Raw genomic sequence first — 57,671 nt, forward strand, 5'->3', positions numbered from 1 at the left:
TCACCACCGTGCCATGGCCGCTCGCCCCTCAGAGCAAGCGCCGTTCTCTCTCCAAAACTTTTTGCAGAACCTTCAGCACACTATCACGCTTCGCTTCCACCAGCCGACAGGGCTAGACTGGCATAGAACGACAATCGCAGGATTTTGGCTTCAAGTGAGCCCGTGCCGGACGAGGTGGCGAACGACCGGGGAAAACATCTGCTGGCCGATATAAGACCCGATGTTCGCATTTTCGAAGATCGCTTGGGCGGTAACGGCATCCTCGACTATGGGGATACCTGCCTCGCGCGCCTGAGCCATCATATCTTCGGCCGCACGGCCCTGACCCTTGCCGACAATTGTCGGCACAGGCGTTTCGCCCTTGACGTAGCGCAACGCCACGGCGCGCTCGCCTGACACCAAGACGATGACCGCGTTTTTCACACCTAGCTTCGCAGGCTGCATCACTGCTTCGCGCCGCTGTCGCTGCTGTTCACGGCGGATCAATGGATCGCCTTCGAGATCCTTATGTTCGCGCTTGTATTCGGTCGTCGTCATCCGCATGTCCCGTAGGAACAGCCAGCGCTGAATAGGAACATCGATCAAGCCGATGACGATAAAGGCCAGGGCGGCGGCAGTCCCGAGAGGTGTCATCACCGCCTTAATGATCGGCTCCAGGCATGTCTGACCACAGCCTGGCGCCTCGAAGAGAGGCTGTAGCCAGGCGATCAGGATGAATACGAAAAGGCTTGCCAGGAACACCACCTTGACGAGGCCCTTGGCGAACTCGATGACATTGCGGAGCGACAGGATCTTCTGAAGGCCCTTCGCCGGGTTTATGTGATCGAACTGCGGCTTGAGCGGCTCGAACGAGAAGACCGGCCCGAACGTGGCCAGCATGCCGAAGGCTACGGTGAGAACCACAACGATCCCGACTAGCGGCAATGTGGCAAGCATCAGCAATGAGAACGAGTGGTGGATGGCCCGCAGGCTGACCTCCTCGAAAGAGCCGCCGGGCACCGTCACAGTCTGCACGAGTTCCGAAAGATATTTGAAGAGCAGCGGCCAACAAAAATAGAGATAGCCAAGCGCTGCGAAAAGAGTGAAGCCGGATACCAGGTCGCGGCTTTGCGAAACCTGGCCCTTGCGGCGGGCGTCACGGAGCTTCTTGTCGGACGCCGGTAATTTCTTTTCCTCAGCTTCTTCGGCCATGTTGCAATCTTACCGCACTATCGTGGTTCCAGTCGGCGGATGCCCTGTGTAAGGTGGGACGGGCTTGAATACGGAGAGGTGGATTTGCGGTTGCGTGTCGTATTCATGCCAGTCGTCGTCGCGCTGGCGCTGAGCGGTTGCCAGACGACCCAAACCGGCTCCGTGCAGGCCAAGGCGCAGGGCCCATCGTCTCAATCCGAGCGCCTGATCAAGCTTGCCGACGATATTGATGCGCGCGGAGAAAGTGATACCGCCATCGCGCTCTACCAGCGCGCCGCAGCAATGCCGGGCGCCAAGGCGAGCGCGTTCGTCAAGACAGGCGACGCTTACATGCGGGCAGGCTATCCTGCCGATGCCGCCAAAGCTTATCGGGCCGCGCTCGCCAAAGCTCCCAATGACGGGGGAGCAATGCTTGGGCTTGGCTCGGCGATGATGGAGGCAGGCGATATCGATGCAGGCATGCGCGCGCTTGCGCAGGCAGCGCCGCTGGTCAACACCAGCGGCGCCTACAACCGATTGGGCGTTGCGCAGACTTTCGCCGGGCAGACAGGGCAGGCGCAGGAGACTTTCGCCCAGGCGTTGAGACTTGCGCCGGGCGATCTTGACGTCGAGACCAACATGGCATTGGCGGCAGCCCTCGAAGATAATTCCGCTGCGGCGCTGCCGCTGGTGCAGAAAATTGCCGCCGCTCCCAATGCGCAATTGCACCACAAGCGCAACATTGTGGTGGTGTACGGGCTTCTTGGCCAGGCCGACCAGGTCAAGGCCTCGCCGCCAATCGGGCTGACGACCAAGGAGGTGGCCACCCTGCTTGCCCGCGCAAGAACCATTCGGCTGAAGGGCAGCACTCAAGCCAAAGCGAAGGCGCTCGGCTCCATCCTCGGCTAGCGAATCGGGCCGGAGGGCCTGAAGCGATCTTCCGCCAAGCGCGACGCGTAGGGTGACACTACGCGGGCGAATACCGCGCCGGCTCACTCGACTGGGAGCGTTGTTTGCGGCACCGACGGCGCGCTGTTGGCGCCGCCTATCGGAGCCTCCTCGCCATCGAGGTAGCGACGGGCCGCGCGCGCGGTCGGTGCCGCCGCCGCCGGGCCCATGCGGCGGCCTTGTACGAGGTCACGCTGGCTTTCGGACATCCGCTGAAGATTGAAGGCATTGGCGCAACCGGGCGGCAGATGGGAGCCGACGCCGGAGACGATCGTCAGATTCGTCTTGCCAGCAGAGTTGTCGTCGTCGGCTGGCTCGGCCAGACAGGCATCGGGAGCAAGAACTGAGCCGCCGATACCTTTCTCGGAGCCGCCTGCATCCGTCGAAACATAGTTGTAGCCAGGCGAATAATCCTGCCGCTGTTGCGGGCTGCTCGCGCAGCCGGCCAGAACCAGCGCTGGAACAACGCAGAAAAATGCGATCGGGGATGTCATATCCGGTCCTCGTTACTTGATGATCAGACCCGTCGCCGACGCGTCATTGGCGTGCTTGCGGCTGCGGTGCTTGGCTGCCGGACGATCAAGCGGCATGGCGAGGCTGTCGCGCACCGGTTCCACCAGATAGGGCGTAATCAAAATGACCAGTTCGGTCTCTTCGTGCTGGAAACGCTGTGATTGAAAAAGCGGGCCAAGCACCGGTACATCGCCCAGCACCGGAAACTTTTCCAGATTGCGCGAAGTCCGCTGCTGGAAAAGGCCGGCGATCGCAAATGTCTGACCGCTCGCCACTTCGACCGTGGTGTCGGCCTTGCGCACGACGAAACTCGGCATGGCGAAACCGTTGGCGCTTACGGATCCGGTCTCAGATAGAGAACTGACTTCCGGCTGGACATGGAGCGCGATGCGATTGCGGCCGATCAGCGTCGGGGTGAAGCCGAGGGACACGCCGAAGGGCTTGTATTGGACGGTGACGACGTCGGTTCCTTGCGGGATCGGAACCGGAATTTCGCCACCGGCGAGAAAGCTTGCCGTCTGACCGGTCATGGCCGTCAGGTTCGGTTCGGCCAGTATCTTGACGATGCCGTTGCGTTGCAGGGCTTCGATCAGAATGTCGAAGTTCAGGCCATGCGCCTGGTCCATGTTCAAACCGAAATTCCCGTTGCCCGAGGGCACACCGTTGTCCTGGAACATGTTGAATTCGAAGCCGCCGCTCCTGTAGCCGACGGACCAGTCGACGCCGTAGGACTGCAGTTCCGTGCGCGAGACCTCGGCGAAGCGAACCCGAATGTTGACTTGCTGTGAGCCCTGCACGGTCATGTTGTTTAGCGGCGGCTGTTCCGGTGGCGAGAAGGTCCGGGCGACATTGTCCAGATCCGTTGCCTCATCGACGCCTCGTGCCTCGCCTGTTGCAACGATACGGGTCCCGAAAATGTGGAGATTTGTCGCCGAGCTCGGCTGCATTGCTTGCTTGGCCTCGGTAGCAGGCGTGACATCGGGGGTGACGCGGAACTGGGCCGTTGCCTCGATCCGTTCATCGGCCGTGATCGCAATGAGGTTGGTCAGGCCGGGTTTGAGGCCGAACACATAGACCATGCTCGGCGACACGACCTGAAGGTCCGCGATCGTGGTGTCGGCAATCAGCACGGATTCGACCGGTTCATTGAACCGCAATAAGCGTCCTTGCCCGACCGGCAAGCCGACCGTTGGTTTGCTCGGCAACGCTGATATGTTCTGTGCCGTCGCATCGGCCAGTGTGAGCAACAACGCCAGCAGGACGCCAATCGTCGCGATAGCGAGCCGGCCTAAATCTGCCCGCCGGGCGAAAGCGGCTGATCCTACGCCTGCCGCGGTGTTGTGGATGGTCATGCCATTTCTCTCCTGAATCCCCAATGTCGTCCGTCCGGCTGGCGTCAGGAGGGCGCCTCCTGCGCGGCATTCGCCTGAGCCGACGGGAGCGAATGGGAGACGACGCGCGCGCCGGCTTTGCCGGACCGGCCGGCGATCGTGGCCAGCGGCTGGACGTTGAATTCGTGTGCGAGTTCCTGGAAGGATAGGACCGGAAGCTCGATGCCATTGTGTGCGAGCAGGCTGCGCATGTGACGGCGCACATCCATCGCGGCGAGGACGACCGGTGAAACATCGGTGGCGTTCTGCGACCGGGCTCGCTCGATTTCGGTGACCAAAGCCTGCGCATCATCGTCCGACAGATTCAGGAAGGTGCCGGTCGATGTGCTTTGCACCGCGTTTCGCAGGATGTCCTCGGCCGACCGCTGCAGCACATAGGCCGCGATGATGTTGTTGCGGCCGGCAAAGCGGAAGCTGATCTGGCGCTTCAAGGATGTGCGGACATGTTCCGTCAGCAAGAGGACGTCCTGTTCGCGTTGGCCCCATTCGATGAGTGCCTCGAGGATAAGGCGCAGATTGCGGATCGGGACGTTTTCCCCGACGAGCCGGCGGAGCACTTCCGCGATCTTCTGGAGCGGCACGGTCTCCTGCGCCTCCCTGACCAGATCCGCATAATCCGGTTCCATGTCCGAGAGCAGCCTGCGTGTCTCCTGAATCCCGACGAAATGGCCGGCATAAAGACGAAGTGCATGGCCGGTCCATTTGGTCGCTATTTGCACCGGCGTTGAGAAGACGAACCCGGCTCCCTTCAGTGCTGGCAGGTAGCTGTCATCGGCCCATACGAATTTACGCAGACCGGCAATCGGAGAACCTTTTTCGTAAGGTATTTCGAGCAGATCGAGATGCGTCGTGTCCGCTTCGACAAGAACACGGTTGGCAGGAATTTCAGTATCCAGGATGGGCGCACCTTCCAGATCGACGCGGACGCTTCGTTGCGAAAGCATCTCGTCGACCTGCATGCCGATGGCCGGAACGTCGACACCGAGATCACCGAAGAGTTCACGGCGCACGCCGTCGGCGAGCGCGGCAAATTCGGGCTCCGGGACTAAGTGTGCGAGCTCGGTTCCGAAGCGCACGAGGACGCGGTAGGATGGAGACAGTGTTGCGGTGGAGATTGCCGAAAGCGACGCGGAATTCCCCCGCTGTGCAGGCGAGGCGGTTTGGCCGATGTCTTGAGGCTCGGACTCCCGGGCGGAGCGGCGATTGATTGCATAGGCGCCGGCGCCGCAGCAGCCACCAAGGACCAGGAACATGATGGAGGGGAAGCCTGGCACCATGGCAAGGCCGACCATGATCACGGCTGCGAGTGCGAGCGCGCGGGAGTCGCGGAGCAGTTGGCTGGTTATTTGCTGGCCAAGATCGCTCGTTCCGTCCGCGCTGCCGACGCGCGTCACCATTGTGCCGGCGGCCACAGCGACGAGCAATGCGGGTATCTGCGCCACCAGGCCATCACCCACGGTGAGCAACGTGTAGGTCGCAGCCGCGTCGCCGAGCGACATGTCGTGCTGCAGCGTGCCGACTGCGAAACCACCTATCAAGTTGACCAAAATGATCACAATGCCTGCAATCACGTCTCCCTTGACGAATTTCATGGCGCCGTCCATTGCGCCAAACAGCTGGCTCTCGCGCTCCAGCTGCTGGCGCAGATGGCGTGCCTCCGCCTGGTCGATGTCGCCGTTGCGCAGCTCGGCATCGATGCTCATCTGCTTGCCCGGCAGCGCATCGAGCGTGAAGCGCGCGGCCACCTCGGCGACGCGTTCGGCACCCCGCGCAACAACGATGAACTGCGCAACGGTGATGATCAGGAAGATGACGAGGCCCACGGCAATGCTGCCGCCAACGACGAAGGTGCCGAAGGCGGTAATGATCTCGCCTGCGTCGGCCTGGAGCAGGATCAGTCGCGTGGTCGTGATCGTGATCGCCAGCCGGAACAAAGTGGCGATGAGGATGACCGACGGCAGTGACGAAAACTGCAGCGGATGAGAGACGTAGAATGAGGCCAGCAGAATAAGCACGCTGATGGCGATGTTTGCAGTGATGAGACTGTCGACGAGAAACGTCGGCAATGGAATGAGCATCATTACCACCGCGACGAGCATCAGAATGGCAATGACCAGATCACTGCGGCGTGACATCCTGGCAAGGAATTGCATCAGGCGTTCCGAGACGGTCATCGGATGCCTCGTTGCGACAGGAAGCTAAGCAAGGCACTGCGCGCCTCGGTCTTTCGCCCGGCCACGAGCAAGGCGCGGCTCTTCAGTAATGTAAGCACCGGATGATCCATTCCTTCCAAGGTCTCCAGCCTGGCAATCGTGGCAAGCGCCTTTTCCGCCTCGCCATCGAGTATGAGAAGGTGGGCCAACGTTCTGAGGACGCCGGCATTTCCCGGCGAGAGCTGTGCAGCAATAAGCAGGTAGGTCGCGCCCCGCTTTGCCTGCCCGTGGCACCCGTAGAGATAGCCCAGGACATGCAAAAGATGCACGGTGTCACGCGAGTCAGTCAGAGTTCGATCCTTCCTGCATGCGACCAAGCAGATCGCGATGACGTTCGATTTCATCCTCCATCAGCGTTTTGGCGAGCGTCTTGAGTTGCTCCCCACCCTCAAGGGTTGGGACCAGGTGTCTTACGAGGTGCTGGAGAATGGGCACGGAGCGCCGCAGGATAGCCGGTTCGGGAATATTGGGCATGACGAAATGGGCGAGTATCTCGTCGAGCGACTCGCCGGCCGCACCTTGAGAAGCCTGGAATTCCGCCGTTTCCGGCCCTTCTGCACCAGCGGCTGATCTCGCCCCCTGAGCACCGTTGGCTGCTTTTTTGCCGACCCCGTTTGTCCGTCGCCGGCTGATGGCCTGGCCACGCACGCTTTCCGCCTGCCGCGCCTCGCGGCCCGCCGTGTCAATCCGTGCCGTGTCGAATCGTGCCGCTTCAAGCCGGCGGTTCACGGATATTTCAGCGCGACCGTGGCGCCGCCCTTGGTCAGGAGAAGTTCGGTTTCGCCGATGTGTTTGACGGCCCAGCCGTCGTCGGTGAATGCACCTTCGTGATAGCGTGCGCCGTCGGTTGCGATGACGTAGGGCCGCTCGCCGTACCAGATCGCCTGCAGCCTTAGCCGCGGCGCCTGCGGCGCATTGCCAACCATGACGTTGGACATGAGGGGAACGTGAGCGCCGAACGACTGATCGAACCAGGATTGCGTTTGTGCCCAGACATCACTCTTGTCATTCGGGATCATACCCGAGACCACGAGGCGTCCATTTGATTCCAGAACCGTTAATGTGCTTATGCCGGATTGCTCGAGGCGCAGCTTGAGCTGCCTTTCCACTTCTGCGGCAGTCTGGATTTGTGCTGGCGATGAAGCATCCAGGACTTTTTCCCCTGCCTGACCGGCCAAAGCCACTCTGACTGGTTGCCCGTCTTGCGAGGACGCCTTTGCGCCAATCTCTTGCTTGGCGAAAGAGAACCCGTTCGCGGCGACAGAAATTGCGAGAACCGCACAGAGAACGCTGCTCGCGACCAGCAGCGGGCGATTGGCAAAGGACCATCGATTGGGTACGCGTTGCAGGCTGACCAGCTTGATGCGCGCCTCGCCTACACTTATGGTGAGCGGCAGCCTGCAGCGGCTGCCATGTCCCTCATGGATGGTCTCGCCCGTGGCCAACATGACATCGCCGCCGACGGCTTCGATTTCAACTTGGCTGCCCTTGCGCCGCAGCCTTGCGTGAATCGGTGCGATGCCGGCATCGCGTAGGACAATGTCCGACTCAGTGCTGGAGCCGATCGTATATTGTGGCTCGACCAGACTGACTTCGGCGCCGGCGTGAAATCCGTGAGTCACGCTCAGCGCAATGGAATGACCGGTATCCGGGGAGGGGGCGATGATCGATCGAAGTCGGCGCGCCGGCACTGCTGCTTCCGGATATTTGCTGATAGGACGAGCGGTCATGCCACTTCATCTCCCGCCGAATGTCCATTTCCAACGCAGCCTGATGACGGCGCTGAAAATTGCGCCGTGCAGGTACGCCGCCGGGTGCTTGCGGCGGCGCATGGTTCGAGAATCCGACGCCTTAGGCCTTTTCAGCCGACTGGCCGAGTGTCCTGGCGGTGCTCATCAGCATGTCATGCTGGGATTTGGCGATTTCTTTCGTGATCTCCAGGCCAAACATGCGCTCCTGGTGCTTGATCATCTTGTCCAGGTTCTGTTCCGGCGACCCTGCAGAGCCGGACGTAATGGGAGGGGTAGCAGCCATCATTGTCTCCTTGAGGGACTATCCAAGTTGCAAACTCCGGACTCACATCGCTGCAGTCCGGAGGGTTGCGAAGGCAGCTTAAGGCAGCATGGCCGAAAATGAAAGTCCAGTTGGAATATTTGAGACACTTAGGTTCCAACTGTTGCGCCACCGGCGTTCAAGGAGTACATTAGTGGGTGGGTGAATGGGGTATTTCAGAATGGAAAAAGGTCCTTTGGCCGAGCTTTTGGTCGAACGGTTCGAGACTATGCCACCGCAGTTGCGGGTCGCCGCACGTTTCGTGCTGGATCATCCCAAGGATGTCGCACTGATGTCGATGCGCGAGCAGGCGCACCAGGCCGGCGTTTCGCACAGCACGATGATGCGGCTGGCGCGATGGATTGGTCTTGAAGGCTACGAAGTTATGCGCAGCCTTTATGCGCGCGCGCTGCGCGAGACCATCGCGGGCGAGCCGGCGCGACAGGGTATCGGACAGCATGGCGATCCGGGATATTCGACTGCCGGCGTCGTTGCCGACACGCTCGCCGCCCAGATCTCAAGCCTTGGCGAATACGGCAACGCCATGCAGTTCATCGCGGCAGCCGGTCTGCTCGCCCGGTCACGCGATCTGTTCGCTGTCGGCTCGCGCGCCGCGTATCCGGTCGCGAGCCACTTCGTTCACATCATGTCCTTGCTGGCTGGCACCGACTGCAAGGTGACGCTTGTCGGCGAGATGGCCGGACCGGGCCTGGATGCCCTCCAGCACGCGGGACGCGGCGCGGTACTTCTTGCGGTGGGCCTATCGCCCTACGAGCGCACGACGATCGACGTTGCGCGCCAGTCGGCTCGGCAGGGCATCGGCGTGGTGGCGATCACTGACAGCAGCGTATCGCCGCTGACACAGATCGCGCGGGAAACAATTATCGTTACGTCAAATTCACAGTCGTTCTTCCGCAGCATGGCGCCGGCGTTCGCCGGCGTCGAGATTCTGGCGGCATTGGCGGCAGCGCAGTCTGAAACGAACGTCGCAGAACGGGTAAAACAGTCGGAAGAGCAGCTCGCTGCTTTCGGCATCTATTGGAAGCCCCCTCGATAACATCCGAAAGGTTGCGATCGGGCGGGCGTGCCGGCAGCCAGGCTGCCGGCAACCTTGATTTCCGGAGATCGTCCTCATGATTCGCCCGATAACGCCCACCAAGCCGCCGGTCCAGCCGCAAAAGGTCAATGCCAAGGCAAACGCCGCGCAGATAGCGCGGCTGGAGGCCCAGGCTGCCAAGCTGCGGGAGCAGATCAGGCTTGCCAACAGGATGGGCGAGCGTGATTGGGCGGCACAGGCCCGCCAGGAACTGGCCCATGTGAGCACGCAACTGGATTCGCTTCAGTCGCCGCCGGTTGCGGCTTCGGCAGCGCCGAGTGTCAACGTCGTCAACGCCAGCAACGGCACATCTGTCAATGGCAGGACGGTGACGCCGGCTCTCTACACGCAGACCGATCTCGCGCTGGCCGCGACACCGGTGAAACTGGATGGCAGCACGCCCGAAGACAACGGCGCGGAAGCGACGGCTGCGCGCAACATTGTCAGCGACGTTACCGGCGGCAAAAGCATCGACCAGATTGCATCTGCCCGGGGCGTGACGCGCGAACAGGTTATCGCCGCGCTCAGGTCCGGCGGGATGACCGTTTCGACCGCTGACCCGAGCGGCAATGGCGACGTGCTGACGACGAAGATCACGGATGCCAGCGGCCGCACCATCACGCAATATTACGACTACCAGCACGACAGCTACTACACGAGCGTGGAGCAACCCAACGGCACGGCAACCACCACGCCGATCCGGGATGGGCTCGGGCGCAAGGAAACCAGCAGCTATAATCCCGACACCGGTGCCATCACGACGCGTTACGAAGACGATCTGCGCACCGGAACCGTCACCGAGCGGACCACCTTGCCGAACGGCGCTTCGGTGGAAACCGTTACACCCGGGAACGGGCCGGCCTTGCCGGTCACGACCGTCAACGGTCCAGATGGTCACAAGACCGTCCTGGCTGCATCTCAGGATCCGGGCGGGGCAACCACCCAGGGCATCAAGGATGATCTCGCGGACGGCAAGAGCATCGAGCAAATCGCGCAGGAAAGCGGTCTGACCAACGAGCAGGTGATCGCCGAGCTGAACGCCGCGGGCTATCAGGTCACGACGCGCGAACCGACGAGCGACAATGGTGACGTGCAGTCGGTTGAAGTCGTCGATCCGCACACCGGCGACAAGACCGTCTACTATCACGACTACCAGCATGATGAGCGCACCGCCGTGACGACGTCTGACGGCAAGGAAACGACGGTGTCGGAGGACGGGAACGGCAGGACGCGCAACAGTGTTCGCAACACCGAAACGGGCGAGACCACAACCACAATGGTCGATCCGAAGGCCGGAACTGAAACCACGATCGTCACCGACAAGGACGGTCGGGTGACGACAACGACTACCGAGGAGATCAATGGCGGCGAGCCCGTCGAGTACGAGGTCAAGCCAGGCGACAACCTGACCCTGATAGCGCAGCAATATGGCGTGTCGCTGGACGATCTGAGGAGAACGAACCCCGAGCTCTTCAATTCCCCTCGTGACCCCGACATCATTCACCCGGGCGAAAAGGTTACCATTCAAAACGGTACCCGCATGACCGTGGAAGTCACCTTCAACGGTTATGCGCTGACCACGAGCCCTGATGGCAGGATGACGCTGCACAACAACACCACCGGGACCGACCTGAAGATCGAAGCAGGAAGTACGCAGGAGGCGTTGGCCAGGACGCTGTTGGCGGTGAACCCCAACAGCAGTGATGCCACGGAGGCAAAAGAGGGCGAGGTCGTAAAGACCTTCGTCGAAGGGCTGCTGGCGGGTGAAGCCTTGCCCAGTCTCATCGACGCGGCAGAAGAAGCCGGACAAAACAAACAGGACCTGATCGAGAGATATGGTCTAGGTACCGTCGCCACGCCCGAGCTGGACGGTGAGAACAGGGTTGTCAATCCATTCGGCGATCCGCCGCAGGGTAATGCACCCTCCGGCGGAAAGTGGACGCCGATGAAGATCGATGGCGTCTGGACCTGGGTCGATCCCGAGGTGGCCCAGGCCATCATTGCTGAGAACATCGCGCTGTCCCAAATTACAGAGACGCGAGCTCTGGCCGGTCAGCGGCAGGAACAGTTCAACGTCTATATGCTCGACTCCGCCTACAAGGATGCTGTTGATGGGGCGCAGACAGTTATAAACGAGGCGTTGGCACCCCATGGTCTGCAATGGACCCCGCAGAAACCGGAAGGCACGCTTGCCGATGCGCAGGAGCGGCTTACCAAGGCCAACACCTTGCTGCAGAACGCGCAGGATGCCCGTGACGAATATGAGACTGCTGGGCGCATTCTCGCCGACGCCATCACCCAGCAGAGCGAACTTGCGCCGCTGATTGATCCCAATGCAGACGTTGCATCCGCGCAAGGGCAGCCAGGTCCCAATCGGCAAACGCAGTACGCGCAAGGCCTCGCGGATCATGCGGCTGTCGATCAGCTGTTCTCCGAAGTCGGCCTGCATCTGAGCAAGGGCGACAAGCTCACCATCGACTTCCTGGTGGGGCAAGCCGAGCTTGACGGCATTCCGACCGACTCGAAGGAATATCAGGACCTCAAGGCGCTGCAGACGACAGCAGGCAATCAGCTCGAATTGGCGGAAGCCTATCAAAGCTACTTCAACGCCCATGCCGATGCCACGCAAGTAGGTGCGCAGCAGACGGACCTCGAGCAGAGACTGCTCGCCGAATACAATAGCGAGCACCAGTTTCTGTTCGAACAGGGAAAGAAACATCAAAGGGTCAATGGCGATTATCTGGGTCTCTTCCAATCGCAAAAGCTTGAGGTCCGCGACGGCCAGCTGTGGGTGGTCAACCAGTTCGAAGAGGGCACGACCGAGCAGCAGCTCACCTACAATCTGAGCGAAACGAACGTCAGGGATGAGTACCGCGATCGGCAACTCAACAAGGACTGGCAGCAGCTTTTGGGCGGCAGCAGTTCCACCGGGCCGGTGTGCACGGCAAATGGCCTGGAAGCGGTGAGGGCCAGCGAGGCGCAGGCGGCGCAGAATCTCAACGATGTCCTGGATCGGCAGCTCGGCGACAGCATTGAAGACCTGAACTCCGAGCTGTCAACGCTGCAGACCAACTTCAACAATGCGTTGACGGAGCACGGGCCAGGAACAGTCGATGCTCCTGAAGGCACGCTGCCCAATGGCGTGCAGCCTGTCGAGATCAACGTCGGCGGACAGACAATCAAGGTGGCGCCGGAGGTTGCCCAGACATACACCGAGATAGGGATCGATGCGTTGACCCAGAGCGGGAAGGCAGTCTGGATCGACCTGGATACAAAAGATGACGATGCCAGTGGACGCTGGGTTGATCCCGAACTAGCGGTCGCCAAACTCAAGCTGGACGCGACAAGGCTTCAGATAACGCAGGCCGAGGAGCTGCGCGGGCTGGTGCAAGGCTTCAGCGACTATCATGAGCTTCGGTCCAGCGATCCCTCGTTGCTGGTTGACCGCAACAGCACGGTGGATAAGACCTATCTAGACGAGCATGAGCAGCAGACGCTTGACGGCATCTATCAGCCGAAGTTCCAGCAACTGCTCGACAGCGGCTACGACAACGAGTTCCGTGAACAGCGCGGCACGGCCCTTGAGGAGACGGTCGCCAGAACGCTCGGCATAGATCGTTCGACCGAGGAAGGTCGCGAGGCGATCGAGAATGTGACGGAAGAGATCCGCGATATCGGCGGCGACAATCCTTATGTGCGCAGCGTGCCGATTTTCTATGTTGACGATGAGGTCGGGACACAGCAGGTCGCGCTGTTTGCTGTGCGTGACGGAGACGGCAACACTCGCTATGTCGATGTGACCGGCAAAAAGTTCGACGACCTCGGAGATTTCCAGGACAACAACAACCAGTTCGGCGAAGATGGCAAGCTCGTCGTCCCCAAGGGTCTGGAGATGAAGGCCGGCGATGACGGCAGGATCGAACTGGAAGTCGTCAAGTCGCGCAATGTTTCTGCTTGGGACAAGGTCGTCGATCCGCTGGTTGGCATCGGGACGGGTATAGCCACCATTCTGTCGTTCACGCCGGCCGCGCCGATTGCAGCACCCTTGGCCTATACGGGCGCGGCCTATCTCGGCACCCGAGCGGTCATAAACCAGGTCAACCATCTGGAACATGGCGGCGAGTGGGACGATACCGAGTCGCTGATGAATGTCGCCAGCGTGGCAACCACGGTTCTGCCCATGGCTTCCAGCGGTCTGCGCACCATTGGATTAGCAGGAAGGGAAATGACGGCCGCCGGATTGGCGGGAAAGGAAATGACGGCCCTGCAGGCCTTCCGTGGCAGCATAGGCGCAACACGGTCCAGCTCGCCCCTGGCGCTCGAAACCCGAACCTACATGCAGTCGACCGCCGGCCTGAACAAGCTGGCGTGGGGAGCGGATGTCGGCTCCGTGATTGTCGGTGCACCTTTGCTGGCGACATCGGCCTACGATCTCGCCGTCAACGGAGACCAGATGAACGGTCTTCAGCTTGCCAACGCGCTTACGGGCCTTGGCACCGGCATTGCCGGCACGGGCCTCGGCATTCACGGTCTGCGGACACTGCGACCTGGAACGGGCACGCAGGCAAGCGCCAATGGTCCCGGCGCCAACCAGCCACCGGGCAGCGGCGGACCGCACCAGCCGCCGCCATGGTCCGACGGCAGAGGACCACGGCAGTCACCTCCGGCGCTGGAACCCGGCCCCTCCGGACGTCCGATGAATGTCTATGAAATTGGCGCCGACGGCGTTTACAGGCCGACGGGGGAGCGGGTCTTCCAGGATCCCAACCATCCTGTGATACCCGGAGAAGTGATCAAGACCAGCGATGCCAGCGGTGACGGTCCGACGATGCTGCCGGGCCGCGATCCGCATGGATCGACCGGGCGCAATTCAGGGCATCGCGCTGATAGCGATCCCATCATTGTGCCGAACAAGCCGGCAGGAAAAGACGACACGATGCGCCTCGTCTGGGATCCGGAGACGCGCAGCTTCACCGGCATGCCGGAACCCGACACAAGCGGGCACATCTACACCAGTGGCAAGGATGCCAAGACTCCCTCAGCCTATCTTGACGGGCTGAGCGTCGAGCAGCTTGTAGCGCGATACGAGGCAGAAAAGAGCTATTATTCGAACCGCGAGTTGGCCGAGCGCTACGGCCCGGATGGCGTTCAGATACCGCGCACGCCGCTCCGCGACATACTGCCCGACTTCCGCATCGGCGTCACATTCCGGACGCGCTTGAATACGGGCCAGGCCTTCGACATCGGCTCGCCGACGGTCGCGGCCGTGGGCTTCGGTATTGGGACAAAGACCGATGTCGGCATGATCGGGTGGTCGGTCGTCGACAGCATCAGCCAGCGCAGCCTGACACCATTCACGGATGCGCTCGGCACTCAAGGCGTCGTATCCTACCGGGCACGGGAATACAGGAACATCACCGGCCTTCAGGCCGGTGTCTGGCCGGTGTCCAATCAGACGGCTTTCCCGGTTCGCAGCAGCGATCTTTCGGCGGCGGCAACCAAGGCGATATTCAGCGATGCGACTGGCTACAGCGCCAAGCCGCTGGATGCTGCCATCGTCGGCATGACGCCAGACGGCGAAGGCACCGTGATCGAGATGACCTATACGCCTTCGCTCAAGGGCGAGGAGGTCACGCTCGCCCCCGGCCAGCACGATTTCCTTGGCGTGCCGGCGAAAAACAGCGCTGGCCACGTCAAGCTGGAAGGTGCGCTTCCGTTCGACCGTGTCATGACCGAAACAAAGGTCGGACTGCGGCTGCCGATCGTGGCCAATCATGTCGGGGCGGTCGACCAGATGCCACGCGTCGGCTTCGAGAAGCGCCCGGAAATGCCCGTCAAGGACACGCTCCAGCCGGGTGACATCGTGTCGAAGCAGACCTACGACCAGATCCAGTCCGCTCTCGGCTCGACAAGCCTGAAGATCCAGTTCGCGGTCGAGGATCCGGCGAAGGCGTCCGAACTCATCGCAGCAATCGGACAGGGTGATGGCATCCGGTCGATCCGCGACCTCGTCAAATCTGGTCAGATCGATCCGTCGAACACAGTTTCGTTTGTTGATGAACCGACGCTAAGCGGGTTGCGGCTTTCGGCGGTACCGGGCAAGGCGCCCACGGCAGACATCGTTTTGCTGACCGGTGAGAAGGCACGCGTCGTCAATCCCGAGGCGATGCTGGTCGACATCATCTTCAACGACCGCAACAGGCTTCCCGGTGTGCTGGGTTTCAATCCCGACCGGACGGCAACTTCAGCGGCCTACAAGGTGAAATCGACGGTACAGTCGTGGCTGCCGGCGCGCTTCAGTCCCGACGGGACGCCGCAGCCCCGTTATATGCCGAGCGCCGGCAACATCTATCAGAACCTGTACGGTTCGCACGGCACGCCGGCGACGCGCTACACGCTTTCACTGTCGACACCTCCTCTGCCTGCCGGGGCGGTGGCTTTCAGTGCTGAAGTGAGAATCCAGTACAAGTCCAAGGCTGCCAAGATCGCTCCTTCAATCGCCAAGGATGAAACAGCGACGCTGACCTTCGATCGAGCCGATGGACAGAATGAAACGCTGACGGTCCCGGCCTGGCTTGCTCATGCCTTAGAAACCTCGCGTGACGGCGCGGCGATAGCCATTCCGAAGGGTGGCAAGGCCTCCCTGGAGCAGTTCCTCGGCCAACTGGAAAAGAAGGCGAGACCCGACCAGCGCGCGGCGATAGAGCAATTCCGGACGGAATTCGGCCCGTCAATCGTCGATGGCGGCTTCATGCGCCAGAACGTTGCCGATGGCGTGCTGACGTTCCTCTCCTCGCAAGTGGGTAGCCGTAGGAGCGGACCTATCCAGATAAGGGACGAGAACGGGCAGTCCGTGACGGCAACCCGCTACGGGCCGCTGCCGAAGAGTGTGGAGAACATCTATGTGCCGCCGGCCGACGGGTCCAGGGCGCGTGGCGACGAACCGGAGTTGATGCATAGATCGCATATCCTGTTCCGGGATCCGGAAACCGGAGAGCCCTATGTTCTGCCATGGATACGTGGTGCTTCCGACGGCCATGTGCCGGGGAGCCTTGGACATCCCGATGAGGGCAATCAGCCTGTCGAAGGCGCGGGCGACCCTACAAGACCCTTGCGCGGCAATGTCGGCCCGTTTGTGTTCCGGGCCGATACCCGCTCGCCAACCGAGATTAGGGACGCGGGAGGCTTCTCGCCACCGCCCCCGACAGGAATCTGGGTGGACAATCCGCAAGGCATCGCCCTGAGCAGCTATGTCATGGGCAATACCCATGGCCGTTTCGTCGGCACGAGCCAGTCGATCTCGGGAGCCAAGGCTTTCGTTTCGGAAGAGTCACGAGCCGCGCGGCAGCAAGGTTACACTTATCTCTACACGCTGAATCCGAGCAGACCGCGCCTCCACGTCCCGACTGAATTCGAGGCAATGGGCCGACCCGTCGGCGACAGGATGGCCCGCGTCGACGAGACCGCAATCGACGGCAGCATACCATGGAGCGAGGTCTATGGCTGGCGGATGATGGATCCGGACGGGAATTTCGTCGGTGAGTTCACGCGCAATGAGGATGCCGTCGCGCCCGGCACTTCGACACAAAAACGCCCGCAGGTCATCTTGCGGCCGGCCGACGAGTTCTGGGATGTCAATACGCCAGCGCAGACCGAAGCGCCGCCGCTCCCAGTGGCCGAGGTGGTCAGCGAGGAAGCTCCAGCTGTGACTGGCGAAACGCCGCAGGCGGTGAACATTGCTGCCGAAACGCCGACAGCCGCCACATGGCCGCCCGCGCCCGACCGGGGCAGGGCGGTTTTTGACCCTGCCAGCGGAAAGATCGTCAGCCTTGAGCTTCCGGTGAGCTCCGCCGCGGAACCAGGATATGCGGAACCGGTGCGGGCGCCGACCGGGCCGGAGGTCAGGGCGCTTTCAGCCGATCAGATTTCCGAACTGACCGGCACGCAATTGCACGCCATCAAGCCGGAGCACATCGCCAAGCTGGCGCCTGAGCAGGTTGCTGCACTGAGCCCCGAGCAGATCGGGCAGCTGACGTTTGATCAACTTGCGGCGCTTCGACCGAAGCAGTTGCGGGCGCTGAGTGCCGAACAGCTCCAGGCGATCAGGCCAAGCAGATTGCAGGCCGTTGCCCCTGGCCGTATCAGCGGTTTGCGACCGGATCAGGTCGCTGCCTTTTCACCCGAGCAGCTTGCTGCCTTGACCATTGAGCAAGTGCGCAAGCTGACACCCGACCAGATCGCCAAGCTCAGTGATGAGCAGCGCAATGCGCTTACGTCGGAACAAGTCGCCGCCATGAGACCTGCCCAATTCGGCCATCTCGATGCGACCCAGTTCGCGGCGTTGGACCCTGATCTCGTCGCAGCACGCGATCCCGCGACAACGGCAAAGCTGTCGCCGGACCACATCTCGGCGCTTACGCGGGAGCAGCTTGGCGCTCTGACCATTCATCAGATCGAGGCGCTGACGAAGCAACAGATAGCGGCGCTGACGCCGAAGCAGCTTGCCGAGTTGAGCCCCGGCCAGTTGCGCAAGTTCACGCCCAATCAGTTTGCCTGGATGTCGACGGAGCAAACAAACGCCCTCTCCGTGCTGCAACTGACGACCTATCGGGCAACGCATAAAAAGGCGATGACGCCAGATCAGGCCACCAGCGTCGATCTGGCCCTCAGCCATGCCAGGATGCGGGAAAACGCTCAGGCGCTCGCCACCTTTGGCGGCATGTCGACCACCTCCTACATGTTGTGGAGTTCGTTGCCGCCAACCTGGACCGCCACCGCCGGATCGGTGGCATTTGGCGTGCGAGGCATCGTTTTCGGCGCGCAAGCGCTCTTCCCCAACGCAACCGCAAGTCACAAGCCGTTCGGGCGATTCCTCAACGCGCTCGGCGGAGCCACATTCATTGCCGCAGCGCCAGGTGCCGCGACCGGGATGATCCAGGGTAAGGATCTTGTCGTCAACAGCACGTTCACGCTCGGCAACATCGTCTATGGCACGAAGTCGATGCTGCAGTCGTTCACCGGCAGACCGGTGATCCGAAACCTGGCCGAATATCTGGCTGGACCCGGCTATGTGCTTGGCTGCGCCGTCTATACGGTGCACTCTTGGCCGGCGCCGATCGCCACAGTCGCCGGCACCATGTTCACCTTCGGCTGCGCGGAATTCTGGGCGTCGGCCATAAGGACGGACCGGATGAATCGCCGTTCAGTGCCGCGAACCGATGCTGATATGGCGGCGGCGGAAAAGTCCGACAAAAGATGGGCTGCATGGGATCGGTGGACTCTGGGCATCACCTTCGGTGTTGGAATGCTTCTCTTCTCGCTGGACGCCCTGCTGGCGGAGCCTTGGGAGGGCGCGAAGACGCCCCCTCCACCCGATCCGAAAAAACCGGATGGCGATGCCTCGTCCCAGCAATCCGATGATCCTTCGGATGATCCAGGTGGGCCGCAGACCCCGGTGGAAGATTTCCCGCAACTGGTCGTGGTCACCGATGATGGCCTGAATTTGCGGACCCGGCCTGACGGGGATTCGACCGTGGGAACCGTTCTGCAATCCGGCACATTCGTCCAACAGACCGCGAAGCCGTCGGCCGATCCGTCAGGGGAGACCTGGATACCTGTCCAAGGTTTCGGACCGGACGGCGAAATGCATAGCGGCTGGGTTTCCGGCGACTATGTCGAGGCTCATGCCGAGGGCAGCAGCAATCCTGAGGGCCGCACGAACCCAACGCTGGAGAAAGACGGTTATCAGTGGGTCGAGGTCAGGGATGGCGACAGCATTCGCCTGATAGCCAAGACCCATTCTGCGGATGTGGCGGACACGGTTGTGCTCAACATGGATCATATTCTGAGCCCGGACGTGATCTTCTCAGGCGACCGCGTCTATCTGCCGATCACCTCGATCGGCTGAGAAACCGCGGGCCGAGGCTATCGTCCATTGACTCCTGCGCCTTGTCGGTTCTCGCGGCATACGCGTTTGCGACACTAGCGGCGAGTTTTGCCGCCCGCTCAGCTGCCGGATTGGACGGTTCGGAGGAATAGGAGGCGGTAAACTGCAGATCTGACGGATGCCATTCGCAGTCGACAATGCGCAGTTTACCGCTTGCGGTATAGTCCTGGACGACTTCCTCAGGGAGAGAGGCGATGCCGATACCATTGAGTGTCATTTTGATGGAAGCGGCCAGCGAATTAGCGGGAAAGATACGCGGCGTCTCTTCCAGTTCGCCGGTCAGCTTGCGGTAAAGTTCGCTGTAGGGTCTGGTGGTCCGCGCATAGCTGATGATTGGGAATTGCATCAGATCAGTCAGCGTCAGCTTGCGCCGCGGAGGCAGTTTCAGGTGCGGCGAGCAGACCCACACGAGCGGAAAGGACGGCATCTCGATGTTCTCGATGCTGTGTTCCAGAATTGGGCCCATCAGCACCGCAAGATCGAGTCGGTGCGACATGAGTTCGTTGCGAAGGGTGGTCGTCGCATCAACGACGATATCGGTATCGACAAGCGGATAGTTTGCTTGCAGCTCCCGGAGGAAATCCGGTAGCCAGGTGTGAACGATCGTTTCGGCAACCCCGAGCCTAAGCACCCCTGCCGTCTCTGAAAGCGAGCTGGCCGTCAGTTGCAGCCGTTCCGCTACCCGCAGGACCCGTTGAGCAGACGGCAGAAGCCGTTGTCCCTGGGCTGTCAGCCTGACATTGCCGCTCTGCCGCTCGAACAGCTTGGCACCTAGCGCTTCTTCCAGCCCGGCAATTCGGTTGGATACTGCGGGCTGCGTGGTGTTCAGGCGTTCGGCCGCCTTTCGAAAGCTTCCGAAAGTCGCCACCAGTAGAAAGGTTTCGAGCTGCTTGATGTTGAAAGGGATCACAATTCAATGCCGGACAATAATCTGAGCACCGACCTTTACGCGGTCATACAGGTCAATGACGTCTTCATTGGTCATGCGAATGCAACCAGAGGAGTTGGCTTTTCCGACGGTCCACGGCTGATTGGTGCCGTGGACGCGATAAAGCGTGTTTCCGATATACAGTGCCCGTGCGCCCAAAGGGTTGTTCGGGCCTCCGGCCACGTGCGCAGGCAAGATACGGCCTTTTGATGCTTCTCTGGATCGCATTTCGGCCGGTGGCCGCCAATCTGGCCAGTCCTTCTTTTTCGAAATCGTGTCGCGACCGGACCACTCCAGCCCCTCCTTGCCGACCCCCACCGCGTATCGTAGCGCTTTGCCGCCCCCCAGCATGTAATAGAGACGCCGCTCGGTGGTGTTGATCAGAATCGACCCCTTCGGCTGAGCCTCGCTGAATGTCACGACCTGCCTGGGAATCTCTGACTCCTCGGGCGTGAATTCTCCGCCCGCCGTCAGGCCGGAAGCGCCAGGCGAGACCAGTACATTTCTTCCCTGATCGTATGTCCAACTTCTAGGGTCATAACCGCTGTTCGATTGGGCCTGCGCCACCGCGACCAGAACGGATGCACTCAATGCCTCGATGAGACGCGTTGCCGCAAACCTCTTGCCTCGAGCAACGCCTGCGGGCACGTCCAACTTCGCGAGCAGGCTGTTGGTTGCCGTCACCGAGACCACTCCTTTCCACATTGAACCAATGACCCCGAACCCGGTGGTAACCGATTCGTACGCCGCACTGTATCGTCTTGCGGTTCCTTCGCAACATTTGGCACAGGTCGTTGATATGCAATCCAATTGGACTTCCCATTTTCGAGTGTCCACGATAGAATGACATCGGCGGACAAGCTATGAAGCAAGCGAGGCGGGGCATTACTCGTGGGTCGCTTTCGATAGGACCAATGTGACGGGACCCAGTATCAACCATGCTGATCGGTTATCTGGAGGCAGAGCTGCCCTTGTGGCCTGCCGGCTTGCCGTCGTCCTGGCGCTCGGCTTTGGCTCCCAGCCTGCGTTTGCTGCCGAACCGCGCTGGCCCCCTGGCCCTTACAACTACATCACGATCGATCAGTCGGTGACAGACGCGCTGGTTGAGCTCGGCCGCAACATGCGGGTGCCGATGCGTGTCAGCAAGCTGGTAAAGGGGCGCCTGAGCGCCGGCATGCCGGTTGGAACAGCCCGCGAGTTCCTCGAAGAGATATGCAATCGATACGGATTGATCTGGCATTTCGACGGCATCGTCATGAACGTCGCGACCGAAGCCGAAGTCCAGACGGAAATGATTCCGCTTGATGCCAATATGGCTGCTGGCGCGGAAGACAGGCTTTCACGGCTGGGCGTCAGTGACCCGCGGTTTCCAATAAAGGTCTCCAAGCAAGACGATGTCATCTCGGTATCGGGTCCGCCATCCTACATCGAGCTCGTCAGGAAAACCCTCGGGGTGCCTGCCACGCCGAGCGCCAAGCAGGAGACCGGCAAAGCTGTGTCGGTTCGCGTTTTCCGCGGAAAGCAGGCGGAGGCGCAGATTGTCCCCTCCGTCAAACCGAACTAGGACAGGAGGGCAGATTCTTGCAAATCGCACCGATTGGAGCCCTAGAGGCTACGCTTGCAAACTTAACCACTAGCATAAGTTCGCAGCAGCAAATCACCGTCGGCGCGGCAGCCCAGCCCGGCAACGGAATGGTGGGCGCCAAGCAAGAAAAGCACGATGCCGCGAAGGTCAATACACCTGAGCGCAGTGATGTCGCCACGCGGGCAGGTCAGCAGGTGGCGCAGACGCCCGGCGCCAATCCGGCAATAGGCGGCCAGGCTTTCAAGCCGGAGAAGACCGAGCCAATCCTCGAGCACAAACTCTTCGACTACATGGCCGAGACGGAGAAGGCTGCAGGTGGGGTGTTCACGGATCCATCGGCCCTTTTCGGTTCTGCCGTCAAGTCGCTGGAAGGAACCATGCAGCAGGTCCAGAAGGCTCTTGGCCAGGCTAACGCCCCCGAAAGTGCTGAAACGGCCGCCGCGCAGGATCGCGCCGACAAGATGGCTCTGTCCGGCAAGGGAGGCGAAGACTCCCGAGCCAAGAATGCAGAGCAACTCCTGGAACGATCGATTTCGGTGATGTGGGCGGCCGCCAATCTCGAGGTGGTTACGAGCAGCGTGACGGCTGTCACGTCGTCCACCAGCACGCTGATCAAGCAACAGTAAGCGCCGCGGAGTGTTCGCGCCCATGCCAACCTCGCTGCGGCGTTTAACGCGATTGGATCGATGCGGCGCCAGGTTTCGCGTTGCGCTCGTTGTCATGGGTATGCTTGTGCTCCAGGCGTGTTCGGTGGAGTTGTATTCCAACCTCAACCAGCGGCAGGCCAACGAGATCGTGGCCACGCTCATGCGTCACGGAATCCCGGCCCAACGCGAGGTCGGCAAGGACGGCAAGATGACGGTTTCCGTACAGAAGGGCCGCTTCGCCGAAGCTATGGCCATTCTCGACGAGAGCGGCTTGCCCAAACAGGAATTCCAGACGCTCGGCGAGGTGTTCAAGAGGGATGGGCTTGTGTCCTCGCCGGTGGAAGAGCGGGCAACGATGATCTATGGTCTGAGCCAGGAGCTGTCGCAGACGATTTCGGACATCGACGGCGTACTTTCGGCTCGCGTTCATCTCGTCCTGCCCGAAAACGATCCGCTGAGGCAGCAACTGGTACCGTCCTCCGCCTCCGTGTTCATCCGGCATCGCGCATCCGTTCCGATGAATGAGCTCATTCCGCAGGTCAAGATGCTGGTGGCCAAGGGCATCGCCGGACTGACCTATGACAATGTTTCGGTCACCCTCATTCCGGTTGCAGCGACGGCTCCCAACCAGGAAACCGGCGAGGCCGGTCTCACCACCTTCCTCGGCCTGTGGCTGCATCCAGACAGCGTCGCCGCCGCGATGTCACTGTTTTATGGCATGGCGGCGGCCATATTCGTGCTGGCTGGTCGGTTGGCCTACATGCAGTGGTATCGACGGCCCGGCGTCTACGCGCTCGATGCTGCCGCAATGCCGGTGAAGAAAACATGACCCAGCCCGGCTCGGAGCAAACTGCCAGCCCGGAATGGCAGGCATTCATCTCCAAACCCGCGTCCTATGTGGATGCGGCTTGGCTCGCGGAGTGCTTTGACGGCGCGATCGGCGAGGCTGCCTGCAAGCGCATGCTGCGCTCGCAACGCTTGCAGGAGCGACTGTCGAAGCTTCTGCTCGATCGGCATAGGCTCTCTCCAGTGGTCGAAGAGCCGGCCGATGAGGTGGATCGAGCGATCGCCTTGTCGTCTGGCGAAGAGCTGGAGGAACTTGTACTTCGCTCGGGCGCGATCTACTGGGCTGGGAGTCTGGCCGCTGTCATTGTTGGGCGCGAAGCGGCCGCATTGCAGGCGGCGCTTGGGGCTGATCTGTGCGCTTTCGCCCTCGCCAACCGCGATCTGGCCGGCCCGATTGAGCGATTGGGGCCGCTGGAGGACATTTCCGGTCGGGTCTACGGCGACGGCCTGAGCTGCCTTGGCGCCTGGTGTCAGATCATGCCGGGCGATACGAGCATGCGGGTGCGTCTCAAGCTGGTGCCGCAAGAGCTCATCCACCAGCCGTCAGCCGAACAATTTGCCGAGGTCGGCCCCGCGATTGTTCGACGAGCGATGAGCTAGACGAGATGATCGAATCGGGCAAAGCGTCGGAAGCTCTGAGGCGTCCCTACGCTCGGATCCTGCGGGCCGCCGAGGTACGCGCTCTGCAGGATGGGCATGCGTTTCTCGATGAAGCAAGGCGTGATGCGCAGCAGTTGCGCGACGCGGCTCGGCGAGCCTATGCGGCCGAATATGCGCAGGGCTATCACGACGGCAAGACGCAAGGCGATGCCGAGGCCACGCGGCTAGTCAGCGAGACGGCGGTCAAAGTGGATCGCTATTTTGGTGGGCTGGAATCCGAAGTCATTGGCCTTGCCGTCGATATCGTCAGGCGAATTCTGGGAGAATTCGACGTCGGCGCGCTTGTCGCCAAAGCCGCAAGACAGGCGGTGACTGAAATCCGCCGCGCCAAGTACCTGAAACTCCGAGTTCATTCCGCGTCCATCGAAAGGGTTCGTGATGAGCTGGACGCAGTCTTGCGCGAGAGTGATCTGGCGATGACGGTTGAGATCGACGCGGATGACGCGCTGGCTCCGGACGCCTGCATCGTTTCGACCGACTTTGCCGTCGTCGACGCGAGCATCGACGCGCAGCTCAAAGCCATAGCTGCCGCGATTGCGCCGAAGACGGAGGTCCGATGACCGCGCCCGCCGCTGATATCGAAAGCCGTCTGGCCTCCATCATTCCGAATTTGCGTTCGGGCCTGCGCGACGATACCGGCCGGCCCAGGAAGGGGCGTGTACGGCGTGTCGCCGGCACCGTCATTCATGCGACTGTGGAGGAGGCCCGTATCGGCGAGATATGCGAACTCGTCGACCCTAGGACCGGAAGGGTGACCAAGGCGGAAGTCGTCGGCCTCATGGACGAAATGGCGATCCTTGTTCCGCTGGGCGATTTGGCCGGTCTTTCAAACCTGACTGAGGTCGTGGCGACCGGAAAAGACCAGCAGGTGCCCGTCGGCCCCAGCCTTCTTGGTCGCGTGATCAGCGCGCTTGGCGAGCCATTGGACGGCAAGCCGCTTTCGCCGGACGGCATCACCGGCAGCTATCCGGTCAATGCCTATCCGCCATCTCCGCTGGAGCGCGGCTTGATTTCCCAGCCGATCCAACTCGGAATACGCGCGCTCGATGCGCTGCTCACCTGCGCGCGCGGCCAGCGCGTCGGAATCTTTGGCGAACCGGGCGTGGGAAAGTCGATCCTGCTTTCCGATATCGTCAGCGGCACCGATGCCGATGTCGCGGTGGTCGCCCTTGTTGGAGAGCGCGGACGTGAGGTACGCGAATTCCTCGAACAACAGCTCGGGCCCGAGGGCAGGGCGAGGGCCATTGTCGTTGTTGCGACCTCCGACCGTCCCGCCATTGAGCGTGTCAAGGCTGCCTATGTGGCGACCAGCATTGCCGAATATTTTCGCGACCAGGGCAAACATGTGTTGCTTGCAATGGACAACCTAACCCGGTTTGCCCGTGCGCACCGAGAGATTGGCCTGGCCGCGGGCGAGCCGCCGACGCGTCGCGGCTTTCCGTCTTCGCTGTTTGCGGTCTTGCCCCGTCTGCTCGAGCGGTCAGGCACGGGTCGCGTCGGATCCATCACCAGCCTCTACAGCGTTCTTATTGAAGGCGACGGTACGCTGGACCCTGTCGCCGAGGAAGTTCAGGCCCTCCTTGATGGCCACGTCTTCTTGTCGAGCGAGCTTGCGCAGCGCAACCATTTCCCGGCCATTGATGTCCTGCGCAGCCGAAGCCGCCTCATGGATGCGGTTGTGGCGCCGGAACATCGGTCCGACGCCGGCCACCTACGTGAACTGCTTGCCCGCTACGCTGACATCGAGCTTCTCCTGCGCGTCGGTGAATTCGAAAAAGGCAGCGATCCCGTGGCGGACGAGGCAGTGGCGAAGATCGATGTCATCAACGCCTTTCTGCGTCAGGCGTCCGCCACTCATGAGCGCCTGGAGAGGACACGCCAACTCATGCGGGAGATCGTCGGTGAAAGATCGTGAGATGATCACTCGATTACGCGAGCTCAGACGCCGCCGTGAGGACCGTGCAAGGGAAGAGGTGATCAAACGGCACGCCGCTTTGGACCGGGCCGCGAGGGAGGGTCGGCAGGCGGCCAGTGCGGTCACGGAGCACCTGCAGCGCACGGTCGATGCCGAAGATGCAGCGTTCGGCTCGCTTATTGGGCATCGGATAAAAGCTGCCAGCCTTCACCAGCTACAGGGCCGGTTTGAAATCGCCGCCAGAAAAACCGAGCAATTGCGTGAAAACGAGAAGATGGCCGGCGTCGCCGAGCAGCAACGGCAAGCGGAACTGTCGGCAGCTCGCAATGATCATCGTGAGGCCATGAAAGCTCTGAGGAAGCTGGACGGGGTATTGGAGCATCTGATCAACCGCACCGCACGACGTTGCCTGGCGCTTGCCGAGCTTTCCGAGGAGGAAGAGCGCGGTCCAACGCGCCTGCCCACATAGCCCATTTTGTGATCGTGAATATGGATGTGATGCCCCAAGCCTTTGCGTCGGGAAAAACGAGAGCGCAGGTAAAGTCGGCAAAACGCAAGGCCTCACGGTCGAGCGTTGGCGAGCGGCTGGTGCTGAACTCTGTTGCGTCTGTCGACGTTGAGGCATTGAACGCCTTCTACCACCGGCGCGCGCACGCGGAAATCACGATCGCGGGCAGGGCGGTGCCGATTGCCGCCGTCTGGCCAGCGCCGAACCCTGCGGACCAGCGGTGGTACACCATTGCGTTCTCCGTCGGAGACACGATGGGCAAATTGCGCCTGCCGCTTTCCGTGGTCGAACGAGGCTTCGCCAGGGCAGACGAACTGGTCGACATGAAGCGGCTGGCCTCCGCTCACGCCGCACTGCTGCTGGAATCCGCGTTTGAAGAGGATTTCGAATGGATTGAGGCCAAGCTGGGCGACAGTATCGCGCTCACCTCGGTCACACAAACAGAAGCAGTTTCGGTTTCGGGCGAGACCCCGTTGGCTTTTGTCCTGACCGACAGCCAGGAGACGATTGACTGCGTCTTGAACACGAGTGACGCCAGCCTGGCGGTTCGGATCGGCCGTCTTTTTGACGAGATCGCCAAGGCCAGACCGCCGATCCCGGCCGAATTTCCTTTGCCGATCTGCCTTCGGCGTGGCGCACTCAAAGTAACCCTTGGCGAGCTGAAAAGCCTCCAGGCTGGCGACGTGGTGCTTTTCAGGAATGAGGCGGAAGAACGCAACGCGGCACTCATCATTGCCGAGCACCTTTATGCATCGGTGGCCCTGACTGCCGCCGGGCCGCAATTGCTTGCCGCGCCGACCCCCGTCGCCGGATCCAATTGGGAGTGGACCATGAATCAGAACTCGCCGCCGTCAGTTGGCCAGACCTTGGAAGAGTCAACTCTGGACGAGTTGCCGGTTGTACTCGCTTTCGAAATCGGCCGCACGGCAATGCCTCTCGGAGAGGTGAGGCAGCTTGCGCCCGGCGCCATCGTTCCGCTCGCCGATGTAACGGAGGCGATTGTCGACATCATCGCCAGCGGTAAACGTGTTGGCATTGGCGAGATCGTGCGGATTGGGGGAAGCCTGGGCGTGCGGATCCTTCGTATGTTCGATAATGCTTGAGAATTCGCCCAATCTCCTTGGTATTCTGATCGCCGTCGGCTTCGTCGGGTTGCTGCCTCTGGCGGTGGTCACGATGACGGGGTTCTTGAAGATTTCGGTCGTGCTGTTTCTCATCCGCAATGCACTCGGCGTCCAGCAGATGCCACCCAATCTGGTGCTGTACGGCATAGCGCTTGTGCTCACCGTCTATGTCACGACACCGTTGCTGAGCGAGATGTCTGGCCGACTTCAAGAAGGGCAAGTTCAGTTCCAGACGACCGATGACCTCGCCAGGGCAGCGCAACTGGTCAGGGAACCACTGCAGCGACACCTTATGAAATTCACTCAGCCGCAGGAGCGGCAGTTTTTTCTCGATGGAACGAGCCGCCTTTGGCCGGAACAGGCGCGGCAGAACCTGAAGGACGACGATCTCTCGATTCTTGTTCCGGCCTTTGTTGCGTCCGAGCTTACCCGAGCCTTCGAGATCGGTTTCCTGCTTTACCTTCCTTTCCTCATCATCGACATCGTTGTCGCCAATATCCTGATGACGCTCGGCATGATCATGGTCTCGCCGGTCCTTATTTCGATTCCCCTGAAACTGTTCCTTTTCGTCGCCATAGATGGCTGGTCGCGGCTGATGCATGGCCTGATCCTGAGTTACGGCTGACGACACGGCGGGTACGCATGAGCAATGACTTCATCCTGGCGAAGGTCCAAAGCGCGCTTTTGACGGTGCTGTTCGCGTCCAGCCCAGCGATCATTGCGGCACTGGCGGTCGGCATCCTCGTCGGCCTTGCCCAGGCGCTGACACAGATTCAGGACCAGTCGCTGCCGCAGACGATCAAGCTTGTCGTGATCCTGCTGGTCATCATCGTCTTAGGTCCTGTGCTTGGCCAGCAGATCGCGCAGCAGGCATCGACGGCTCTGGACGAATTCCCCGTCGTCACACGTTGAGGCACGCAGGTGCCGGTCGAACCACTCTTCGCATCTGTCAAAGACCTTCAGGTCTATCTCCTGGCAGGCGCTTTCGCGCTCGCACGCGTGGGTGGTTTCATGCTTCTGATGCCGCTGTTTTCGCGTGTGCCGCTATCAGGGCTTCTGCGCAATGGCGTGGCATTGGCGCTGGCAGTTCCAATCTTTCCAATGATCGTGAGCAAGCTGACGAACAGCGACGTCACGACCACGATGATCGCAGCCTACATTCTCAAGGAGGTTGTGGTCGGTGTAACGCTCGGGCTGTGTATGGGGATACCGTTCTGGGCAGCAGAGGCTGCCGGTGACATCCTCGACCTGCAGCGGGGCTCTACGATGGGGACGCTGATCGACCCTATGATGACGCACGAGACGAGTGCTACCGGCACCTTGCTCGCGGTCATCATGGTCACAATCTACCTGGCTGCCGGCGGCCTGCAGCTTTCCCTGACCAGTCTCTACGAGAGCTACGGCCTGTGGCCGATCGACAGTCTTCTGCCTGTATTCAGCAAGGATGCTGCGGGAATTTTCCTGCGTCTGCTGCATCGCATCGTGGCGATGGCGCTGACCCTCGTTTTCCCACTCATCATCAGCATGCTCCTGTCCGACATTGTGCTGGCTTTCCTGGCGCGGGCCTCTCCGCACCTGAATGTTTTTGCACTGTCGCTGGTCGTGAAGACGCTGGTGTTCAGTCTCGTCTTTGTACTCTATGCGGCTTTCCTGCTCTTCTACATGAACCGCGATCTTGGTTTCCTGCATGAGGCAAGCCGACAGATAGAAGCGATCGGCTGCCGCGAGTGTCAATGAGAATAAATATGAGCAAAAGCTAATAAAAAGCGCCATCCTTCGCCGGCCAATAAATACGATTTATCGATGAGGAAAGATTCTGATGATTTGACAAGTGACCGACCCGCCAATGATCTTACGCGCTCTCGACGTGTCTCTGAAACGTGCATATCCGTTGGAAGCCATGGCTCGCCCGATCACTTCATTGATCTACGAGGATTTGCGAATGGTCGATGCGGACAGGCTACGCAGGCTCGTCAGGATGGGTGCCTATGAAGGGCATACGGGAGGGCTTGCGCGCGGCAAGCTCCAGGCCAACGTCGTGATTGTGCCCCGCAGCTTTGCCGCCGATTTCCATCAGTTTTGCGTCCGCAATCCGAAACCCTGCCCTTTGGTGGGCGTAAGCCGTGCGGGCAGCCCATTGCTGCCAGCGCTGGGCGATATCGATATCCGTACCGATGCGCCACAGTACAGCATCTATTACTTCGGCGAGATGATCCGGCAGACCACAGACATCATCGACCTATGGCGAGATGACTTTGCGGCTTTCGCGCTCGGCAGTTCGCTCACCGTCGAGGGCGCACTTGTCGAAAAGGGCGTGAAATTCCGGCGCATCGGCCGTGGAAAAACCGCCCCCAAGTTCCGCACCAAGATCGAGACGTCTCAAGTCGGACCGTTCGGTGGCGAAATGGTCGTCTCAATGCGCCCGATAAGGCATAGCGACGTCGACAAGGTTCGCGCGCTCACCGCGCGTTTTCCGCATGCGCACGGGTCCCCCATCCATGTCGGCGAGCCCACGACGATCGGGATCCGAAATTTGATGGCTCCCGACTGGGGCGATGCCGTCGAAGTCTTGGAAGGGGAGGTGCCTGTATTCTGGGCCAGCAGCCTGACCGCCCAAGACGCTCTTGCTCGTGCCGAACTCGCGATCTCGATCACAGTGTCGCCGGGTCATATGCTGATCACCGACGTGGATGCACGGGCGCTGCCTTGGCCTAATGTCGAGCTTGGCGCGAGCTTGCAATGATCGTGCTCAAGTCAGAGCTTGCCTGATCCAACGCTCCGAAGCACCTCGACAGCAGGGCCGACGGGATGGCCTCTGACCGTGGACCCCACCACGGCCTTTCGCGAGAGCCCTGACTGCGCCTCGAAGCTTGGTAGTCATAGTCGTGCATGACCCTCGCGAAGAGTAGGTCAGCGGTGATGATTTCGGACTGTACTCGATTGAGCTCATTCATTTTATCTGCCGCTCTGGCTGGGCTTCTGGCTTATTCGCCCAGCTCGGTACATCAACCTTCGGTAGCGGTATAAGGTTCCGGAACTGATCCGCCAGAGAGCTGGTGCGGGAACCTGTCACTGAGCGCCGCATCCTGGCCGACCGACGGCAGGACGGGGTTCCACGTCTACCGAGTTCGTTGCGAACCCTTGGTTTCGGAGCTTCCGCTCGACGAAAAAAGCTTGACGTTGCCATATCCAGATGCGTTTACTTGATCCGTAACTAGGATACAAATTCCATTACTATGGAATACAGCGAAGGGAACCAAGATGAAGCGTTTCTTGCAAATCGTCGCTTCGCTCGCCGCGCTTATGCTGCCGGCGACAGGCGCTGCCTGGGCCGAGCCCGCTAAAGGTGGAGTGATCGACGTGGCGACCATTGGGGAGCCGCCGACGCTCGATCCGATGACCTCGACCGCCGATCTGGTTGGCATCGTCACGCAGCATATCTACGAGACGCTCTATACCTTCGACAAGGATTGGGGCATCACGCCGCTGTTGGCCGCCGACATGCCACAGATTTCGCCGGATGGCCTTACCTACACCATCCCGCTCAGAGCCGGCGTAAAGTTCCACGACGGCAGCGATATGAATTCGGCCGACGTGGTCGCTTCGCTGCAACGCTGGATGAAGATTGCCACGCGCGGCAAGCAGGCAGCCGAAGTCATCGCCGCGGTCGACGCCGTTGACGACAACACCATCAAAATCACGCTGAAAAAGCCGTTCGCGCCGCTTCTGTCGCTGCTGTCGCTGAACAATGCCGCCGCGATCATCATCCCGTCGGAAAACGTGGGACAGGAGCCGCTGACCAGCGTCGTCGGTACCGGCCCCTACATGTTGAAGGAACGCAAACCTGACCAGTACATCCAGCTTGCCCGGTTCGACGGCTACAAGTCGCGCGACGGCGAACCCAACGGCTATGGTGGCGCCAGAAAACAGTATCTCGACGAAATCCGTTTCGTGCCGGTTCCCGACGCGAACACGCGCGTCGAAGGCGCTGTCTCCGGTCAGTTCGCCTATGTTGACTCGTTGCCGGTCGAGTCCTTTGACAAAATGTCGGGTGGCAAGACCCAGCCGGTCATCTTGAAGCCGTTCGGCTGGCCGGTATTCGTGCTGAATACCAAGCAGGGGCTGAATTCCGACATTCGCATCCGCAAGGCGATACAAGCGGCGCTGGCGCCGAACGACATGCTGCTCGCCGCATTCGGATCGAAGGACTTCTTCGCAGCCGACGGCGACATGTATCCGCAAGGCTTTGCCTGGCACACGGACGCCGGCACCGAGCCCTACAAGCCCGATGGCGACACCGAAGCGGCTGCGGCGCTGCTGAAGGAAGCCGGCTATGGCGGCAAGCCTTTGCGCATCCTCACCAGCCGCCAGTACGAGTTCCACTACAAGATGGCGCAGGTCGCGGCCGAGTATCTGAAAGCCGCCGGCTTCCAGGTCCAGCTCGATGTGGTCGAATGGGCGACGCTGACCAAGAACCGCACCGACCCGGCGCTGTGGGACATCTACATTACTCACAGTCCGTTCCTGCCCGAGCCGTCGCTCACTGGCATAATGTCGGATTCCTCGCCGGGTTGGTGGGTTTCGGATCGCAAGCACCAGGTGCTTGAGGCGTTCAACGCCGAAGCCGATCCGGCCAAGCGCGTCGCGCTGTTCGCAGATGTCCAGAAGGCGATCTACGACGAGGTTCCAGCGTTCAAGGTCGGCGACTTCAACGCCTTGGCCGCCCAGGCCCCCAAGCTGAAAGGCGTGACGCCGGCGCCATGGCCCTATTTCTGGAACGCTTATCTGGAAGGCAACTGAGACGGCTCCTTCCACCTTCCGCCTCAACCCAAGGATAGGCGGCCGGGTGCCGGCCGACAAAGCCGGCGCCCGGCAAACCGTTCGATGATTGCTCAGAGATGGCCGATGCTGCGCTCAATCCTCAACAGACTTCTCGGCATGATCGTCGTCATGGCGCTGGTCGTCACGATCGTGTTCGTCATCGTACGGGTGACGCCCGGCGATCCGGCGGCGGTCATGCTGGGTCCAGACGCCACGGCCGCCGATATAGCCGCGCTGCGGTCCAAGCTCGGCCTCGACGGCTCCATCCTCGAACAGTTCGGGCGCTACGTTCTCGATGTCGTCCGAGGCGACTTCGGCCAGTCGATCTTCCTGGGCGAGCCGGTCACGACCGCGCTTGCCCAACGCGCCGAACCGACATTCTTTCTCACCGTTTTTTCCCTGGCGATCGCGACGCTCATCGCGCTGCCGGTCGGAATCCTGTCGGCCTACAAGCGCGGCTCTATCTTCGACCAGGCGGCAACCACGATTGCCATGTTCGCGGCCAGCGTGCCGAGCTTCTGGCTCGGCCTTTTGTTCATTCAGTTCTTCGCCGTGAAGCTCGGCTGGTTCGACACATCTGGCTATGGAGGGCCGGGAGCTTCGTTTGCCGACCGGCTTGACCATCTGGTGCTGCCGGCGCTGGCGCTCGGTCTCATAAGCTCGGCACTGATCACCCGCTTCACTCGCGCCTCGATGCTCGACGTGCTCAGTGACGACTATGTGCGGACCGCCCGGTCCAAAGGCATGAGCGAATGGCGTGTGGTGCTGAAGCATGCCTTCAGAAATGCCTTGATCCCCATCCTCACCGTCATCGGCCTGACCGCGGCACTGCTCATCTCCGGTGCGGTGGTGACCGAGACGGTGTTCGGCCTGCCCGGCGTCGGCAGCTTGGTCGTCTCGGCGGTTTTACGGCGCGACTATCCGGTTATCCAAGGCGCGCTGCTGGTCATTGCCGGGCTGTACGTCTTGGTCAATTTCGCCATCGACATGCTCTATCTGGCTGTCGATCCGAGGGTTCGCTACTGATGGCCGCTATCTCGGTGCCGCTCCAGGCAGAGCCAAATATCCTCTCGCGGCTGATGACCCGGCCGACGGCGGCGGTGGGCATCGCCGTAATGATGGTCATCGTGCTCGCCGCAATCCTCGCGCCAGTCATCGCCCCCTACGCACCGACCAAGCTCTCCATTGCCAGCCGGCTGCATCCGCCGAGCCTCGACCACCTGTTCGGCACCGACGATCTCGGGCGCGATATCTTTACCCGCATGCTCTACGCCGCGCGCACTTCGCTGACGGTCGGCTTTGCTGTCGTGATCTTCGCCTCGATCATCGGCGTCGTTTTGGGACTGACTTCCGGCTTCTTCAGAAGGCTCGACGCGCCGGTGTCGCGGTTGATCGACGCCATGATGGCTTTTCCCGACATATTGCTCGCAATTGCGCTCGTGGCGGCACTAGGCGCCACCGCTTTCAATGTCGTGGTCGCCCTCGGCGTGGTTTATGCGCCGCGGCTCGCACGCGTCGTGCGGGCCTCGACGCTGGTCATTCGCGAACTCCCCTATGTCGAGGCGGCCCGCGCACTCGGCGTGCCGACGCCGGTTATCCTGGTGCGCCACGTCCTGCGCAACGTCACCTCTCCATTGCTGGTACAGGCAACCTTCATCTTCGCCAACGCCATCCTGGCCGAGGCCGGTCTGTCCTTCCTTGGCGTCGGCATATCGCCCGATATCCCGACCTGGGGCACAATGATCGCCACCGGCCGTCAATACATGGATCAGGCCGGCTGGATCATGATGTTTCCCGGCAGCGCCATCGTCGTCACCGTGCTGTCACTGCAGCTCGTCGGCGACGGCTTGCGCGACCTTCTCGATCCTCGTCTGGCAAAGGACATCTGATGTTCGGCAATCGCTCTTCCCAATCCGAAAGGCCGCTGTTGATCAAGGGCGCAAAACCAGTCGGCTTCGGCGGCGGGTTTGGCCAGACCATCGACGTGCTGATCGGCAAGGATGGCCGCATCGCCGAAACTGGCTCAACGATCGTCGTTGGTGACGATGTGAAGATGCTTGACGCCAATGGCGCGTTCCTGTCGCCCGGCTGGACCGACCTCCACGTGCATGTCTGGTACGGCGGCACCGACATTTCGCTGCGGCCGCAGCAATGTGGCGCCACCCGAGGCGTCACCACGATGGTCGATGCCGGCTCGGCCGGCGAAGCGAATTTCCACGGCTTTCGCGAGTTCATCATAGAGCCGGCGCGAGAGAACATATACGCGTTCCTGAACATAGGTTCGATCGGTCTCGTCGCCTGCAACCGTGTCAGTGAGCTGATCGACATGCGCTCGATCGATATCGACCGCACCATTGCCACCGTCGAGGCCCACCGCGACGTCATCGTCGGACTGAAGGTGCGCGCCAGCCACGTCATTACCGGCGGCTGGGGTCTGACGCCGGTCCGGCTGGCGAAGAAGCTCGGCCGCATCCTCAAGCTGCCGCTGATGGTGCACGTTGGTGAGCCGCCGCCACTCTATGACGACGTTCTCGGCCTGCTGAGCGAAGGCGACATCGTCACTCATTGCTTCAATGGCAAGGCCGGCGGCTCGATCATCGAGGACGACGATCTTTATCGGCTCGCCGAGGATGCGGCGCAGCGCGGCATTGTGCTTGATGTCGGCCACGGCGGCGCCTCCTTCTCCTTCGATGTCGCCAAGGCGGCGCTAGAGCGCGGTCTGCCACCGAAGACGATCTCGACCGACCTGCACAACCGTTCGCTCGACGGCGCGGTGTGGGATATGGCAACCACCATGTCGAAGCTGTTGTCGCTCGGCATGGCATTCGAGGATGTGGTCACGGCCTCGACGACGGCGCCGCGCCGCGCCATCCGGTTGCCCGCCAACGGGCTGCTGAAAAAGGGCAGGCCAGCGGAATTCACTTTGTTCGACCTCGTCGAGGCCGAACTCACCGTGAAGGATTCGCAAGGGGCGACAAGCACGCTGCACCGGCTATTCGAGCCGCGCTACGCTGTCCTCGGTGCCGAGGCGATCGTTGCCCACCGCCACCTGCCGCCGGAAGGTTCTGCGGGCAGTGTGCCCGTCTGTCCGCATTGCGGGTGGAAATCATGAGCGGCTCGATCGCCAGCGACGTCATCCTGTCGGTTCGGGACTTACGGACCTGGTTTCAGACCCGCCGTCTTACCGCCAAGGCGGTCGATGGCGTCACCTTCGACCTGAAGCACGGCAAGACGCTGGCCGTGGTCGGAGAATCCGGCTCCGGCAAGTCGGTGACCAGCCTGTCGATCATGGGCCTGCTGTCACGGCCCGGAAGAATCGCCGGCGGCCAGATATTGTTCCGCGACCGGCAGGAGCATGTGCACGACCTCGCCGGATTTACCCAGAAGGAATTCCGCAAGGTACGCGGCCGGGAAATCGCGATGATTTTCCAGGAGCCGATGACCAGCCTGAACCCGCTCTTCACGGTCGGCGACCAGATCGGCGAGATGATCGTGCTGCACGAGCCGGTGAACCGGCAGGAAGCGCGCAGCCGTGCGCTCGCCATGCTGAAGCATGTCGAGATTCCGGACGCCGTCTCGCGGCTCGACGACTATCCACATCAGATGTCCGGCGGCATGCGCCAGCGCGTCATGATCGCCATGGCACTCGCCTGCAATCCGTCGCTGCTGATCGCCGACGAGCCGACTACCGCCCTCGACGTCACCATCCAGGCGCAGATCCTCGATCTCTTGCGTCGCCTGCAGGTCGAGATGGGCATGTCGATCCTTTTCATCACCCACAATCTCGGCGTCGTCGCCGAGATCGCCCATGATGTTGTCGTCATGTATGGCGGCCGTGCCGTCGAGCAGGCACCAGTCAACGACCTGTTTGCGCACCAGCGCCATCCCTACACGAGGGGGCTGCTGGCCTGCACGCCCAATGCCGCGCGCGACATCGGTGACGACGGCGAGCGCCGGGCGCTCTATTCCATTCCCGGCAGCGTGCCGCCGATCACCGCACTGCCCCCGGGTTGCGCCTTCGAACCGCGCTGTGACTTCGCTATTGCGCCCTGTCGGGCGGCGCCCCCGCCATTGATCCCGGCAGGGCCGCACGGCGCTTCCCGTTGCATCAGGAGCGCAGAGCTGTGAGCGCCGCGGTGATGGCCGATCGTGCGGAGGCTGCGCCATTGCTCAGCGTGCAGGGTCTGACAAAGCATTTTCCCGCCCGCAACGGCCGCATCATTCATGCTGTCGAGGATGTCAGCTTCGATGTCGGACGTGGCTCGACGGTCGGGCTGGTCGGCGAGTCCGGCTCCGGCAAGACCACCGTCGGGCGCGCCATGCTCAGGCTGGTGGAGCCGACCAGAGGCAAGGCGCTGTTCGACGGCGTCGATCTGTTTTCGCTGTCCGCACGTGAAATGCGCGGCTACCGGCAAAAGCTGCAGATCGTGTTCCAGGATCCATTCTCCAGCCTCAACCCGCGCATGCGTATCGCCGCCATCATCGGCGAGGCACTCGACGCACGCGGCTTTCCGCGAGGCAAGCGGCGTGCCGACAGGGTCGCCGAACTGCTGACGCTGGTCGGCCTATCGCCCGATCACGCCGCGCGCTACCCGCACGAATTCTCCGGCGGCCAGCGCCAACGCATCGGCATTGCGCGCGCGCTCGCCGTCGAGCCGGAATTCGTCGTCGCCGACGAGCCGGTCTCAGCGCTTGATGTGTCGGTGCAGGCGCAGGTGCTCAACTTGCTCGGTGAGTTGCAAAAGCGGCTCGGCCTGACGCTGCTGTTCATCGCGCATGATCTCTCGGTGGTCGAATACCTTTGCGACGAAGTGGTGGTGATGTATCTCGGCCGCGTCATGGAGCGTGGTCCGAGCCGTCTTCTCTACGCCGCGCCGCGGCACCCATACACCAGGGCATTGCTGGCGACGGCACCCGTGCCCGACCCGACTCGCCGGCGCACCCACGTCGCCTTGCACGGTGACATTCCAAGCCCGATTGACCCGCCTTCCGGCTGCGTCTTCCGCACCCGCTGTCCGGAGGCAATTGCCGCCTGCGCCGGAATCATTCCGCCCCTCGACGATATCGGCGACGGACATCACGTCGCCTGCATCCGGCACAACGAAAAAACGATCTGATTGGAGTTTGTGTATGACTTTTTCCGAGCTCATGAAGCGACCCGAAAGCACGCCCTACGACTCATCGATGTTTTCGGCGAGGGCGGCACTCATGCCCGCTCTGCGGTCGGCCACGGATCACTGCCGGGAAGAATAACCGTCGAAATCGAAGCCGTCATCGCCATTGATTGATCGGATCACGAATAGCCGGAGCACAAGACCATGCCTGTCGACGACATCCGCAGCCATCTGGGCCTCAGGCCCGTCATCAACGTCTCTGGCACGATGACCTCGCTCGGCGCCTCCATTGTCGTTCCCGCGGCTGTCGAGGCCGTGTCCGGCATTCTCACCGAGTTTGTCGAAATGGCCGATCTGCACCGCAAGGCCAGCGCCGTGATCGCCGAATTGACGGGCGCGGAGGCCGGCTTCATCACCGCCTCCTGTTCCGCGGCAATCAGCCTGGCCGTGGCGGCCAGCATGACCGGCTCGGACCTTGCTGCGATCGAACGGCTGCCGGATGCCGCGGGACTGAAAGACGAGGTCGTCATCCAGTCCGGCCACATGGTCAGCTACGGCGCACCGATCGAACAGGCGATCCGTCTCGCCGGCGCCAAGGTCGTGCCGGTCGGTCAGGCGACCAGCGCCTCGGCGTATCAGCTCTCAGGCGCCATCACCGAGCGCACTGCTGCAGCAATCTATGTCGTGTCACACCATGTCGTAGAGTATGGGCAAATCGCGCTGAAGATGTTCGTCGAAGCCGCCCATGCACGCGGGGTCCCGGTCATCGTCGACGCAGCGTCCGAATACGACCTGGCGGGCTTTCTCGCCAGCGGAGCCGATCTGGTGCTGTATTCGGGTCACAAATTCCTGGGCGGCCCGACATCCGGCATCGTCGCAGGCACGAAGGCGCGGGTGCGCGACGCCTATCTGCAGAACCGAGGCATCGGGCGCGGTATGAAAGTCGGCAAGGAAGGCATCGTCGGTGCGCTCGCTGCTCTCCAGGCCTGGAAAACGCGTGACCATGACGGTATCCGCGCTCGCGAACGCCGAGCGCTCGATTGCTGGGCGCAAGCGCTCGAGGGGCGGCCTGGCGTCACCGCCGCTATCGTACCCGACCCGACCAGCAATCCGCTCGATCGCTTGAAGGTGTGGGTGAATGCCGCCCAAGCCCGCATTACGGCCTGGGATCTGGCCGACCGGATGGCAACCGGCAATCCGCCGGTGGTCGTCCGCGACTATGAGGTCGAGCACGGCTATTTCTTCCTCGATCCATGCAATTTGCATCCCGACGAAGAATTCGTCGTGGCGGCACGGCTTGCCGAGGAGCTTGATGGCGCGCGCAAGTCGAATGCGATCATCGCCACACCATGGAACGAGCGTCTCATGGCCCGCGAGGCTGCGATCCTCAACTGGCCGGATTGAGGGTGGCTGTGGTAAATGCCCCGGCTGCCTTACAGTGCAAGCAAAACCAGTCCCGAGAATGCCATGCCCACGATAGCGCCCGACCTGCACCTGAACCCCGCCGAAGGCGCACGGGAACCCCGCCGCTCGCGCACCAGCGGTATCGACCGTGCGCTGCAAATACTCGATTATCTGCAAAAGCAGGGGCGGCCAGCAACGGCGTATGAGATAGCGCACGACATCGGCGCCCCCCTGTCGACGATCTACGTCATCGTCGAAGATCTGGTCGAAAAGGAACTGCTGGACCGCAAGGACGGCGGTCTGCTCTGGCTGGGTCCGCGGCTCTATCAGTACGGCCTGACCTACGCTCGTACGTTGGACCTGCTCAACGTGGCAACGCAGGAGATGCACGAACTGGCTCAGAGTTCGAAAGAGGCGATCCAGCTATGCGGCCGTGACGGTGACCATATGGTCGTGCTTGCGATGGAAGAGGGCAAAGATCATTTCCAGGTTACATCTCGCGTCGGGACCCGGACGCCGCTGAACTGGACTGCGTCGGGCCGGCTGCTCGTCGGCCATTTGCCGGAAGCCGAACGTCGCGCAATTTTCGCCCGATCCGCGATCGCCTCTCCGACTGGACGCGCCGAGACGGACGAGGATGTGCTCGCTCGCGCGGCCGCCGCAGCACTGGAGCAGGGGCTGTCGATCCAGGCTGGTGAATCTGACTTTTCAGTTGCCTGCATTGCGGCTCCCATCCGTGACAACCAAGGAGCCTGCCGTGCCACGATCTCGATCGTCGTCCCGGACGTGAAGCTGAAGCAAAAGAACCCGGATTTGATTACGATGGTCAAGACCAGCGCGCGCCGCATCGAGTCGCGGCTCGGTTGGCGAGCCGACCGGCCATAGCGAACGCCCGGCGCGAGTTGGCAAAATCGCGGGATGGTGCGCTTCTGCACATCCCGCTCACCGAACCAGAAATGGTCCCATTGGACCGGCGTGTCGCTCACTTGCACACAACGTCCGGATGGCGAGCTGGTGTGAGCGATGCCCAGGGGCCACGTTAGAACCAAGTTCGAATTTCGCTCGGTCGGCAAAGTAGGACTGTCGCATGGCGATGTTGTGGCGGTAACGGGCGCACCGAAGGTCGCGAACAAGGCTTCATCCTTCACCGGTAAAAGGGTTCCGAGATCGTCGCGGCCCACAGGCGCCTGCAGAGCTACAGATCGCGTGCCCTAGGAAAATGCCGCTTGAGAAGGCTGCTGGCCGCACTAAGCTCGGGTTCTTTCACTTGCGTGGGGATAGTGATGAACACTGGAGCGACCAGCCGCCTGGCGGGCCGTGCCAGATATTGGGCAATCGCGCTGACCGAACGGAAAAGCGTCACCGGTACCGACGGCGAAGCCGCGTTCGGCCTATGGCTGGCCGACGAGTTGCGCCGCGAGACCGCGTTTCGCCACGCGGAAACCTGGACCATAGAGGTCGAGCCGGGAGATCGCCGGCACTGCGTGGCGATGCTGGTCCGCGGCACTGGCCGCACCACCGTTGTGCTGACCGGCCACTACGACACCGTCACGACGCGCGACTATGGCGATCTGGAGGATCTGGCCACCCAGCCGCAACAACTCACCCAGGCGCTGAGCAAAGCCTTGGCCATGGCCGATGCGCCTGCCGCCAGGCGGGCGCGGGACGATTTCGTCTCGGGAGAGTTTCTCGCCGGCCGCGGCCTGCTAGACATGAAGGCCGGCCTCGCCGCCGGGCTGGCGGTCTGCGCCGAATTGGCCGAAAGCCCCGATCCGGCGGGGAACCTTCTGTTCATCGCCGTTCCCGACGAAGAGAAAAATTCTGCCGGAGCGCGCAAGGCGGCACAGGCGCTGCCGCGATTGCTGGCGAGCGCGGGCTCGAAATTCTGGCGGCGATCAATCTCGATGCGACCGCCGACGACGGGGACGGCAGCAAGGGTCGCATCATCGCGCTCGGAACGGTGGGCAAGCTGCTTCCGACCGCCTACGTCGTCGGAGTTCCCGCGCATAGCGGTTTTCCCCTGAATGGCCTGAATGCCGCAGCGGTTACCGCCGCAATAGCCGCCCGGGTGGAAGGGCATCGGAGCTTACCGACGATTCCCAGGCCGTTCAGGGCACGCCGCCGAGTCTGCTCAGCATCCGCGACGGCAAGTCCGGCTATGATGTGACAACGCCGGCAACGGCGTTCGCCACCTTCAACGTGCTGAGCTATCGCTGGACGCCAAATGAGGTGCTTGATGGTTTCGATCGGCTTTGCGCAGATGGTGTTTCTGCCTGCCTGACGGAGCTGAAGCGGCGGCGGCGCTCCCACGGCAGCGCCGCGATTGATCTCGTCGAAACAATTCCCCTGCATCGTTACGAGGCAGTGCTGGACCGTCTCGGTGCGGAAGCAAGATCAAGGCTTGGCGCGGTTGGAGCGTCCCTTGCCGCTGGCGATCTCCCTCTGCCGGAGCAATGCCGGCTGGTCACCGAGGAGGCATGGCGATTGAGCCGCTTGCTGGGACCGGCAATCGTCACCGGCTTCGGCTCGATACCTTATCTGCCGACGACCCTTTCGGAGCAGCCGGCAGCGGCGAGGCTGCGCGCCATAGTCTCGGACATCACCGCCGGCGCAAGCGCCCGCTATGGCTCAGCAATCGGCTGTGCGGATTATTTCGCCGGCATCTCGGATATGAGCTTCTTTGGCGAGGCCGCCGAGTCCGGTCTCGACGTCGTCGCCCGCAACACGCCGATGTGGCGGGAGGGCATTCGCTGGCGGAAGTCAGGTGGGCTGGCCAACATTCGCACCATCAATATCGGCCCGTGGGGACGAGACTACCACACGCCGCTCGAGCGTCTGCATATCGGCCACGCTTTCGACGTCCTGCTGCAAGTCGTGAGGGATGTTTGTGCTGCACTTCTTACAAAGCCGGAGTAAGCGCGAAAGCCCTATGCCTCGACACCTTCGCTAGGAACAAATCTTCAAAGCCAAGGTCTGGAGGTCAGATCCACCGGCGAGGAAATCCGATGGACACTGATGTCAATTCCGAAACCCGCTTAATCTTCATTGTCGGGCTCCGCAACGCCCCCGCCATGGAAAACCAGGCACTGTCGATCATGAAGCCTCAAGTTCAGCCGGATAGAAAACTATCCGCAGGTCGCCGACCGGCTGCGGCAGTACATCCGGGAGACAGAAGGGCAGATTGGCCCGGCTGAAATCCATTCTGGATAGCCTCGGTGAGGACCACTCCACTTTGAAGGATACGGACATGTCAATGGTCGGCAGCATTGCGGCGATGTTGGCATGCCGTAGCCGGCTGAAATCCTCAAGAACTGCTTCGCCAACTTTGCATTCGAAAATTACGAGATCGCCGCCCACAACTCCCTGCTCGTGCTTGCAGAGGCCGGCGCATTTCAACAAGCAAAAGCCTCAGCAGAATCTGAGCGAAGAAGAGAAAATGGCCGACTGGCTAAAGCAGAACCTGCGCGACGTCACCTTCAATACGCCAGACTGCGTGGGGCGGGAGAGACCGCCAAGAGCTAATGCGCCCGGCTGACCGAGAGGAGTGCCCGGTAGCCACCTCAAACCACCCCTGGCGGATCGACCGCGACGGGATGATTTGGGACCGGACAGTGCTGCTTCGGGCTGAGTGGAGACGAGATGGCAGCGCTCTGCAAATAGCCAAACGGTTCGCTCCAATGCTGCCAGCTAGCGACAGGCTCGGGACCGGTTGAGACATCGATCGCAGCGGGCTCACCACCAACGACCGACCCCGGCGTTATTGTGCAGTTCAGGGGGACTCGTCCGACTCCGGCAAGCGATCGCGAATGGCCTCCTCGGTTTTGCTTGCAGTCGATCTTACAACATCGGCGACGCGGCCAGCCAAGGTGTCGGCGTCGCCGCTGGAACCCTGTCGGTCAGCCTCTTCCTTTACGGTTTCGTAGGCTTCGGCGGCGACTTGCTTGGCTTGGTCGAGGCCCTTCTCGACGACGTCCTCGGCACTGTCACGAAGCTTGTCGCGGTAGGCGCCAAGTTGCTCGTCCTCCGTGGCGGTGTGGGGTAGCATCACGCCGATGGCGGTGCCGACTGCAAAGCCCACCGCAGCCATCGCCAGAGGTTCGCGCTGCAGCAGATCCTGCGCCGACTGGCGCGCCCGTGCGGTCAGATCACTGGCACTTGAGCCGACCTGTCCGGCCGTGCTTCTGAATTTTTGTCTGGCGCCGCCCGCAAGATCTGCCACGGCTTCGGTTACACCGCCTGCCATGGAAGCAACCGAACCAGCAGCCTCGGAGAGCATGGAGCCGCCTCCGGAACTTTCGCCCTCGGCACCGTAGTCATCGCCGCTTGAGTCCGGCCAGCCCTCGCCACCCAAGTTCTGCCGGTCAGAGAAATTCCGGGTGTCGTTTCTGCGGGTCTGATGGCCACCTAGTGCTGAAGTGTCTACCGACGGGCCCCTGCCGAGCATCAGCCAGGCCAGGCCGGCACCGACCAATGTAAGCGGCAACGGATTGTCCCTGACCTGAGTCTTAAGATTGCTGAGCATGGCGGATCCCTCGCCGCTGAACATCCCGGTGAATTCGTCGATCAGTTGGCCCGGTGTCATCTTGCTGCGGATCGAGTCTGCGGTATCTGCCACTCTGGCGCGGGCTATATCAGCATCGCGTTCCAACTCGGCTGCGGATTTTTCGGTCATCTTATCTGTTCCTTGATCACGCGTGCATCACGCTTAAGCTGGTCTTGTGTGCGGTCGGGCGTCAGTTCGGAAGGAGCCATGCTTGCTTTGCCGGAGCGCAAGAGTATGACGCCCAGGATCGCCACCACGACGCCGACCAGCAGCGAAGACCATCCGGCTCCCAGTCCGGCGCTCGCCAAGGCAATCACCAGCGCCTGCAAAAGCACCATCAGGGCGGCGAGCAGGCAAATGGCGCCTCCCATTACCTCCACGGCGCCGGCGCCGGCCTTGCTTACCTTTTCCGACATTTCAGCCCGCAACAGCCTGCTTTCGGTTTGAAGCAGTGTTGTGACCTGCTGTGCCAGATCGCTGACAAGGGTTGTCAGGCTGCGAGTGTCCTGATTGTCAGTCATGGGTTTCGCTCCAGGCTTGCATTGGCCCAGTCATCGCCGGACTGATCGGATCCTAGCGGGGCCGGCTCAACTGCCTCCGCCGATCGCCATCCTGACTCATTCGAGCTAGGACCCGTCTCGGGCGCCCGGCCTGTTCCCGACTGGCCCGGTGCTCCGGTTTGGGCAGAGGGTGGCGAGCTCTTGATGAACCGCCCCAACGCCAGGCCTGCCAATACCGAACCGGCGATCAGCGCCCCGGAGTTTTCACGGCCGAACGACTGAATTTCGCCGAGCACCTCATCGAACGGCTTATCCTTCAGTGAGGATGAAAGCCGCTCAAGCCCGCCTGCGGCATCGAGGGCGAACTTTGAAGCGGTCCGTTGATCATTATTGGCCAGATGCTCGCTTGCCGCGCGCAATGCACCGCTAAAGGCCTTCAGGTTGGCGCTCACGTCGCGTTGTGTTCCCTCTGCCTTGTCGACCAACGCTTGCTTGGCTTCCGAAGCGTAATCGCTGGCTTTCCGAGTGACCTCGTCGCGAGCGTCCTGTAGCGCCTCGGTCGCGGTCTGCGTTTCTCGTTGTAATCTTTCCGAAAGCTCGCTTTTGGCTGTCTCGAAATCGGCCGTCTGACGGCCCTGATCGTTTTGGTGCTGCATGGTGTCTCCTAGTGGAATCCGAGGAAGGAGAGGATCGCAAGCACGACGACGACAAGGCCGATGAGATAAATGACACTGTTCATGGCGCAATCTCCTCCACTTCGCACAGAACTTGCCTGGGCTTCCTGAGTTCCCTTCCGGCGACATCTTTTTTGGTAAGCGCTGCCTAACCGTTCTGAGGCCTGCTTCGCCCCTGCGAAACGGCGTCACGAAAGAAGTTTTCTCGCGCCGTCCGCAATGCCTCTGCGAGGGCCGTCATCGGCAAGCCGCGGCAGCTGCCACGGCTTGTCTTCCCCAGTCGATCGCAGGCCGCGCGATCATCAGCACCTCAGGTCCTTCGGAAACAAGGCGTGCACAAACCGAGGCACCGATGATCCCATTCTCCGGCCGCGGGAAAGCATCGTTCATCCCAGCTAGGAAAGACGCGACAGCGCCGTCCGCTACGACATTGGTGGCGGATCGGCGTAGTGTGCCACCGCTGAGATCGAGAATGCCGACAACCACCTGACATTCAGCGCCGCAAGTCTCTGGGAGATTGCCATCAAACGCGGTCTGGGCCGCCCTGACTTTAGGGTCGATGCGCGCCTGTTACGTCGGGGCCTGATCGACAATGGCTATTATGAGCTGCCACTCACCGGCGAGCTTGCCATCACGGTGGAGGGGCTTCCACCCATCCACACGGACCTCTTCGATCGGATCCTGATTGCTCAATCGATCGTGGAGGGCATTACATTGCTGACCGTCGACGATCTGATCGCGCAGTATCCTGCGCCTATCCGCAGTCTTGACAAACCTGCGCCCGGAGCCCGAGCCACAGATCGGCTGCTAGAGCGAAAGTTCTTCCTGGCGTGTCTCAACTGAAGGGCCGCCCGGCTTGGTGGGTGGCGAAGCGGAGGGGCTGAACGCGTTTTGCAAAATGCGCCATAGAGAAGCCCGGAAATTCCTTGGGAATCGACGCTGGTTCGGCCGATCCGGCGCGTCAGTGCTTCTTCGGCCTGAACCTGTTGGCGCCACTCGTTCAAGCATGTCGTCGCGCCGGAAGTAGATCGCGCGGCCATATGCGGGCTGCCTGAGCGGGTCGCGGCAGAGGTGATGGAAGGGGCACAGTCGTCCGCTGAACTTTGCGCTCGCCCCATTCCGTTGACGAAGAGGGTGCCCCGCCGGCTCCGTTGAGTCGAGGCTGGCCGGGCTTGGCGCTCAACAGAGGGCCGGGGCGGCCGCTGCGCCCGGCCTGGCATGTCGTGAATCGTCCAAACCATTCGAGAACCTGGGCTGGCTGCCGCTGGACGTAGGTATAACCGTCCCCAGCGCCGCGTCGTGCCCTCGATCCAGTACAGCTTCTTTTCTGCCACGGGTATGTTGTTGAACATGGCATGGATATCGCTCGGCCGCGTCTAGAGATCCTGGCGCATTTGGTAGAGGAACGTCGGGATTATCACGCTCTTGGCCCAAGGGCACCCTTGCCGCGCGTTCTTCATGCCATTGAGTGAGGCCGAGGACACCGCGGGCTGCAGGCTGAACGATGTTTTGCTGCCGCCGACCAGGTAGCCGCGGGGATGTCGCCGAGCGCTGATGTGATCTCCGGCAGGAACCATGGAATGCGAGAGGATGTGTCACCGCTCGACTTGGCGGCCTTTGTCACCGCGTTGAGCAGGACGCCATATTGCACCGATGCGGCGCGCTCGTTCCCTTCCTCGCGATGCAGGTGAGCCCGTCCGCTGTCGACCCGATGATTTTTCCGGCGTCATGTCGACCGGCATGTTGCGGGCCAGCGCGTCGAGATCCTGTGCCATCGCGATCAGCTGGTGACGCGCTGACATTTCGATGATGCCGCGCCCATAATCATAGGCGCCAGAGATGGTGACGGCTTCCGCGGCGAGCCGGGTGACATAAGCGAACATGGTCAGATCGCCGACCATCTGCTCTGCCGGGATATACGGCTCAATCGTGATCGGATTGACCGGCCTGCCCTTGGCGATCATCGTTGACATGGTTTCAAAGAGCGCGCCGTGGAGCTTGTCGCGAAGTGTTTCGGCCTCAGGAATCCGGCGACGCGCCAATAGGCGTCGAGTTCAGGATAAACACAAGCAAGGCCTGTTCAGACTCGATGGCATCGGGCAGTGGGCTTTGAATTCGCGGGGATGCGCGTTCATGCAACCCTCGCCGTGTCTTCGCGTTTAACCGCCTTCAACCGCAGCGAGCGAGAAAAATGACAGCGTTCATCCCGTCTACCTGAATGGCAAGTCGACGGTGGTCGCATCGATATCCGATGCTGCGAAAGCGCTTGAACAACCATGGCCATACCTGGCCAAACCGCGACGGCTCGAAGCGGTCCGAATGATCAAGGAATGCTTGGCCGGTCATTGCAACCAACAAGCTGCGATCGATGCCTTCAAGGCGGCCGCAGCCGAACAGGGCCTTAAGCAAAGGCCTCCGCTCGTCGGCCTGAAGCGACTTGGCGGAATTGTTGAAGAGCTGATCTGAAGTCATGCCACCTTGCCATTTTGAACGGCTGGCAGGCCTCGCCGGCCATTTGCGATGCCAACGGCCTCCGCGGCGTCCGCATTCTTCACGTCCAAGAGCTTCCTGCATTGCTTTGCCGGCCGAAAAATAATCGTTCGCTTTCTGCTCATCGTGGATGCGGTGAATTCGTCTATCCGCGGCCAAAGTACGTCTACCTAGTGGTTCAGGAATGCTTCAGTTCTACCGAGTAATTTCGGTCGCCGAGCATCTCGCTGCCCTGCGTATCTGTCCGATACAATTTGCGGTTTTTGCCCACTACCGAGAGCCATTCACCTTGGTGACCAGCTCGTCCTGTGGGAATACGAAAGGGCCTTCTGAGGGGCTTCGGAGCCCCTTCGAAGCAAGGAAAGGATAAGGAACAGGAGAAAAAAGGACCTAGGACAAGGACAGGAAAAATTTGGCTCTGGATGAGGCGCTATTCCCATGCGATGTCGAGGAAATGGAAGACAAAGGCGTTGACCATACGAGGCGCAGCATGAAAGCGCAACTCGGGCCGGCGGGGTCATCCTGATTTGTCATGACCCCGACCTATCGCGGCGTCGACGGGCCGGATGGTTCAACCCGTGCGAAGTCCGTCAGTGCCGGTGAAATCGATCCTCGTCAGACGCGATCTGGCCTCGACCACGCGCCGTTGCGCAGCCCGTATCCTGCTGCACAGCGCGATATTGATGCCGACGCCGCAGTCTTCATCCAGCATTTCATTCGCACGTTTAAGGGAAAGCTGCGCTCCGTTGAGCCGCTGTCGGGCTCTCGCCAGTTCCATATCCAAAAATTCCATTATCCCGCATCCATTGCAGTCCCTTCGATTGGTAAACCGCTCGTGGCGGCCGTTGGTTCCGGCTGTTCGCGAGCGTGCAGCCCAGCGTCCATATGGTGGCACAGGCCTGGAACGCAACTGGTGGCGCCGGTGGCTGGAAGGGCGCGTCGAATGAGATCAGCCAGTGCCCAAAACAGGCGAGCGGCTTCGGCCGATCTGGATGTTCGGGCGAAATGCATCGACGTGAACACGGCGCTCGCCGTGTTCTCGAACGACTACCAGGTATCCGGCCGGGCGAGTTCGTCGTCGTCGATACCAGCGATCGCACCGTCCGCCATCTCGAACCTACTTGATCCAATGGCAAGGCGGCAGACGCAACGTCTACGAAGCCGTCGCCCGCGAGTTCAATTGGTGCGGCGAGAGCATTCCGCCGAGCGGGTGGTGGTGCGCAGCATTCGTGGCCTCAGAGGGCGCGGGGCGATACAGGAGTGAGATTGATCGTGCCGTCGCCTGCGGTCGGCTGCTGGAGTTACCCGGCGGGTCAGAAGGGCCTTACCGCAGCAACGGCGGCTATCTTGAAAGCAAGATCGTCGATGCGCCGACATTGGCCCGATGCGCACGCCGGCGGTGGGTCCACCATGAGGATTGTAAAAACTGTACAGGTTCGAGCCTTGCTCGAATTTAGCGAAAGATCAGGTGCAAAGGCTGGAGCAACGCCCCGTAGCGATTGATGTCCGTGAGCATGACACGCCAGTTGTCCAGTTGTCTCTGACCCTGGGCCTGTAGGCTACAAGCGCAATCCGCCTCGCGCTGAAGCTAGCCGGCACCGATCGGGAGAGGGAGGAGGGCGGGAGATAGGTGCCGGCCTAGGCGGGAATCAGGTCCGCCGCCGCAACAGCGTAGCTGAGCCTTGGCTTGATGAACGAACGGAGCCTACCCCGGACCTTCGCGTGCCGATTTTTACTAGCTTCCCGCCAACGACAACCCACTGGCGCGCTCGCATAGGAGGGCAAGCAACTCGCTGCGCCTGGCTTCCGGCGTGTCGACGGGCAACACGAAACAAAGCGTCTTGTTGATGGCCCCGTTGCCATCGCGGATGGGCGCGGCCATGCACCAGGTGAAGCGGTCGGCCAGAGCAGCCGTCTCGCTGAAACCTTGCTGGCGCGCCAGAGCGACATCGCCGAAGAACTTAGCTGGCGCAATGACGCGGCCGTCGGGGAGCGTGTAGTCGCCAGGCGGAACGAAGTCCCGTATTTCCTGCTCGCTCATATGGCCGAGCAGCAGCCTTCCGGACGCCGTCCACGGGATCGGCACCTCGACTCCGACATCGCTTGAAATCCGGAACGGGCCAGGCGAGTCCCGGCAATCAAGGACGACATATTTGTTCCCGCGCAGGCCGCACAGTTGGACGGTCTCGCCCGTCTCCGCGGCTAGTCTGTCCAGGGTTTCGATGATGCGCCGGTAATGGGCATTATGATGTGAGTAGGCCCAGCCGAACAGATGCATCGCCTTTCCGAAATAGACATAGCCTTCCGTTCCGACGTTCTCGAGCATTTCGGCTCCCAGAAGGCTGTTGACGATTTCATAAGTGGTTGAACGCGGCGCCCCGATCATCTTGGCGATGTCGCCGACGCGCATCGGCGCGCGGTGCCGCAGAAGGGCCTCGAGTAGCATGATGACGCGGTCGATCCCGCGACGCCGTTCGCCATTGCGCGGCTCGGCGCCGGCTTCCGTTTCAATTAGACCAGTGACGCCATCGCTCATGTAGGCCGCACCCGCGCAAAAATCATTTCGGCCCTCGTCTCAAGACGCTTGAAAGATGTCAAGGCTCAGTCTAGCATCCAATTTGTCCGATATACAGGCTTATTGTCTGAAATATCGGACAATAACGAGCCGGGCGCAGAAAGTCCTGACGAGAAAAACGGGCGGTTTCCGGAAAGCGGCAACCGGCGGGTTCTCTCGTCCCGATCCCGCACGTCCAGGCATAACTTCAGAAGGGAACCATCATGACGAAATCATCGTTTTTCGCATCCGCCAGTGCCCTTTGCCTCGGTCTTCTCCTCAGCCTCGGCGCCGGTTCGCAAGCCAACGCCGCCGCTAAATGCATCAAGGGCGATCGCAAAGCGCCATATACGATCGGCTGGGCCGATATCTATTCAGTGCCGACCTGGATGAAGCAGACACAGGGCACGATCGAAGCCGAAGTCGAGACTTTGAAGAAGCAAGGCTTGGTCGACAAGCTCGTCGTGACCGATGCCCAGGGCGACGCCAACGTCCAGATTCAGCAGATCCAGTCGATGATCGATTCCGATGTCGATGCCATCATCTTGATCGCTGGTTCGTCGACCGCGCCGGCGCGCGTGCTGGCGGACGCCTGCGCCAAGGGCATCGCCATCATCAACTTCGACAGCCTCGTCGATACCGACCAGGTGACCGCCAAGGTCAACACCGATTCCTCACAGTGGGGCGACCAGGCGGCCAAGTTTCTGATCGACGCCATCGGGGGCAAGGGCAAGATCCTCATCCTCAATGGACCAGCCGGCGTTTCGGTCAGCGACGACCGGCGCAAAGGCGCCGATGCCGAGCTTAAGGCCCATCCCGATGTGAAGGTGCTTGCCGAGACGAACACGCCTTACAATGTCGCGCCCGCCCAAGAGGCCGTCACCAGCCTACTTTTCGCCAACCCCGAAATCGACGGCATCCTGTCGCTGGGCGGCGCGTTGTCGGCGGGCGCCGTGCTCGCGCTCGACAAGCAGGGCCGCGACCAGGTGCCGATCACCGGCGAGAATGCGCGCCAGTTTCTCGAACTGTGGAAGGAAAAGGGCCTGAAGAGCTGGGCGACGATGCAGCCGAACTGGCTCGGCGCCTTCGCCACCTACACCGCCGTCCAGGCACTGGAGGGCGAGGATGTGCCGGCTTTCGTCAAGATCCCGTTGCCGGTGATCGACAATTCCAACATCGACGAATACCTTGCCCGGGCGAAGGATTTCCCGGCTGACGGTTACATCTATTCGCCGTACGATGAGGATCTATTCAAGAAGCTGCTGGCCCAGAAATAAGCCTGAAGGGTTGTAGCATTGACAACCACGGCTCCGCTTCTCGCCGCGCAGGGGGTGTCGAAGTCCTTTTTCGGCAACCCCGTTCTGCGCAACGTTTCAATCGCTCTCCAGCCGGGCCGCGTGCATGCGCTGCTGGGCGAGAACGGCGCAGGTAAGTCGACACTGATCAACCTTTTGTCCGGCGCCTTGCGCCCGGACGGCGGGGCGATCGAGGTCGATGGGCGCCCGGTCTCGCGCATGACCCCCGCTAATGCGCGACAGGCCGGGATCGCCGTTGTCCAGCAGGAACTCAGCCTGACGGCCAGCTTGTCCATTGCCGAAAACATCGGGCTAGGTGCCTATCCCAAGCGGTTCGGCTTGATCGACTACAACGAGCTTGCCGTCCGGGCCAGAGCCGCATGCGATCTTGTCGGGCTTTACGAACCGCTGTCTACGCCGGTGGGGCACCTGTCCCTCGGCCGCCGGCAGATGGTGGAGATCGCCAAGGCGCTTTACCGCCGGCCGCGCGTGCTCATTCTCGACGAACCCACCTCATCGCTATCGGCAACTGAGACAAAAATCCTCACCGACCTGCTGGAGAGGCTTCGGGGCGAGGGCATCGCTATTCTCTACATCTCACACCGACTGAACGAGGTGATGACGCTGTGCCAGCATGTCACCGTGCTCAAGGACGGGACCTGCACGGCGGACTGCTCGCTGGAAGGAACCGATGCCGCCGGGCTGGTACGGCTGATGGTCGGCCGCGACCCCGGCGATCTCTTTCCACGATGGCGGCCTTCGCCATCGCCGGCCGATGCCATCTCGGTTCGTAAATTTTCGGCCGGCCTGATGCGCGACGTCGATCTCGACATCAGGACGGGCGAGGTGCTTGGCATTGGCGGCCTGGTCGGGCAGGGGCAGGAAGATCTGCTGCTTGGCCTCTACGGCGCGATCCCCGCCAGGACGGTATCCGCGACGGTTAACGGTGTTTCGGGTTTGCCCGGCGGCGTGCCGAACGCCAATGCGCTCGGCCTCGCTTATGTCCCGGCTGACCGCAAGCGCGAAGGCCTGCACCTGATCCATCCCATCATCACCAATATGATGCTGCCCGCCTTCGCAAGGCTGCCGGCGCTGAAGCTGCGCAGCCGGCGTGCCGAGCGCGATATGGCAAGGGGTCTCGCCGCCCAGCTTGCCATCAAGGGCGACCTCGACCGCCCGGCGCAGGCACTCTCAGGTGGCAACCAGCAGAAGGTCGCGCTGGCGAAATGGATGCCACACGAGCCGCTTGTGCTTCTCCTCAACGACCCGACGCGCGGCGTCGATGTCGAGACCAAGCGTGAGATCTACATGATGCTTCGCAAACTCGCCGCTGCCGGCAAGGCGATCGTGCTGCTCAGTTCCGACACACCCGAACTGGTGCACCTTTGCGACCGCGTCGGCGTGGTCCGCGAAGGCCGCATCGTGGCCATGCTCGAGCGCGAGGCACTGAGCGAGGAAGCCATCGTTTCCGCCGCAATGGGCGCCGAACAGCAGAAAGTTGCGGCATGAGCGCGGTTGCATCCTCAAGCCAAGCCGGCGCGCTCTACTGGCCGGTTCAGCTGCGCCGCAATGTCGGCGTGCGCAGCCTGTTCGCTGTGGTCCTGGCGTTCGTCATTGCCTACGGTTTCCTGTTTCCCGGCCTCTTGACAGCGTCCGGTTTCGCCAAATTCACCCAGAGCTGGTTTCCGCTGGCGCTGGTCGCAATGGCCCAGGCGATCCTCATGCTCACCGGCGGCATAAGCCTGGCCATCGGCGCCATGGTCAGCCTGGGCGCGGTGATCGCTGCGACGACGATGACTGGACCGCTGGGCGTAGCCGGCGGTGCCGCTGCGGTGGCGCTGACCGGTCTCGGCATCGGTGCCGCGATCGGGTTCATCGTCGTGAAACTTCGGTTGCCGGCGATCGTGGTGACGCTCGCTGGCTCCTTCATTATCGGCGGCGCTGCGCTGCTCATCCTGCCGAGGCCGGGCGGCGCCATACCCGAGTGGCTGTCGGACCTGCTTGCCGGCAACACGCCGGCGGCATTCGTGCTGCTGGTACTCATCGTGCTTTTGTGGAAACTCTATCTCGCCACGCCGCTTGGTTTGAGCATCTATGCTGCAGGCGAAAATCCCGTCGGCGCCTACCGCTCCAGCGTGCCGGTCGACGGTGCCCGGATCGCCGCCTACGCGATTAGCGGCCTGCTTTGCACAGGCGCCGGCCTGTTCGTCGCCGCGCAAACGGGTTCGGGCGATCCAGTCATCGGCACGGCGTTCACGCTGAATTCCATTGCCGCCGCAGTGCTCGGCGGCATCGGTTTCCTGGGCGGCCAGGGTACCATGCGCGGCGCTCTTGCGGGCAGCCTGCTGCTCAGCCTGATGATCAGTGTCATGTTCTTCCTCGGCTTCACGCCGGTCGCCCAATATGTCGCCCAGGGCCTCATCATCATCGGCGCGGTCGCCATCCCGCAATTCCGCAAGGTGCAGCAATGACAGCACGGAAAGAGAGCGTGAGCGGCAGGCGCGCCGTGACGATTCTGCGCAGCCGGCCCTTCCTTACGATCGCTACAGTTGCGGCGGTATGGATCGCGGCGAGCTTCGCTTCACGTGGCTTCGGCGCTTATGGGCATTTGCGCTATTTGGTTGAATTGGGCGCGGTGATCGGCCTGGTCGCGGCGGGCCAAACTTTCGTGGTGATTGCCGGCGGCATCGACCTTTCCGTCGCGGCGATCGTCACGGTTAGCGCTGTCAGCCTGCCGCTGCTTTCGTGGCAGGCGGATCCGACAGGGCTCACCGCCGTTCTTGCAGTTCTCACGTTGACGAGCGCAATCGGTCTGGTGAACGGGCTGGGCGTGGCGCTGTTGCGCGTTCATCCAATGATCATGACACTGGCGATGGCGACATTCCTGCAAGGTCTGCTGATCATCATCGCCGGCGGCAGTGCCGTGACCGCCGAGAACCCGCTGGTCCGCTGGCTCGGCAATGCGCGGCCGGTCGGTATTCCGGCAGGCGTGCTTTTGTGGGTGGTCATTTCAGTTATCGTTCTGACCACGATGCATGCGACATCCCTTGGCGCCCGGATATTCGCTATGGGCGCCAATCCGCTCGCCGCGGCGCTGTCCGGGGTTCCCGTCGCCTCGACCACGCTGGCGGTCTACGGCATCAGCGGCTTCTGTGCGGGACTTGCCGGTGTGTTGGTCCTCGGCATGAACGGACAAGGCTATGTCGGTATCGGCGATCCTTATCTGCTCGCCTCGATTGCCGCCGTGGTGCTTGGCGGCACCTCGATCCTCGGCGGGCTCGGCACCTATGCCGGCACCATCCCCGGCGCCATCCTGCTGGTTACGATCACGGCGCTGATCACCGTGGTCAACGCATCGCCCGGCTGGCGCAGTATCCTGTTCGGGTCGCTGATCCTGGGGCTGCTGCTTCTCTCAGGCAGAGAGCAGGCCCGCCGATGACATATCGTCCAGCCGATAAATGCGCCGTGCATTGCCGTAGAACAGTGCCGTCTGCTCGTCCGCGGAAAGCTCTCCTGCAATGGCCTTGAAGCTGTCATACACCGCATCGAACGATGCATGCAGGCCGGCGACCGGAAAGTCGCTGCCGAACATCGCGCGCCGCGTACCGAAACAGTCGATGCAATGCATGACAACCGACCTTAGGCTGTCGAGCGTCCAATCATGATCGTAGGCGACCAGATCCGATATCTTGATGGCGACGTTCTCGCGCTCCGACAAAAGCCGCAGCCCTTCGCGCCACACCCGCATCCCGTCCGCATCGCGATCGATCGGGCTGCCGCAATGGTTGAGAACAAAGAGCTGGTTCGGAAAGGCCGCTGCGAGGCGCGCCGCGCCGGTGAGCTGGCGCGGAAACACCATCAGGTCGAAAACCAGCCGGCGACGCCCAAGCAGGGACAGGCCGGCACGCCAGGCCGGATCGTCCATGATGCCGTCGCGGGCGGCAAAACGACGGGCGGGATCCGGATCCCAGCTCAGTATGTCGCGTACGCCGACGACACGGTCGAATGCCGCCTGCGCCTGGACCAGCGCCGGCGCTTGGCGGTTCGCCAGAGGTACGTGAACGACGTAACGGGCGGCCACGCCGCGCGACTTGTCGAGGGTTTCAAGCCACCGCGTTTCACCGACGCAGTCCTCCCCGGCCCAACCGGCTTCAACATGGACGGTGGCGACGACACTGTGCTGGCCGGCGTCGCGCAAATAATCTTCAGGAAGGTAGTTTCGCCGCAAGGGGCCAAGCTCGCCCAGACCGCCGCGTTCGCCAGCCGTGGGCGTGAGCCAGGGATGGCGGCCGAGGCCGAGATCCCAAAGGTGATGGTGGGCATCGATGATCGGTCCGGAGTAACGCTTTGGCACGCATCTCTCTCATGGTGTGGCCGGCATCGGAAATCGATCCGGACTTCATCCTGCGAAAGCGAAAGGACTAGCATCGGATGACCGAAAACTCACCCGTACTGTCGCTCGCGACCCGTGAAAATTTCCTGCTCGACGATCGTATCCGCGGCGTGCCGCCTGGCACCCTCGGGCTGGACAGCAGCTTTGTCGCATCTGAGCGCTGGCATCCAGCGCATGGACGTATGTCGTTGCCGGTGTTGACCCTCGACGAGGAGGCCTTCATCGCCAATCGTGACCTGTTCCTGGGGTATGCGCGAGAACAGGGCGCCGTGATCGCCCCGCATGCCAAGACCCCGATGGCGCCTGACCTTGCCCGGTCGCTGATCGAGGCCGGAGCATGGGGCACGACCGTCGCCGACATAAGGCAGGCCACAGTGATGCTCAGAGCCGGGCTCTCTCGGCTGATCATCGCCAATGAGGTCGGCGGACCAGGTGGTGCGAACCGACTTGCTGTCCTTGTCGGCGCCTGGCCCAGCGCCGAGTTCTACGTTTTTGCCGACTCTTTCGACGCCGTGAATGCGCTTGCTGAAGCTTGGCGCGCCAATGCGACGCTGCCGCCATTGCGCGTGCTCGTCGAACTTGGTGTGGGGAGGGCAGGCGCCCGGACCACCGGCGAAGCCGAGGCGATCGCCGACGCGGTTGTAGCAGCCGGAGGGCGGCTGCTGATCGCCGGCGTCGCAGCCTACGAAGGTGCCGCGGCGCAAGCCGATCCTGGCCGCACCGATGAGGCGATATCCGCACTGTTGGCAATGACAGCCGATATGTTCCTGCGGCTCCGCGCCCGCGTCGGCGGCGACACCCCGCTGATCGTCACCGCCGGCGGCTCGGTGTACTTCGACAAGGTGGTCGCAGCGCTTTCGCCCCTCGTCTCCAGGGACGGCAATGCCACGTTGGTGCTGCGCAGCGGCGCCATCTTCTTTCACGACCATGGCGTCTACGACAGGTCGCTCGGCGCACTCGATGCCCGCGACGGTTTTGCGATCGGCGGCGTCAGTGCTTCCGCACGAAATTCCTTCCATCCGGCTTTGCGCCTGTGGGCCGAGGTACTGTCGCGGCCGGAGCCCGGCCTTGCTATCTGCGGTATGGGCATGCGCGACGTGTCGTTCGACCAGGGCTTTCCGAAGGTCGTGACCATCTTTCGTGCCGGCAAGCAGCTGCCGAAAGCGCGTGCCGAGGTGTTCAAGCTCAACGACCAGCACGCCTTCCTGACAATTGCGTCGGGCGACGATATTGCCGTTGGTGACGTCGTTGAATTCGGCATCTCGCACCCCTGCACCTGCCTCGATCGCTATCGCGTGATCTTCGGCGCCGACGCGGACGGGTATGTCCGCCACGCCTTTCCCACCTATTTCGGCTGAGCAGATATCGCGGCCACTTCCAAAAAAGAGAACCTCGAAAGGATCTGATATGATCAAGTACTTCCAGTCCGGCTCCCGCATGTCCCAGGCGGTCGTCTATGGCGGCCTCGTGCACATCGCAGGCCAGGTGGCAGACGACCGCAAGGCCAGCATCGAGGGTCAGACGAGCGACGTGCTCTCCAAGGTCGAGGCGCTCCTCGTCGAGGCCGGCAGCAGCAAGTCGAGGCTAGTGGCGATCAACATCTTCCTGCCGCAGATCGCCGACTTCGATGCCATGAACAGCATCTACGATGCCTGGGTGGATCCTGCGCGCCTGCCGGCGCGCGCCTGTGTCGAGGCGCGTCTCGCCGATCCCGACCTCCGCATAGAGGTCACTGCGATCGCAGCTGTCTGAGCCGCCGCCATGCACACCGGCCTCAGCCATACACTCGACTTCGACCGGGTCGGCAAGACACTCGGCCATCTCAGCATTCCGTTTTCGATCGACCGTTCGCCCTATTTCCAGGTCAAGATCCCGATCTGCCTTGTCCGCAACGGGGAGGGCCCGTCGGTGCTTCTGATGGCCGGCAATCACGGCGACGAATATGAAGGCGAGCTGTCGCTGGCAAAGCTGGTGCGCCGGCTCGATCCCAAGCGGATCAAGGGTCGCGTCACCATCCTGCCGATGGCGAACGTGCCGGCGGTGATCGCCGCAAAGCGCTGCTCGCCACTCGACGGCGGCAATCTCAACCGCGCCTTTCCGGGCGACCCGTCAGGCACGCCAACAAGCCGGCTTGCCAATTTCCTGGAGATGGAACTGTTTCCCCGCCACGACGTCATCTTCGACATTCATTCTGGCGGCACCTCGATGGAGCATCTGCCGACCGCGCTTGTCGAGCACAATACCGATCCCGACCGGCACCGGCGCGGTGTGGAGCTGATGCGGACGCTCAGCATGCCCTATGGGTTCGTGGCCGACAACGGCCAGGCCTCACCGACCTCCA

The 57,671-nt window shown here is 61.8% G+C and carries 52 protein-coding genes and 1 pseudogene (1 of these 53 running past the window's edge); 36 read left to right on the forward strand and 17 right to left on the reverse strand.

Going from position 1 to position 57,671, the window contains the following annotated elements; all coding sequences use genetic code 11:
- Nucleotides 1–150: 150 nt before the first annotated feature.
- Nucleotides 151–1,191, reverse strand: a complete 1,041-nt coding sequence (locus NKJ28_RS15230) for an EscU/YscU/HrcU family type III secretion system export apparatus switch protein (protein WP_352636307.1) — start codon at nt 1,189–1,191, stop codon at nt 151–153.
- Nucleotides 1,192–1,281: 90 nt separating this feature from the next.
- On the opposite strand from NKJ28_RS15230, the gene NKJ28_RS15235 reads away from it, so the two are divergent.
- Nucleotides 1,282–2,079: a tetratricopeptide repeat protein gene (locus NKJ28_RS15235; RefSeq protein ID WP_352636309.1), complete on the forward strand. Its 798-nt coding sequence runs from the start codon at nt 1,282–1,284 to the stop codon at nt 2,077–2,079.
- Between the two features lie 83 nt (nt 2,080–2,162).
- Here NKJ28_RS15235 and NKJ28_RS15240 read toward each other — a convergent pair whose 3' ends face one another.
- The 7 genes from NKJ28_RS15240 to NKJ28_RS15270 all read right to left on the reverse strand — a co-directional run bounded on the left by NKJ28_RS15240 (nt 2,163) and on the right by NKJ28_RS15270 (nt 8,269).
- Complete coding sequence (locus NKJ28_RS15240) at nt 2,163–2,612, reverse strand: hypothetical protein (protein ID WP_352636311.1); 450 nt, start codon at nt 2,610–2,612, stop codon at nt 2,163–2,165.
- Between the two features lie 12 nt (nt 2,613–2,624).
- Complete coding sequence (locus NKJ28_RS15245; RefSeq protein ID WP_352636313.1) at nt 2,625–3,983, reverse strand: type II and III secretion system protein family protein; 1,359 nt, start codon at nt 3,981–3,983, stop codon at nt 2,625–2,627.
- A 44-nt stretch (nt 3,984–4,027) separates the two neighbouring features.
- Nucleotides 4,028–6,196, reverse strand: a complete 2,169-nt coding sequence (gene sctV, locus NKJ28_RS15250; protein WP_352636315.1) for a type III secretion system export apparatus subunit SctV — start codon at nt 6,194–6,196, stop codon at nt 4,028–4,030.
- The gene (locus NKJ28_RS15255) at nt 6,193–6,579 is read right to left on the reverse strand and encodes a tetratricopeptide repeat protein (protein WP_352636317.1); all 387 of its coding nucleotides are present in this window, start codon (nt 6,577–6,579) and stop codon (nt 6,193–6,195) included. Before NKJ28_RS15255 ends, sctV begins: the two co-directional genes overlap by 4 nt.
- A complete protein-coding gene (locus NKJ28_RS15260) occupies nt 6,518–6,964 on the reverse strand; it encodes a hypothetical protein (protein ID WP_352636319.1) in 447 nt (148 codons plus the stop codon). Before NKJ28_RS15260 ends, NKJ28_RS15255 begins: the two co-directional genes overlap by 62 nt.
- Nucleotides 6,961–7,965: a SctD/MshK family protein gene (locus tag NKJ28_RS15265; RefSeq protein ID WP_352636321.1), complete on the reverse strand. Its 1,005-nt coding sequence runs from the start codon at nt 7,963–7,965 to the stop codon at nt 6,961–6,963. The genes NKJ28_RS15260 and NKJ28_RS15265 overlap by 4 nt, the downstream gene beginning before the upstream one ends.
- A gap of 121 nt (nt 7,966–8,086) precedes the next feature.
- A complete protein-coding gene (locus NKJ28_RS15270; protein ID WP_126092905.1) occupies nt 8,087–8,269 on the reverse strand; it encodes a hypothetical protein in 183 nt (60 codons plus the stop codon).
- 199 nt (nt 8,270–8,468) lie between these two features.
- On the opposite strand from NKJ28_RS15270, the gene NKJ28_RS15275 reads away from it, so the two are divergent.
- Together NKJ28_RS15275 and NKJ28_RS15280 are read left to right on the forward strand one after the other, a co-directional pair.
- Nucleotides 8,469–9,344 carry a MurR/RpiR family transcriptional regulator gene (locus tag NKJ28_RS15275; protein WP_352636323.1) on the forward strand — a complete coding sequence of 292 codons (876 nt, stop codon included), beginning with the start codon at nt 8,469–8,471 and terminating at the stop codon, nt 9,342–9,344.
- Between the two features lie 76 nt (nt 9,345–9,420).
- A complete protein-coding gene (locus tag NKJ28_RS15280) occupies nt 9,421–19,290 on the forward strand; it encodes a LysM peptidoglycan-binding domain-containing protein (RefSeq protein ID WP_352636325.1) in 9,870 nt (3,289 codons plus the stop codon).
- Here the strand turns inward: NKJ28_RS15280 and NKJ28_RS15285 are convergent.
- Both NKJ28_RS15285 and NKJ28_RS15290 read right to left on the reverse strand, forming a co-directional pair.
- Complete coding sequence (locus NKJ28_RS15285) at nt 19,274–20,239, reverse strand: LysR family transcriptional regulator (protein ID WP_352636327.1); 966 nt, start codon at nt 20,237–20,239, stop codon at nt 19,274–19,276. The two genes, NKJ28_RS15280 and NKJ28_RS15285, sit on opposite strands and share 17 nt — an antisense overlap.
- 3 nt (nt 20,240–20,242) lie before the next feature.
- Nucleotides 20,243–20,941 carry a L,D-transpeptidase gene (locus NKJ28_RS15290; protein ID WP_352636329.1) on the reverse strand — a complete coding sequence of 233 codons (699 nt, stop codon included), beginning with the start codon at nt 20,939–20,941 and terminating at the stop codon, nt 20,243–20,245.
- A 289-nt stretch (nt 20,942–21,230) separates the two neighbouring features.
- Between NKJ28_RS15290 and NKJ28_RS15295 the strand changes: the two genes are divergently transcribed.
- The 23 genes and pseudogenes from NKJ28_RS15295 to NKJ28_RS15405 all read left to right on the forward strand — a co-directional run bounded on the left by NKJ28_RS15295 (nt 21,231) and on the right by NKJ28_RS15405 (nt 41,797).
- A complete protein-coding gene (locus NKJ28_RS15295; protein ID WP_352636331.1) occupies nt 21,231–21,821 on the forward strand; it encodes a type III secretion protein in 591 nt (196 codons plus the stop codon).
- Between the two features lie 17 nt (nt 21,822–21,838).
- Complete coding sequence (locus tag NKJ28_RS15300; protein WP_352636333.1) at nt 21,839–22,468, forward strand: hypothetical protein; 630 nt, start codon at nt 21,839–21,841, stop codon at nt 22,466–22,468.
- Between the two features lie 22 nt (nt 22,469–22,490).
- Entirely contained in the window at nt 22,491–23,318 is an 828-nt protein-coding gene (gene sctJ / locus NKJ28_RS15305; protein WP_352636335.1) for a type III secretion system inner membrane ring lipoprotein SctJ, read from the forward strand.
- On the forward strand, nt 23,315–23,935 hold the full coding sequence (locus NKJ28_RS15310; RefSeq protein ID WP_352636337.1) for a SctK family type III secretion system sorting platform protein: 621 nt from the start codon (nt 23,315–23,317) through the stop codon (nt 23,933–23,935). Before sctJ ends, NKJ28_RS15310 begins: the two co-directional genes overlap by 4 nt.
- Before the next feature lie 5 nt (nt 23,936–23,940).
- Nucleotides 23,941–24,555 carry a type III secretion system stator protein SctL gene (gene sctL, locus NKJ28_RS15315; RefSeq protein ID WP_352636339.1) on the forward strand — a complete coding sequence of 205 codons (615 nt, stop codon included), beginning with the start codon at nt 23,941–23,943 and terminating at the stop codon, nt 24,553–24,555.
- The gene (locus tag NKJ28_RS15320; RefSeq protein ID WP_352636341.1) at nt 24,552–25,910 is read left to right on the forward strand and encodes a FliI/YscN family ATPase; all 1,359 of its coding nucleotides are present in this window, start codon (nt 24,552–24,554) and stop codon (nt 25,908–25,910) included. The genes sctL and NKJ28_RS15320 overlap by 4 nt, the downstream gene beginning before the upstream one ends.
- Nucleotides 25,897–26,379, forward strand: a complete 483-nt coding sequence (locus tag NKJ28_RS15325) for a hypothetical protein (RefSeq protein ID WP_352636343.1) — start codon at nt 25,897–25,899, stop codon at nt 26,377–26,379. The genes NKJ28_RS15320 and NKJ28_RS15325 overlap by 14 nt, the downstream gene beginning before the upstream one ends.
- Before the next feature lie 20 nt (nt 26,380–26,399).
- A complete protein-coding gene (gene sctQ, locus NKJ28_RS15330) occupies nt 26,400–27,521 on the forward strand; it encodes a type III secretion system cytoplasmic ring protein SctQ (RefSeq protein ID WP_352636345.1) in 1,122 nt (373 codons plus the stop codon).
- Complete coding sequence (gene sctR / locus NKJ28_RS15335) at nt 27,514–28,167, forward strand: type III secretion system export apparatus subunit SctR (RefSeq protein ID WP_352454246.1); 654 nt, start codon at nt 27,514–27,516, stop codon at nt 28,165–28,167. The genes sctQ and sctR overlap by 8 nt, the downstream gene beginning before the upstream one ends.
- Before the next feature lie 17 nt (nt 28,168–28,184).
- Entirely contained in the window at nt 28,185–28,454 is a 270-nt protein-coding gene (locus tag NKJ28_RS15340; RefSeq protein ID WP_352467364.1) for an EscS/YscS/HrcS family type III secretion system export apparatus protein, read from the forward strand.
- 9 nt (nt 28,455–28,463) lie between these two features.
- Nucleotides 28,464–29,279: a type III secretion system export apparatus subunit SctT gene (gene sctT / locus NKJ28_RS15345; protein WP_352636348.1), complete on the forward strand. Its 816-nt coding sequence runs from the start codon at nt 28,464–28,466 to the stop codon at nt 29,277–29,279.
- A 94-nt stretch (nt 29,280–29,373) separates the two neighbouring features.
- Nucleotides 29,374–30,285, forward strand: a complete 912-nt coding sequence (locus NKJ28_RS15350) for a D-glutamate cyclase family protein (protein WP_352636350.1) — start codon at nt 29,374–29,376, stop codon at nt 30,283–30,285.
- 518 nt (nt 30,286–30,803) lie between these two features.
- Nucleotides 30,804–32,342, forward strand: coding sequence for an ABC transporter substrate-binding protein (locus tag NKJ28_RS15355; protein WP_502902192.1), 1,539 nt, complete (start codon nt 30,804–30,806; stop codon nt 32,340–32,342).
- A gap of 105 nt (nt 32,343–32,447) precedes the next feature.
- Nucleotides 32,448–33,389 (forward strand): ABC transporter permease, encoded by a 942-nt coding sequence (locus NKJ28_RS15360; RefSeq protein ID WP_352636352.1) that lies wholly within the window; start codon nt 32,448–32,450, stop codon nt 33,387–33,389.
- Nucleotides 33,389–34,252: an ABC transporter permease gene (locus NKJ28_RS15365; protein WP_352636354.1), complete on the forward strand. Its 864-nt coding sequence runs from the start codon at nt 33,389–33,391 to the stop codon at nt 34,250–34,252. Before NKJ28_RS15360 ends, NKJ28_RS15365 begins: the two co-directional genes overlap by 1 nt.
- Nucleotides 34,252–35,475, forward strand: coding sequence for an amidohydrolase/deacetylase family metallohydrolase (locus tag NKJ28_RS15370; RefSeq protein ID WP_352636356.1), 1,224 nt, complete (start codon nt 34,252–34,254; stop codon nt 35,473–35,475). The genes NKJ28_RS15365 and NKJ28_RS15370 overlap by 1 nt, the downstream gene beginning before the upstream one ends.
- The gene (locus tag NKJ28_RS15375; RefSeq protein WP_352636358.1) at nt 35,472–36,491 is read left to right on the forward strand and encodes an ABC transporter ATP-binding protein; all 1,020 of its coding nucleotides are present in this window, start codon (nt 35,472–35,474) and stop codon (nt 36,489–36,491) included. The genes NKJ28_RS15370 and NKJ28_RS15375 overlap by 4 nt, the downstream gene beginning before the upstream one ends.
- A gap of 11 nt (nt 36,492–36,502) precedes the next feature.
- Nucleotides 36,503–37,480, forward strand: a complete 978-nt coding sequence (locus NKJ28_RS15380; RefSeq protein WP_352636434.1) for an ABC transporter ATP-binding protein — start codon at nt 36,503–36,505, stop codon at nt 37,478–37,480.
- 63 nt (nt 37,481–37,543) lie between these two features.
- Nucleotides 37,544–37,651 (forward strand): annotated as a pseudogene (locus NKJ28_RS15385) (RidA family protein); the annotation flags it as partial.
- A gap of 30 nt (nt 37,652–37,681) precedes the next feature.
- Complete coding sequence (locus NKJ28_RS15390; protein WP_352636360.1) at nt 37,682–38,881, forward strand: aminotransferase class V-fold PLP-dependent enzyme; 1,200 nt, start codon at nt 37,682–37,684, stop codon at nt 38,879–38,881.
- A 63-nt stretch (nt 38,882–38,944) separates the two neighbouring features.
- The gene (locus tag NKJ28_RS15395) at nt 38,945–39,766 is read left to right on the forward strand and encodes an IclR family transcriptional regulator (RefSeq protein ID WP_352636435.1); all 822 of its coding nucleotides are present in this window, start codon (nt 38,945–38,947) and stop codon (nt 39,764–39,766) included.
- A 398-nt stretch (nt 39,767–40,164) separates the two neighbouring features.
- Complete coding sequence (locus tag NKJ28_RS15400; RefSeq protein ID WP_352636361.1) at nt 40,165–40,905, forward strand: M20/M25/M40 family metallo-hydrolase; 741 nt, start codon at nt 40,165–40,167, stop codon at nt 40,903–40,905.
- A 139-nt stretch (nt 40,906–41,044) separates the two neighbouring features.
- Nucleotides 41,045–41,797, forward strand: a complete 753-nt coding sequence (locus NKJ28_RS15405; protein WP_352636362.1) for a hypothetical protein — start codon at nt 41,045–41,047, stop codon at nt 41,795–41,797.
- A gap of 177 nt (nt 41,798–41,974) precedes the next feature.
- Here the strand turns inward: NKJ28_RS15405 and NKJ28_RS15410 are convergent, their stop codons facing one another.
- The 4 genes from NKJ28_RS15410 to NKJ28_RS15425 form a co-directional block, all read right to left on the reverse strand.
- The gene (locus NKJ28_RS15410) at nt 41,975–42,238 is read right to left on the reverse strand and encodes a hypothetical protein (protein WP_352636363.1); all 264 of its coding nucleotides are present in this window, start codon (nt 42,236–42,238) and stop codon (nt 41,975–41,977) included.
- A gap of 412 nt (nt 42,239–42,650) precedes the next feature.
- Complete coding sequence (locus tag NKJ28_RS15415) at nt 42,651–43,553, reverse strand: hypothetical protein (protein WP_352636364.1); 903 nt, start codon at nt 43,551–43,553, stop codon at nt 42,651–42,653.
- On the reverse strand, nt 43,550–43,945 hold the full coding sequence (locus tag NKJ28_RS15420) for a phage holin family protein (protein ID WP_352636365.1): 396 nt from the start codon (nt 43,943–43,945) through the stop codon (nt 43,550–43,552). Before NKJ28_RS15420 ends, NKJ28_RS15415 begins: the two co-directional genes overlap by 4 nt.
- The gene (locus NKJ28_RS15425; protein ID WP_352636366.1) at nt 43,942–44,580 is read right to left on the reverse strand and encodes a hypothetical protein; all 639 of its coding nucleotides are present in this window, start codon (nt 44,578–44,580) and stop codon (nt 43,942–43,944) included. Before NKJ28_RS15425 ends, NKJ28_RS15420 begins: the two co-directional genes overlap by 4 nt.
- A gap of 483 nt (nt 44,581–45,063) precedes the next feature.
- Between NKJ28_RS15425 and NKJ28_RS15430 the strand changes: the two genes are divergently transcribed.
- Complete coding sequence (locus tag NKJ28_RS15430) at nt 45,064–45,441, forward strand: type II toxin-antitoxin system VapC family toxin (RefSeq protein ID WP_502902195.1); 378 nt, start codon at nt 45,064–45,066, stop codon at nt 45,439–45,441.
- Nucleotides 45,442–46,193: 752 nt separating this feature from the next.
- On the opposite strand, the gene NKJ28_RS15435 is transcribed toward NKJ28_RS15430, so the two are convergent.
- Entirely contained in the window at nt 46,194–46,562 is a 369-nt protein-coding gene (locus NKJ28_RS15435) for a hypothetical protein (protein ID WP_352636367.1), read from the reverse strand.
- 268 nt (nt 46,563–46,830) lie between these two features.
- On the opposite strand from NKJ28_RS15435, the gene NKJ28_RS15440 reads away from it, so the two are divergent.
- Nucleotides 46,831–47,064: a DUF982 domain-containing protein gene (locus NKJ28_RS15440; RefSeq protein WP_352636368.1), complete on the forward strand. Its 234-nt coding sequence runs from the start codon at nt 46,831–46,833 to the stop codon at nt 47,062–47,064.
- Nucleotides 47,065–47,620: 556 nt separating this feature from the next.
- The gene (locus tag NKJ28_RS15445; protein WP_352636369.1) at nt 47,621–48,352 is read left to right on the forward strand and encodes a hypothetical protein; all 732 of its coding nucleotides are present in this window, start codon (nt 47,621–47,623) and stop codon (nt 48,350–48,352) included.
- Between the two features lie 471 nt (nt 48,353–48,823).
- Here NKJ28_RS15445 and NKJ28_RS15450 read toward each other — a convergent pair whose 3' ends face one another.
- Complete coding sequence (locus NKJ28_RS15450) at nt 48,824–49,624, reverse strand: IclR family transcriptional regulator (protein WP_352636370.1); 801 nt, start codon at nt 49,622–49,624, stop codon at nt 48,824–48,826.
- A 242-nt stretch (nt 49,625–49,866) separates the two neighbouring features.
- Here NKJ28_RS15450 and NKJ28_RS15455 point away from each other — a divergent pair, with 242 nt between their 5' ends.
- Genes NKJ28_RS15455 through NKJ28_RS15470 form a run of 4 tightly spaced genes read left to right on the forward strand, consistent with a single transcriptional unit; the run spans nt 49,867 to nt 54,376 of the window.
- Nucleotides 49,867–50,919 carry an ABC transporter substrate-binding protein gene (locus tag NKJ28_RS15455; protein WP_352636371.1) on the forward strand — a complete coding sequence of 351 codons (1,053 nt, stop codon included), beginning with the start codon at nt 49,867–49,869 and terminating at the stop codon, nt 50,917–50,919.
- 18 nt (nt 50,920–50,937) lie between these two features.
- Complete coding sequence (locus NKJ28_RS15460) at nt 50,938–52,446, forward strand: sugar ABC transporter ATP-binding protein (RefSeq protein WP_352636372.1); 1,509 nt, start codon at nt 50,938–50,940, stop codon at nt 52,444–52,446.
- Nucleotides 52,443–53,408 (forward strand): ABC transporter permease, encoded by a 966-nt coding sequence (locus NKJ28_RS15465; protein ID WP_352636373.1) that lies wholly within the window; start codon nt 52,443–52,445, stop codon nt 53,406–53,408. The genes NKJ28_RS15460 and NKJ28_RS15465 overlap by 4 nt, the downstream gene beginning before the upstream one ends.
- On the forward strand, nt 53,405–54,376 hold the full coding sequence (locus NKJ28_RS15470) for an ABC transporter permease (RefSeq protein WP_352636374.1): 972 nt from the start codon (nt 53,405–53,407) through the stop codon (nt 54,374–54,376). Before NKJ28_RS15465 ends, NKJ28_RS15470 begins: the two co-directional genes overlap by 4 nt.
- On the opposite strand, the gene NKJ28_RS15475 is transcribed toward NKJ28_RS15470, so the two are convergent.
- Nucleotides 54,350–55,291, reverse strand: a complete 942-nt coding sequence (locus NKJ28_RS15475; RefSeq protein WP_352636375.1) for an amidohydrolase family protein — start codon at nt 55,289–55,291, stop codon at nt 54,350–54,352. The two genes, NKJ28_RS15470 and NKJ28_RS15475, sit on opposite strands and share 27 nt — an antisense overlap.
- A 77-nt stretch (nt 55,292–55,368) precedes the next feature.
- Between NKJ28_RS15475 and NKJ28_RS15480 the strand changes: the two genes are divergently transcribed.
- The 3 genes in view from NKJ28_RS15480 to NKJ28_RS15490 are tightly spaced (at most 49 nt apart) and all read left to right on the forward strand, a layout consistent with a single transcriptional unit that may run on beyond the window.
- Nucleotides 55,369–56,688 carry an alanine racemase gene (locus NKJ28_RS15480; RefSeq protein WP_352623086.1) on the forward strand — a complete coding sequence of 440 codons (1,320 nt, stop codon included), beginning with the start codon at nt 55,369–55,371 and terminating at the stop codon, nt 56,686–56,688.
- A gap of 49 nt (nt 56,689–56,737) precedes the next feature.
- A complete protein-coding gene (locus NKJ28_RS15485; protein WP_352636376.1) occupies nt 56,738–57,082 on the forward strand; it encodes a RidA family protein in 345 nt (114 codons plus the stop codon).
- Nucleotides 57,083–57,091: 9 nt separating this feature from the next.
- Nucleotides 57,092–57,671 carry the 5' portion of a succinylglutamate desuccinylase/aspartoacylase family protein gene (locus NKJ28_RS15490; protein WP_352636377.1) on the forward strand. It continues 428 nt past the right edge of the window, so only the first 580 of its 1,008 coding nucleotides appear in the window; its start codon is at nt 57,092–57,094; its stop codon lies beyond the right edge, outside the window.

The sequence above is a fragment of the Mesorhizobium sp. M0145 genome (genome assembly GCF_040322355.1).
Taxonomy (GTDB): Bacteria; Pseudomonadota; Alphaproteobacteria; order Rhizobiales; family Rhizobiaceae; genus Mesorhizobium.

Coding starts and splice junctions, on each gene's coding strand:
- NKJ28_RS15230 (WP_352636307.1), bottom strand. CDS start 1,191: ATGGCCGAAGAAGCTGAGGAAAAGAAATTACCGGCGTCCGACAAGAAG.
- NKJ28_RS15240 (WP_352636311.1), bottom strand. CDS start 2,612: ATGACATCCCCGATCGCATTTTTCTGCGTTGTTCCAGCGCTGGTTCTG.
- NKJ28_RS15245 (WP_352636313.1), bottom strand. CDS start 3,983: ATGACCATCCACAACACCGCGGCAGGCGTAGGATCAGCCGCTTTCGCC.
- sctV (WP_352636315.1), bottom strand. CDS start 6,196: ATGACCGTCTCGGAACGCCTGATGCAATTCCTTGCCAGGATGTCACGC.
- NKJ28_RS15255 (WP_352636317.1), bottom strand. CDS start 6,579: ATGAAATCGAACGTCATCGCGATCTGCTTGGTCGCATGCAGGAAGGAT.
- NKJ28_RS15265 (WP_352636321.1), bottom strand. CDS start 7,965: ATGACCGCTCGTCCTATCAGCAAATATCCGGAAGCAGCAGTGCCGGCG.
- NKJ28_RS15270 (WP_126092905.1), bottom strand. CDS start 8,269: ATGGCTGCTACCCCTCCCATTACGTCCGGCTCTGCAGGGTCGCCGGAA.
- NKJ28_RS15275 (WP_352636323.1), top strand. CDS start 8,469: ATGGAAAAAGGTCCTTTGGCCGAGCTTTTGGTCGAACGGTTCGAGACT.
- NKJ28_RS15280 (WP_352636325.1), top strand. CDS start 9,421: ATGATTCGCCCGATAACGCCCACCAAGCCGCCGGTCCAGCCGCAAAAG.
- sctJ (WP_352636335.1), top strand. CDS start 22,491: ATGCCAACCTCGCTGCGGCGTTTAACGCGATTGGATCGATGCGGCGCC.
- NKJ28_RS15310 (WP_352636337.1), top strand. CDS start 23,315: ATGACCCAGCCCGGCTCGGAGCAAACTGCCAGCCCGGAATGGCAGGCA.
- sctL (WP_352636339.1), top strand. CDS start 23,941: ATGATCGAATCGGGCAAAGCGTCGGAAGCTCTGAGGCGTCCCTACGCT.
- NKJ28_RS15320 (WP_352636341.1), top strand. CDS start 24,552: ATGACCGCGCCCGCCGCTGATATCGAAAGCCGTCTGGCCTCCATCATT.
- sctQ (WP_352636345.1), top strand. CDS start 26,400: ATGGATGTGATGCCCCAAGCCTTTGCGTCGGGAAAAACGAGAGCGCAG.
- sctR (WP_352454246.1), top strand. CDS start 27,514: ATGCTTGAGAATTCGCCCAATCTCCTTGGTATTCTGATCGCCGTCGGC.
- NKJ28_RS15340 (WP_352467364.1), top strand. CDS start 28,185: ATGAGCAATGACTTCATCCTGGCGAAGGTCCAAAGCGCGCTTTTGACG.
- NKJ28_RS15355 (WP_502902192.1), top strand. CDS start 30,804: ATGAAGCGTTTCTTGCAAATCGTCGCTTCGCTCGCCGCGCTTATGCTG.
- NKJ28_RS15360 (WP_352636352.1), top strand. CDS start 32,448: ATGCTGCGCTCAATCCTCAACAGACTTCTCGGCATGATCGTCGTCATG.
- NKJ28_RS15365 (WP_352636354.1), top strand. CDS start 33,389: ATGGCCGCTATCTCGGTGCCGCTCCAGGCAGAGCCAAATATCCTCTCG.
- NKJ28_RS15370 (WP_352636356.1), top strand. CDS start 34,252: ATGTTCGGCAATCGCTCTTCCCAATCCGAAAGGCCGCTGTTGATCAAG.
- NKJ28_RS15375 (WP_352636358.1), top strand. CDS start 35,472: ATGAGCGGCTCGATCGCCAGCGACGTCATCCTGTCGGTTCGGGACTTA.
- NKJ28_RS15380 (WP_352636434.1), top strand. CDS start 36,503: ATGGCCGATCGTGCGGAGGCTGCGCCATTGCTCAGCGTGCAGGGTCTG.
- NKJ28_RS15390 (WP_352636360.1), top strand. CDS start 37,682: ATGCCTGTCGACGACATCCGCAGCCATCTGGGCCTCAGGCCCGTCATC.
- NKJ28_RS15395 (WP_352636435.1), top strand. CDS start 38,945: ATGCCCACGATAGCGCCCGACCTGCACCTGAACCCCGCCGAAGGCGCA.
- NKJ28_RS15400 (WP_352636361.1), top strand. CDS start 40,165: ATGAACACTGGAGCGACCAGCCGCCTGGCGGGCCGTGCCAGATATTGG.
- NKJ28_RS15415 (WP_352636364.1), bottom strand. CDS start 43,553: ATGACCGAAAAATCCGCAGCCGAGTTGGAACGCGATGCTGATATAGCC.
- NKJ28_RS15420 (WP_352636365.1), bottom strand. CDS start 43,945: ATGACTGACAATCAGGACACTCGCAGCCTGACAACCCTTGTCAGCGAT.
- NKJ28_RS15425 (WP_352636366.1), bottom strand. CDS start 44,580: ATGCAGCACCAAAACGATCAGGGCCGTCAGACGGCCGATTTCGAGACA.
- NKJ28_RS15435 (WP_352636367.1), bottom strand. CDS start 46,562: ATGATCGCCAAGGGCAGGCCGGTCAATCCGATCACGATTGAGCCGTAT.
- NKJ28_RS15445 (WP_352636369.1), top strand. CDS start 47,621: ATGACCCCGACCTATCGCGGCGTCGACGGGCCGGATGGTTCAACCCGT.
- NKJ28_RS15450 (WP_352636370.1), bottom strand. CDS start 49,624: ATGAGCGATGGCGTCACTGGTCTAATTGAAACGGAAGCCGGCGCCGAG.
- NKJ28_RS15455 (WP_352636371.1), top strand. CDS start 49,867: ATGACGAAATCATCGTTTTTCGCATCCGCCAGTGCCCTTTGCCTCGGT.
- NKJ28_RS15465 (WP_352636373.1), top strand. CDS start 52,443: ATGAGCGCGGTTGCATCCTCAAGCCAAGCCGGCGCGCTCTACTGGCCG.
- NKJ28_RS15470 (WP_352636374.1), top strand. CDS start 53,405: ATGACAGCACGGAAAGAGAGCGTGAGCGGCAGGCGCGCCGTGACGATT.
- NKJ28_RS15480 (WP_352623086.1), top strand. CDS start 55,369: ATGACCGAAAACTCACCCGTACTGTCGCTCGCGACCCGTGAAAATTTC.
- NKJ28_RS15485 (WP_352636376.1), top strand. CDS start 56,738: ATGATCAAGTACTTCCAGTCCGGCTCCCGCATGTCCCAGGCGGTCGTC.